Below are 55,562 nucleotides of genomic sequence, written 5' to 3'. Positions count from 1 at the left end.
GTCCGTGACGCCTATCTCGGCTATGCCGGCCAGCAGTTCAGGCGCCTCGAGGCCCGCGGCGACGGCTCCTTCTCCGCGGACACCCGCAAGCGCACCGCCAAGCACGCCCGCCACCTCAAGCGGCTGTGCCACCAGGGCCTGGGACTGTACGCCACCGGGCGACTGGCGATCCGCCTGGAGGACCCGGAGGAGTTCCACGACTTCGGGGAGCGCGTGGCGGCCGATCCCGCGGTCGCGCTGCCCCTGCTCCGGTTCTACGAGGACGCCTTCACCGAGACGCGCAGCGTGCTGCCGGATCGGCCCGACGAGGCGGCGATCGAGGCGTGGCTGCGCCGTGTTCGCGCCCACTTCTACCCGACCGGGGGCGAGCGGGCGAGCTGATCGCCGGCCGGCTGCGGGAGCCCCGGCGCGTCCTCACCGGCCCGCGGTCCCCGGCCGGGCGTGCCGGGCCGCCACCATCTCCAGAACCGGGCGCCAGTCCTCCATCACGCCCGGGTCCAGACCGGCCGCGGTGGCCGCCTCGTCCGCCTGCCGCAGGGTGATGGCGTCGTCGGCCAGCGGATCGCGTTCGAACGCGTCCGCCTCCACGGGTGTCATCGGCCCACCCTGCCGGTCCAGGGCCGGCGCGCTCCAGGGGGACGGCCCGCGCCCCGGGGCCATGGCGGCCAGATAGCGCCGGGCGGCCATGTGCAGACGCACCAGGCGGGCGACGCGTTCGCCGAGCAACGGCCGTACCGCGTCCGCCGCGTGGTCGGCGTGCCCGGCGGTGTCGCCCGGCCGCAGCAGCCGCCCGATGTCGTGCACCAGACCCGCGACCTGGAGTTCCTTGTCCGCGGGCCGGGTTCGGCGCAGCAGGGCCGCGGTCTGCAGGGCGTGGTCGTGCAGATCGACCGGTCCGCCCGCCGGGGTGTCCCGTGTGCCCCGGCAGGCGTGCAGCAGATCCATCAGCTCCTCGACGCTGCGCAGCTCCATGCGTCAGTCCTCCCGCGAGAAAAGCCGTTGCCCACGGCCGGCACATCAGGGCGAGCTTGCGACTCGGCCAACGGCGCCTGAACTGGACACCGTCCGTGCCCGTCCGTACTCCGGTGGTGCGGTGGCCGGTGCGCCCGCTGCCCCGAATGGGGGGCCAATAAGGGGCGAGAAAGGGTAAATCGGTTCAAAATTGGGCCGGGTGTGAGGGAGATGACTCTGGACAGTTACCCGGTTGTTTCAGCCCCATCGAGCGGACGCCCGCTCATTTGGTTAATCTGGAGGGGACGGACAGCCTTTCGGGGTTACACCCACACCCATGGTCCGTCCCGGGACAAGCCGGCCACCACGGCATGCTCTCGCACGAGTTGCCGGCGCCACCGCGTCCGACCTGTATTCGACTCAGACCCGACAGGACGCCTGGGGCACAGCGGCAGCTGGGCCGGTGCAGTCCCGAGGGTTACCCGACACAAGAGGAGTGCGCGGTGACACCGGAGAAGACGAACAGCGATCAGGGCCCCGAGGAACGCATCGAGCGCAGGGGCCGCCGCACGGAGAAGGAACTCGGGTGCCTGGAGGTGTGGGCCAGGTCCGCCCCGATCCGGCTGGCCGGCTACGAGGACGACCTCGCCGAGCCCCACATCCTGCCGAGCGTCGACTGACCTCGCGGGACCCTCGTGATCGCTGACGGCATGGGCGTGCCAGACTCGCGCCCATGCTGATCAGACCCGCCGCGGCCGACGACTGGCCGCGGATCTGGCCTTTCTGGCACCGGATCGTCGCCGCCGGCGAGACCTACTCCTGGGACCCGGAGACCACCGAGGAGGCGGCCCGCGCCCTGTGGATGGCCCCCGCCAAGCGCGTGTACGTGGCCGAGGACGGCACCGGGGCGATCGTCGGCTCCGCCTACCTCACCCCCAACTACGGCGGCCCCGCGGCCCGCATCGCCAACGCGGGCTTCATGGTCGACCCGGACCGGGCGGGTCACGGCATCGGCCGCGCCCTCGCCGAGCACGTCCTGGCCGCCGCGAAGGCCGACGGATACCGCGGCATGGTCTTCAACGCGGTCGTCGAGACCAATCCCGCGGTCAAGCTGTGGACCTCCCTCGGCTTCACCGTCCTGGGCACGATTCCTCGGGCCTACGACCACCCCCGGTTCGGCAGGGTGGGGCTGCACATCATGTACCGGGCGCTCTAGACCGGCTCCGGACCGATCCGGGCCCTGTCCCGGATCGGTCGCACTGGCGTTCGCCCGGGCGTCGCCGCCCCGTCGGGCCGCGCTTCGCGGCTCCCGCCCGGGGAACCCGGTCCTCATGAGCGAGCACACCGGCACCCAGGCGTCGTACTGGATCGAGACGGCCCCGGGCGAGCCCCGCCCGGCCCTCACCGAGGACATCCGCGTCGACGTGGCCGTCGTCGGAGCGGGCATGGCGGGGCTCAGCACCGCCTGGGAGGTGGCGCAGAGCGGTCGCAGCGTCGCCGTGCTGGAGGCCGACCGGCTCGCCGCCGGTGTCACGGGACACACGACGGCCAAGCTCACCGCGCTGCACACCCTCGTCTACGAACGGCTCCGCCGCACCCGCGGCCCCGACGGCGCGGAACTGTACGGCCGCTCCCAGTCCGAGGCGATCCGCAGGGCCGCGGAACTCGTGGACGACCTCGGCATCGACTGCGACTGGGAGGAAGCGCCCGCCTACACCTACACACAGGACCACGACCGGGTTCCCGAACTGCGGGCCGAGGCCGATGCCGCACGCGAGGCGGGGCTGCCCGCCGAGTTCGTCACCGACACGGACCTGCCCTTCCCGGTGGCCGGAGCGGTCCGGATGGCCGGACAGGCGCAGTTCCACCCGCGCAGGTATCTCCTCGCCCTCGCCGAGGAGCTCACGCGCCGAGGCGGACGGCTGTACGAAGGCACCCGGGTGGTCGGGCTGCACGAGGGCGAGCCCTGCCGTCTGAGCACCGAGGAGGGCCGTACGGTCACCGCGCGTGACGTCGTCGTGGCCACCCACTATCCGGTGTTCGACCGCGCCCTGCTCTTCGCCCGGCTGTCCCCGCGTCGCGAACTCGTGCTGACGGCGCCGATCGATACCGGACGCGCCCCCCGGGGCATGTACATCACACCCGAGGAGAACACTCGTTCCCTGCGAACTGCCCCGTACCGGGACGGCAGGCGTCTGCTGGTCGTCACCGGCGAACACTTCACCCCCGGCACCGCCGACCCCGAGGAGCGCTTCGGCCGGCTGGCCGACTGGGCCACCGCGCATTTCGGCCCGCTCGACTTCGCCCACCGCTGGGCCACCCAGGACAACGACTCCACGGACACGGTGCCGCTCGTCGGCCCGCTGCACGCGGCGAGCCGCCACACCTACGTCGCCACCGGCTTCGGCGGCTGGGGGCTCAGCGGCGGCGTCATGGCAGGGCTCCTGCTGTCCGCCCTGATCGACGGCGGACAACCGCCGTGGGCGAAGCTGTACGACCCGCGCCGGGTGGCCAGCGTGCTCCGTGAGGGCCCCGCCTTCCTCAAGCACCAGGTCAAGGTGGCACGACACTTCGTGGGGGACCGGCTGGCGCCGCTGGCCGGCGGCTCGGTCGACGACATCGCTCCCGGGGACGGCGCGGTGACCCGCGTCGGCGCCCATGTGTGTGCCGTGTCCCGCGACACGTCCGGGCATCTGCACGCGGTGTCGGCGCGGTGCACGCACCTGGGCTGCCTGGTCGCCTTCAACCGCGCGGAGCAGGCATGGGAGTGCCCCTGCCACGGCTCCCGCTTCGACGCCGAGGGCCGGGTCCTGCAGGGCCCCGCCACCCGCCCGTTGCAGCCACGGGACGTCTGAGGCCGTCCCGGGGCCTCTGCCCTCTGCCCGGCGGCCGTCCGGCCGTCCGGCCGTCCGGCCGTCCGGCCGTCCTGGCGCCCCCCAGGGCCCTGCGCCCCGGGTGCTCAGAGCCGTGCGCCTCCGTCGGCACGCGCGCAGCCGATGCAGACGTCCGTGTGCGGCAGCGCCGGCAGACGGTCCCGGTCGATGATGTCGCCGCAGGCCGCGCATCGCCCGAAACCTGGTGTCCCCACACGGGGCAGTGCGGCGAGGACCTGGTCCAGCAGCGTCCGCGCGCGCCGGGCGTCCGCCCGCAGACGGGCGAGCGCCGTCGCCTTCGCGCCCGCATCGGCCGCGTCGAGGTCGCAGTCGGCGGCGAGGACCGGCATCTTCGCCTCGACCGTCGAGAGGTCCTCACGCAGCACGTCCGCCTCGGCGGTGAGCCGGTCGGTGAGGTCCCTCAGGTTGTCGGCCGACAGTTCCACCGGCATGGGTGCTCCCTCTGACGTCGGGAAGGTGCGCGGGATCACGGGTGGAGGAGGGTCTTGACCATCCCGTCCTCCTTGGCCTGGAACATCGCGTACGCCTTCGGCCCGTCCTCCAGCGGCATGGAGTGCGTCTTGAAGGCATCGACCCCGAGCGGATCCTCGTCCGTGAGCAGCGGGAGGATCTCCTCCACCCAGCGCCAGACGTTCGCCTGACCCATGCGCACCTGGATCTGCTTGTCGAACATCGTCAGCAGCGGCATGGGACTCGCCGCGCCGCCGTACACCCCGGAAACGGAGACCGTGCCGCCGCGGCGCACCAGATCGACGGCCGCGTGCAGCGCCCCGAGCCGGTCCACCCCCGCATGCTCCATCAGGGGCTGCGCGACCGCGTCGGGCAGCAGACCCGTGACCCACTGCGCGGCCTTCGCCAGCGGCGCGCCGTGCGCCTCCATGCCGACGGCGTCGATCACCGCGTCCGCGCCGCGGCCGTCGGTCAGCTCCTGCACCGCCTCGGTCAGGTCCTTCCCGTGCCGCCGGACGTCGAAGCACGTGACCCCGCGGGCGGCGGCGCGTTCGAGCCGCTCGTCCACCAGGTCCACCCCGATGACCAGGCCGGCGCCGCGGTGCCGGGCGACGCGGGTGCACATGTCGCCGATCGGGCCCAGACCCAGCACGGCCACGCTGCCGCCTTCGGGCACCGCCGCGTACTCCACGGCCTGCCAGGCGGTGGGCAGGACGTCCGACAGATAGACGTAGCGGTCGTCCGGCGGCCCCTCGGGCACCTTGATGGGCAGCTTGTCGCCGAACGGCACCCGCAGCAGTTCGGCCTGCCCGCCCGGCACCTGCCCGTACAGCTTGGTGTACCCGAACAGGGCGGCGCCGGTTCCGCGCTCCCTGACCTGGGTCGTCTCGCACTGCGAGTGCAGGCCCTGGTCGCACATGAAGCAGTCGCGGCAGCAGACGTTGAACGGAATGACCACGCGGTCGCCCGGCTTGAGCGTGCGCACCTGCGGGCCGACCTCCTCGACGACACCCATGGGCTCGTGCCCCAGGACGTCGCCCGGATCGATGTAGGGGCCGAAGAGCTCGTACAGATGGAGGTCGGAACCGCAGATGCCGGTGGACGTGATCCGCACGATCACGTCGTCGGGCTTCTCGATCCGGGGATCGGGGACGGTCTCCACCCGGACGTCCCGCCTGCCGTGCCAGGTCAGTGCTCGCATCGCTGTGCTCCTCGGCTCTCGCGTGCTTGCGTCGGTGCGGGCCGTCCGAGTCCCCTGGGGCGGGCGGCTGACACCCGCCCCGGTCCCCCGTGTCCGGCACGGCGGTCATGGCCGGGACGTACCCGGGCGTCAGCAACGAGGCGCGAAACGGTCCCAGGCCCGGTGTGCGGGCAGCAGGCGGGTGACCGGCTCCAGCACACCGGAGCCGGTGTCGGCGGTCACCACGTCGGCGGCGTCGAGGGGGATGCCCGCGGCCTCCAGGGCGGTGGGCGCGATGACCAACGGCACCATGCCCGCGGTGGGGACGGCGTCGCGGACGGCGCGGATGCCGTCCAGATCGCTCCGGCCGTCGGTGATCACGTCGCCGGGGGCCGGTCGGCTCCGTCGGCGAAGGCGGCTCGGACGCCGCCATCCGGTCCAGGGAGGGCTTCAGCCCCGGGGCGAGGGTCGGGCCTCGCCCCTGACGAGCGAGGGTCAGTCCTCACCTCTGACGATGTTCCACTCCGGCCCGCGGCACGCAGAGGGGCTCGCCCGGTCCTCGACGGCCGGGACACAGGTCCGTACACCGTCCTCCGGCGGGTGGTTGCGTGCCTGTGCCCATCCCGACTCGGGTGGGCGGACGGCCGGCTTCTCTGTTGTCCCGGTGGTCACGGCACTTCATCTTCCTTCTGCCGTCTCGACGGCGGCCGGGCCTGCTCGTCCGAGCGTCGCACCGCCTGGTGACCGAGTCCCCACCAGGCGTACGGCGAAACGCCCGCCCCGAACGGGGGTGCAGGGCCGGGTTCGCCGGGTACCCGCCGGGGCGAGCGCGGTGACCGGCACCGCACCGTCCGCGAAGGGACAGGCAATGACCCAGCACGTACGCGACATCATGACCGCCGCACCGGTGACGGTGCAGCCGCAGACGTCGGTGACGACCGTGGCCCGGCTGATGCGCGATCAGAACATCGGAGCCGTGCTGGTGGCGGAGGGGGACCGGCTGCGTGGACTGGTGAGCGACCGCGACCTCGTGGTGCGCGCGCTCGCGGACGGCGAGGACCCCGAGCAGACCACCGTGGCCGGCGTGTGCAGCGGGGACCTCGTCACCGTGGAGGCCGAGGACGAGCTCGACCGCGCGGTGGACCTGATGCGCGAGCACTCCGTGCGCCGGGTGCCGGTCGTCGAGGACGGCCGGCCGGTGGGCATCGTCTCGCTGGGCGACCTGGCCATCGAACGCGACCCGCAGTCGGCGCTCGGCGACATCAGCGCCGCCCGGTCCAACCGGTAGGGACGTCCGCCTCCTCTCGCTGGAGGCGCTTGCCCCAGGCGCTCACTCCAGGGGCGCCGTGCGCCGCCAGGGCCGCAGCGTCTCCAACTGCGCGGCCACCGCCAGCAGTTCCGACTCGGATCCCGGGCGGCCCACGAGCTGCACCGCGCAGGGCGCCCCGCTCGGGAGGGTGCCGAACGGGACCGCCATCGCCGGCCAGCCCGTGAGGTTCCACGGCGGGGTCATGGGCGAGTACGCCGTGTTCGCCAGCAGGTTGCGCAGCCAGCCGCGCGTGTGCCAGGGCGCGGCGGCCGGGCCGCGGCGCGCCAGGGCCGGGGTGAGCAGCACGTCGTGCTCGGCGAAGAACGGCTCCAGCCGGCGGCGCAGTTGCTCACGGCGGTCACCGGACCGCACGCTCTTCACGCACCGGCGGCCCACCGCCGCGTGGACCCGGGTGCGCCGGGCCAGCCGCCGCGGGTCCAGTCCCTCGGCGTCGACCGCGGTGCCCGCCGTCCAGTGCGCCAGTGAGGTCGTGCCCAGCCACCACGGGTACGGCGGCTCGGCCGGCCGCACCTCGTGACCCGCCCGTTCGAGCAGGGCGGCCGCCTCGCGGGCGGCGTCCGCGTACGGGCGGCTCACGCTCACTCCGGGCAGGGGACTGCGGAGCGAGAGCGCGATCCTGCGCGTGGCCGACTCCCGCGGAGGGGTGCCCGGCCGGTCCGCCAGGACCTCGAACATCAGGCGTGCGTCCTCGACGGTCGTGGCGAGCGGGCCGTTCTCCGACATGCCGAACCAGTCGCCGTCGCCGATGCCGGCCGGGACGGTGCCGTAGCCCGGCTTGATGGTGACGAGACCGCAGTTGGCGGCCGGGATGCGCAGCGAGCCCATCCCGTCGTTGCCGAGCGCGATCGGCACCATGCCGGCGGCCACCGCGGCGGCGCTGCCGCCCGAGGAACCGCCCGCCGTGCGGGAGGTGTCCCACGGGTTGCGGGCGATCCCGTGCACCCCGTCCGTGGTGCCGAAGACACACAGTTCGGGCACGTTGGTCAGGCCGACCACGATCGCGCCCGCCGCGCGCAGCCGGGCCACCGTGACGTGATCGTGGCCGGCCGGGGTTTCCGGGGTCGCGGCGGAGCCGACGCGGTTGCACTCGCCGCGTACGGCCAGGTTGTCCTTGACCGCCACGGGCACGCCGGCGAGGGGGAGCCGGTCCAGGTCCGGGCGGGCCGCGACCTCCTCCGCCTCGGCCAGGGCGGCGTCCCTGCGCACATGGCGGAAGGCGCCGACGCGGGCGTCGAGCCGTTCGATCCGTGCCAGGTGCTCGGCCACCACCTCGTGCGGCGTGGCCCGCTTCTCGTGTACGGCGGCGGCGATCTCGGCGGCGGTCCGGCCGACCCAGCTGGTCACGGGCGCTCCCTGTCGGTGTTCTGCACAGTCGATGCACGGTCGAGGCAAGGGTGTACTGGCGAGTACGAGGAGCACTGTGCCCTGCCGACGGCACCACGTCGAGAGTCCGGCGGCGGCGGAACCCCGAACGGCCCGTCCGGGCCCTGCGGACGGCCGTACGGACGGCCGTGCATTGACGTGTGCCGAAGCCGCCGGGCAAGGTCGCCGCAGGGCCGAACCGGCCGGACCTCCTCCGTGCACCACCGTGTGAAGGAATCCGTATGCCTCCTGCCGTGCGCTTCGGCGTCAACTACACACCGAGCGAGGGGTGGTTCCACCACTGGCTCGACTTCGAGCCGGACTCCGTGCGCGCCGACCTCGACTCGATCGCCGCCCTCGGCCTGGACCACATCCGGGTCTTCCCGCTGTGGCCCTACTTCCAGCCCAACCGCACCCTGATCCGCCCGCGCGCCGTCGAACAGCTCGTCGCGCTCGTCGACGCCGCGGCCGAGCGCGGACTCGACGTCACCGTGGACGGCCTGCAGGGACACCTGTCGAGCTTCGACTTCCTGCCCGCCTGGACACGGACCTGGCACCGGCGCAACATCTTCACCGATCCGCAGGTCGTCGAGGGGGAGGCCGACTATCTGCGGACCCTGGCCGCCGCCCTCGCCGACCGCCCGAACTTCCTCGGCATGACCATCGGCAACGAGGTCAACCAGTTCGCCGCCGGACCGCACTCCGATCCCGACCGCGTCACCCCCGACCAGGCCGGGCGATGGCTCGCCCGGCTGCTCGCCGCCTGCGCCGAGGGCGCACCCGGGAAGCTGCACCTGCACGCCTCGTACGACGCCGCCTGGTACCAGGACGACCAGCCCTTCACCCCCGAGCACTCCGCCCGGCTGGGAGACCTCACCGCCGTGCACTCCTGGGTGTTCAACGGCACCGCCCAGCGCCACGGCCGCACCGGAACCGCCACCGAGCACCATGCCGCGTACCTCATCGAGCTCTCCAAGGCATGGGCGGACGACCCGCGCCGCCCGGTCTGGCTCCAGGAGGTCGGCGCCCCCGCGCCGCTGATCCCCGCCGAGCACGCGGCCGCCTTCACCGAGGCCACCGTCGCGGGCGCCCTCGACTGCCCGGACGTGTGGGGTGTGACCTGGTGGTGCTCGCACGACGTCAGCCGCGACCTCGCCGACTTCCCGGAACTCGAGTACGGGCTGGGGCTGTTGACCAACGACCGGCGGCCCAAGCCCGCCGCCGGGACGCTCGCCCGCATCATCCGGGAATGGGCGCCCCGCGAGCCCGCCCGCCGCACCACGGCGCTGGTCGTCGACACCGCGGCCGGCCGTTCCGCCTGTGCCCCCGGCGGCCCGGTCTTCGAGGCGTTCGCCCGGCTGACCGCCGACGGGGCCCGCCCTACCACCGTGCTCGCGAGCCGCGCCGACGACGGGCACCACCTCGCGGCCCGCGGCATCACCGAGGTCGTCACCCCCGGCCAGGTCCTGCAATAGCCGTCCCGTGCCGGGCGAGAGTGCCGCACGGTTCGAGGTGCCCACGGTCGGGGAGCTGTACAACGTGCCGACTCCCACCACGACCGCCCGGCCCGGCACCGTCCGGCACCCCGCATCCTCACCCCACGGAGCACCCCATGCATGACGACCGCACCCTGGTCGAGGCCCGTCTCCGGCGCGTCCTCGACGAGCGCATCCGCCCCGCCGTGTACCCCGAGTCCGTACCGCTCCAGGTGGCGGTGTGGCACGCGCCGGGCGAGCCCGTGCCGGTCGCCGAGGGGCTGGCCGCCCCGGCCGAACCGATCGCGGTGGGCACGCGCTGGGGCGCCCCGTGGGGCACGAGCTGGTTCCGGGTCACCGGAACCGTCCCCGAGGCGTGGGCCGGCCGGACCGTCGAGGCGCTGCTGGACCTCGGCTTCGACGAGAACATGCCCGGTTTCCAGTGCGAGGGCCTCGTCCACCGCCCCGACGGGACCCCGGTGAAGGGCCTCAACCCGCGCAACCAGTGGGTGCGGATCGGCTCACCCGTCGAGGGCGGCGAGCGTGTCGACCTGCGCATCGAGGCCGCCTCCAACCCGGTCATCATGGACTATCACCCCTTCGTGCCCACGCCGCTGGGCGACAAGGACACCGCGGGCGTCGAACCCCAGTACCGGCTCGCGCGCATGGACCTCGCCGTGTTCGACGAGACCGTGTGGCAGCTCGTCCTCGACCTGGAGGTGCTCGGCGAGCTGATGGCGGAGCTGCCCGTCGAGTCGGCGCGGCGCTGGGAGATCCTGCGCGCGGTGGAGCGGGCGATCGACGCGGTGGACCTGCAGGACGTGGGCGCCACCGCGGCGGCGGCCCGGGAACGGCTGACCGAAGTGCTGGCCCGGCCCGCAGCCCCCTCCGCCCACCGCATCAGCGCCGTCGGGCACGCCCACATCGACTCGGCGTGGCTGTGGCCGCTGCGCGAGACGGTGCGCAAGGTGGCCCGTACGGCGGCCAACATGACCGCGCTGATCGACGACGAGCCGGAGTTCGTCTTCGCCATGTCGCAGGCACAGCAGTGGGCCTGGGTGAAGGAGCACCGGCCCGAGGTGTGGGCACGGGTGAAGAAGGCCGTGGCGGGGGGCCGGTTCGTGCCGGCCGGCGGCATGTGGGTGGAGTCGGACACCAACATGCCCGGCTCGGAGGCGATGGCCCGTCAGTTCGTCCACGGCAAGCGGTTCTTCCTCGACGAGTTCGGCATCGAGAACGACGAGGCGTGGCTGCCCGACACGTTCGGCTTCGCCGCCGGGCTGCCGCAGATCATCAGGGCGGCGGGCTCCCGGCGGCTGCTGACGCAGAAGATCTCGTGGTCGAGGACGAACACGTTCCCGCACCACACCTTCCTGTGGGAGGGCATCGACGGGACACGCATCTTCACCCACTTCCCGCCCGTCGACACCTACAACTGCTCGATGAGGGGCGGCGAGATCGCCCACGCGGCCCGCAACTTCAGGGAGAAGGGGGCGGCCGGGCGCTCGCTCGCGCCGACCGGCTGGGGCGACGGCGGCGGGGGCACCACCCGCGAGATGGTCGCCAAGGCGGCACGGCTGCGCAGCCTGGAGGGCTCGGCCACGGTGGTGTGGGAGACACCGCAGGAGTTCTTCACCAAGGCGCAGGAGGAGTACCCCGACCCGCCCGTCTGGGTGGGCGAGCTGTACCTGGAGCTGCACCGGGCCACGCTGACCAGCCAGGCGAAGACGAAGCAGGGCAACCGGCGCAGCGAGCACCTGCTGCGGGAGGCGGAGCTGTGGGCGGCCACGGCGGCCGTGCGGAACGGGTTCCCCTACCCCTCCGAGGACCTGGACCGCATCTGGAAGACGGTGCTGCTCCACCAGTTCCACGACATCCTGCCAGGGTCGTCGATCGCCTGGGTGCACCGGGAGGCCCGGGCCACCTACGAGCGGATCGCCGCGGAGCTGAACGGGATCATCGAGGCGGCGCAGCGGTCGCTGGCCGGCGAGGGAGCCGTTCCGCTGGTGTTCAACGCGGCGCCGCACGCCCGCGACGGCGTCCCGGCGGGCGGCGCGGGCACGCCTGCCGCCGCGCGCGAGGTGGTCCCGACGGCGCGGCCCGACGGCGGCTTCGTGCTGCACAACGGGGCCGTGCGGGTGGAGATCGACGCGCGCGGACTGGTCGTCTCGGCCTGCGACCTGGACACCGGACGCGAGACGATCGCGCCGGGAGGAGCCGCCAACCTGCTCCAACTGCACCCCGACCTCCCCAACATGTGGGACGCGTGGGACGTGGACGCGTTCTACCGGAACACCGTCACCGACCTGGTGGAGGCGGACGAGATCGCCGTGGGTGAGGACGGCGCGTCGGTCCGGGTCGTACGGTCCTTCGGCGCCTCACGCGTCACCCAGGTGCTGTCGCTCGCGCCGGGGGAGCGGCGGCTGGAGATCGACACGGAGGTCGACTGGCACGAGACGGAGAAGTTCCTGAAGCTGGCGTTCCCGCTGGACGTGCACGCCGATCGCTACGCCTCCGAGACGCAGTTCGGGCACTTCCACCGGCCGACGCACACCAACACGTCATGGGAGGCGGCCAAGTTCGAGGCGTGCAACCACCGGTTCGTGCACCTGGAGGAGCCGGGCTGGGGCGTGGCGGTGGTGAACGACTCGACCTACGGCCACGACGTGACGCGCACGGTGCGCGCGGCGGACCGCGGCACGACCACCACCGTCCGGGTCTCCCTGCTGCGCGCGCCCCGCTTCCCCGACCCGGAGACCGACCAGGGCGTCCACCGCTTCCGGCACGCGCTGGTGCCGGGGGCGACGATCGGGGACGCGGTGCGCGAAGGCTGGCGGATCAACCTGCCGGAGCGGCGGCTGACCGGCGGGCACGCGGTGGCGCCGTTGGTGGCCGTGGCGGAGGACGCGGTGGTGGTGACGGCGGTCAAGCTGGCCGACGACGGCAGCGGTGACGTGGTCGTACGGTTCCACGAGTCGCGCGGCGGCCGTACGGCGGCCACGCTCACCGCGGACTTCGAGGTCGCGGCGGCGGTGGCCACGGACCTCCTGGAGCGGCCGCTCGCCGACGCCCCGGCCCCGCACCGCGAGGGCGACCGCATCACCCTGCGGCTGCGCCCGTTCGAGCTGGTGACGCTGAGGCTGAAGCGGCGGTCCTAGAGACATGGGTCGGGCCCGCCGGCGGTGCGTGGGCGGGCCCGCTCACCGGACAGGAGCCGCCGCACGCTCGGCGGCCCACCGCGCCGAAGCGGCCGCCGCCCTGGCGAGGACACCGCCGTCCGCGTCTACGGCCGGTCGGCGACCGGGGCGGCCAGCCGGGTCGGCGGCATGTACTCCCGCACGAAGGTGCGCTCCCAGCACGCTCCGCTCTCCCGCAGCTCGCGCCACGTCGTGAACCGGTAGCGGAACAGGCGGGCCCGTACGTAGCGCGGCGGCGCGTCCGCGGGGAACGGGGAGCGGCGCAGCAGCCGCAGCGTGTCGCGGTCGTTCTCCAGGAGCCGTTCGACCAGGCCGCCGAACCAGGCGCCCGCGTACGCGGGCGAGAGCGCCGCGAACCACATCAGCCAGTCCAGCCGCAGATGGTATGGCGCGAACTGGCGCGGCCAGCGCCGTGGATCGCCCGGCTTGCCCTTGAACTCGTACTCCCGCCAGTCGGAGTCCTCCCGCGGTACGGCGTCGGCGGTGCCCTCGATCACCACCTCGTACCGTGTGCGGCTGACGCTGCCGAACGCCCCGTACGTGTTGACGAGGTGGAGCGGGTCGAACGAGCGGTTCATGACCTGGCGGCGGGAGAGCAGATTGCGCACCGGCCGGTGACTGAGGGCGAGCAGGCCCGCGCCGACCGCCAGGACCACCGCCTCGTACCACGGCGGTGCGGCCGCGGCCGCCGGGGGCGTGGTGGGGAACTCGACCGCCGACAGGGCCAGCACGATCGTGATCCAGTTCAGCCAGGAGAAGTTGCCGGACAGGACCAGCCACAGCTGGGTCACGATCATCACGGACGCGGCGGCCGTCGCGACCGGCTGCGGGGTGAACAGCAGGACGGGCACCACCAGTTGCGTGACATGGTTGGCCGCCACCTCCACGCGGTGCAGCGGCTTCGGCAGACGGTGGAAGAACCAGCTGAGCGGGCCCGGCATCGGCTGCGTCTCGTGGTGGTGGTCCAGGCAGGTCAGCCTGCGCCAGCAGGCGTCCCCGCGGATCTTGATCAGCCCGGCGCCGAACTCGACGCGGAACAGGATCCAGCGCAGCAGGAACAGCACGACGACCGGCGGAGCGACCTCGTCGTTGCCCAGGAACACCGAGAGGAAGCCGACCTCCAGCAGCAGCGACTCCCAGCCGAAGGAGTACCAGGTCTGCCCGACGTTGACGATCGACAGATACATCGCCCAGGGGAGCAGCCAGAGCACCATCCCCGCCCACAGCGGCACACGGGAGTCCAGCCCCGCGATCAGCGCCGCCGACACCGCGCACCCCGCCCACGACCAGGCGGCGAAGAAACGGTCCGAGTAGCGCAGGTGGAAGACGCTCGGGGCCTGGGCGAAGCGCACCCGGGCGACGTACCGCGGCACCGGCAGCATGCCGCGCTCACCGATCAGGGCACGGAACTGCAGCGCCGCGGTCAGGAAGGCGAACAGGTACACGGCGGCGAGGGCCCGCTGGAAGACCAGCCGGCTCAGCCAGTACTCCGGCGCGACGAACCAGTCCACGGTGACCGCTCCTCTCCTCCCAGTGTGGCCCAGGACGCGCCCGGGGCGATGCCCCGTGACCCTGTGTACACCGCTCCCGCGGCGACGTGACGCGCCCCGCGGGCAGAAGTCGAAGATTGGGGGAAACCCTGGCATGGTGGGCCCCATGGCTGATCGGGGAGCGAGCGCCCTGTCACTCCCGGACGACTGGCCCGCCCACCCGGATCCGATCCTGGCGCTCAACCGCATGGGCAGCTTCGACTGGGACCTGGACACCGGACTCTTCCACATGGATGCCCGGGCCCACGAGATCTTCGACCTGCGCCCCGGTGAGTACGACGGCCACCCGGAGAGCCTGGCGGTCCGGGTCCCCTCGGCCGAGAGCCACCGCCTCGACGCCCTGGTCGCCCAGGCCCTCAAGGACGGCAGCGAGAACTACGGCACCTACTTCCGCGTCCGTCGCCGCGACGGCACCCTGTGCTGGACGCACACCCAGGGGTACATCCGGCGGGACGAGACGGGCCGGCCGCGCAGGATCATCGGCATCGTCCGCGACGCGACGCAGGAGCTGCGCGAGAACCGGGCCCGCACCGACCAGGCCCTCCAGGACGAAGCCCTGCGCCGCCAGACGGACATCGTGCAGAGCACCACGGCGGCGCTGGCCCACGCCCGCACCGTCAAGGACGTCATCGAGGTCCTCAGGGACAGCCACGGCCTCACGCCGCTGGGCGCGGCCGGCCTCGTCGTGGGCCTCCTGGAGGCGGGCCGTATCCGGCTCGTCGTCGAAGGGCCGAGGGAAGGCATCCTTCCCCGCACCGCGGTCACGCGCGTCGACGAGCCCTACCCGATGAGCGAGGTCGTGCGCACCCTCAGCCCGCGGTTCATCGAGTCGCCGGAGGAGTTCGCCGAGCGGTACCCGATCCTGTGGCCGCGCCTGGCGGATCTGCACCTCACGTCGGCCGCCTATCTGCCGCTGATCGTGCAGGCCCGCCCCATCGGCGTCATGGGCCTGCTCTACGACGACCGGCGCGGCTTCACCCCCGAGGAGCGCAACGTCCTGCTCGCGCTGGGCAGCAGCATCGCGCAGAGCCTGCAGCGCGCCATGTTCTACGAGCAGGAGAAGGACCTCGCGGAGGGCCTCCAGCAGGCGATGCTGCCCCGCTCCATCCCCAGCGTGCCCGGCGCCGACGTGGCCGTCCGCTACCGCGCCGGCGGGGCCGGGCGCTCCCTGGGCCGGGACATCGGCGGCGACTGGTACGACCTGGTCCCGCTGCCCGGAGGCCGCGTCGGCGCGGTCATCGGCGACGTCCAGGGCCACGACACGCACGCGGCCGCCGTCATGGGCCAGCTGCGGATCGTCCTGCGCGCCTACGCCGCCGAGGGGCACACTCCCGCCACCGTGATGGCCCGCGCCTCGGTCTTCCTGCGGGAACTGGAGACCGAGCGGTTCGCGACCTGCCTGTACGCGGAGGCCGACCTGTCCACGGGCGTGGTGCAACTGGTCCGGGCCGGGCACATCGACCCCCTGGTGCGGCTGTCCGACGGCAGCTGCCGGTCCCTGCCCGTCGAGGGGGGCCTGCCGCTCGGGCTGTCGGCCGAGTTCGACCGCCTCGAGTACCCGGTCACCACCCACGAGATGGAAGCCGGCCAGACCCTGCTCCTGTACACCGACGGCCTGGTCGAACAGCCCGGCGCGGACCTGGACGAGGGCATGCAGACCCTGCGGGAGCTCATCGACACCGGCCCCGACGACGTCCACGACCTCGCCGACCGGCTCATCGAGGTGGCGGGGGAGCGCAACGGGGACGATGACGTGGCCCTGCTGCTCCTGCAGCGCCGGGGCCTGGCCCAGCGGACCGGCGGCCGCCTCCAGCAGCATGTCGCGCTCGGCGATCCCGAAGCGCTCGTCGGGGCCCGGCGCATGATCCGCGCCGCCGTGCGCGCCTGGGGCGCCGGTGAGCGCTCCGACGAGATCGAACTCGTCGCCGACGAGCTGATCACCAACGTGCTCATGCACACCGAGGGCTCCGCGATCGTCACCCTCCGGGTCCTCACCGGTCACGACCGCAGGATCCGCGTCGAGGTGGAGGACTCCTCCAGCGCCCTGCCCCGGCGCCGCGAGGCGGGCGAGTCCGGCGTCTCGGGCCGCGGCCTGCTGCTCGTGGACCGGCTCGCGGACGTGTGGGGCGTCGAGGCGCGCGGCGGCGGCAAGGTCGTGTGGTGCGAGTTCATGATCCGGGCGCGCGTCTGACCGACGTGCGGGTCGCGCGGCGGGCGGCGGATGGCAGGCTGGAACCATGCCGGAACTGCCCGAGGTCGAAGCGCTCAGGGACTTCCTCGTCGACCGTCTCGTCGGCCACGAGGTGGTGCGGGTGCTGCCCGTGGCGGTCAGCGTCCTGAAGACGTACGACCCTCCGGTCACCGCCGTCGAGGGCCGGGAGGTCACGGCCGTGCGCCGGTACGGCAAGTTCCTCGCCCTGGAGGTGGGCGGCCTGCACGTCGTCGCGCACCTGGCCCGCGCGGGCTGGCTCCAGTGGCGGGACCGCCTGCCCGACGGCGTCCCCCGCCCCGGCAGGGGACCGCTCGCCCTGCGGGTCGCCCTGGAGACGGGGGAGGGCTTCGACCTGACGGAGGCGGGCACCCAGAAGCGGCTCGCGGTGTACGTCGTACGGGATCCGCAGGAGGTCCCGGGAGTGTCGCGTCTGGGCCCGGACCCGCTGGCCGCCGACTTCGACGAGCGGCGCTTCGCACGGCTCCTCGAAGGGGAGCGCCGCCGGATCAAGGGTGCGCTGCGCGACCAGAGCCTGATCGCCGGCGTGGGGAACGCCTACAGCGACGAGATCCTGCACGCGGCGAGGATGTCCCCCTTCAAGCCGGCCTCCTCGCTGTCGCCCGAGGAGACACGGTGCCTGTACGAGGCGCTGCGCGGCACCCTCACGGAGGCCGTCGAGCGCTCGCGCGGCCTGGCCGCCGGGCGCCTCAAGGCGGAGAAGAAGAGCGGGCTGCGGGTCCACGGCCGCACGGGGGAGCCCTGTCCGGTGTGCGGCGACACCGTCCGCGAGGTGTCCTTCAGCGACTCCTCGCTGCAGTACTGCCCCACGTGCCAGACGGGCGGCAAGCCGCTGGCGGACCGCCGGATGTCACGGCTGCTGAAGTAGCGGGGCGCGCGTGGAGCGGTCCGCGGCCCCCGGTCAGCGCGACTTCAGCGTGATCAGGTGCCGCCCGTCCTCGGTGCGCACCTCGTAGCGGTCGATCTCCCTCGACTGCATCGCCGCGCCGCCCTGCACGGCCGTCGCCCCGCTCTGGTCCCCGGGCATCATCCAACTCGTCACCGTCTGCTCCGACCCGTCCTTGCCGACCGCGACAAGCCGGCAGGAGTGCGGGCCCGTCGTGTCCTTGACCCGCACGTCGATCTGGCTGCCCCAGACACGGTCCTGCGTGGTGACCTCGGCCCACACGCCCGTGTCCGGGTCGGTCGCGCTCATGGCGGTCGTGGACGAGGACGAGCCGTGACCGGACAGGACCGCGACCGTCGGCCCGCCCACCGCGAAGACCACGGCGGCCGCGACCGCGTACAGCATGCGCCTGCGTCGGCCGCGGTGCTTGGCCGACACCTCGTCGAGCAGCCGCTCCAGCAGCCGGGGCCCGGGGGCCGCGACGGGGTGCACGGACTGCGGGGTCGCCCGCCGGTACAGCAGCAGCTGCCGTGCGGCGGGCCGGAACTCGGTCACGTGCGCCGTACACTTCGGACACTCCATGAGGTGGTCCTCGAAGCGGAAGGCTTCCGCCTCGTCCAGCACGCCCAGCGCGTAGGCGCCGACGTCGCGATGCCGTTCCAGGGACCTCATAGCGAATCCTCATGCCGGTGGGCGGGGTGGGGGATGGTGCTGCTGTTGCCCATCGGTACGGACCTGACCGCCGAATCACTCAAGACGTGATGAAAGAAGGACGGGGACATTCGGAGCGGTCGGCCCCGCGGATTGGTCCCGGTTCAAAAAAGATGGATGGCGAGGTGGCCGAGGGGGAGCCCGAGCTGCCAGGCGGGTGTCCAGACCTGGGGGCCTTCGTCCTCGCCGGCCACGGGACCGCCGCCGGGCACCGCGTCCAGGTCAGGGGCGAGAAGCTCGGTCTCCTCCAGCCAGCGCCAGGCCGCCGAGGCGAGCTCCAGGTCCGGGGCCGGGCCGCCCGCCGCGACCGCCTCGGCGGTCAGCTGCGCCATCCGTTCGCGCACCCAGTCCTGCCACGGCTGGTCGTACGCCGTCAGCGAAAGCCAGGTCTCGAGCTGCGAGACGACCCGGATGCCGGAGAGCTCCCCACTGGTGTCGGACAGGAAGATGGTCAGTGCCAGCGCATCGCGCCCGGCACGGAACTCGAAGGACGTGGGCGGCATGAGGTCGCCGGTGCGCAGCAGTTCGTCGGCGATGTACTCGGCGTACAACCACGCCATGGGGACGGCCAGTTCACCGTTGCCGGTGCCGTCCGCGCTCTCTTGGCCTCTGTGCAGCATTCCTTCCTGCCTTCCTCCGGTCGTGCGCGTCGCCCGATCACGGGCCCCAGTCGGGAACACGGATGAAGCAAGCTGATTGCTCAACCATGGTCCGCAGCAAGGCGCTTTACGGAGGTTTGACTCGGCCGACGGTTTCAGCGCAGGTCGGCCGCGTAGCCCGGAAGGACCCGGCGCAGGGCGCGCAGCGCGTAGTGCGCCCGCGACTTCACCGTACCGGGTGGAATGCCCAGGGTTGCGGCGGCTTCCGCCACGCTCGCCCCGTGGAAGTACACCTGCATCAGGACTTCCCGGTGCTCGGGAGTGAGAGTCTTCACAGCCCTGCGCACGTCGAGCATCGCGGTGGAGCGCTCGGTGTGGTCGCCGATCACCCGCGCGTTCTCCAGGATGGCGTCCCCGACCTCGGCGGGACGGGCCTGGCGGGCGCGCCGGGCGTCGATGGCGAGCCGCCGCCCGACCGTCAGCAGCCAGGGGCGCACGGATTCGAAGTCATGGGCGCGGAGCGCCTCAGGGTGCTGCCAGGCACGCACGAGCGTCTCCTGCAGCAGGTCCTCGGCACGCTGGCGGTCGCCGTCGCAGAGCCTGAGCAGGAGGGCGAAGAGGGGGCGACCGTGCTCGCGCTGCAGCTCGGCCAGCTCGTGCTCGGCGGTCGTCCCGGGGCGTGGGGTGGTGGTTCCAACCGTCATGGGCGTTATGGCAGCGTGCCTGGCCCCGTCGGGACAGTACGGCGACACGGCTGTGCGGTGGGCGGTCGCTGTTCGTCGGCGAACGGTGCGATGAACGGTCGACCGGGAGGTGTGCGGTCGTTCCCCGGCCGGGCGGGCGGCCCGGTGACGGCGGGAATTCGCCGTTACCCTCGGTTGCGGAGAGTCCGCATGTCGACATGTCCATGACCTGCCCCGGCCGGACGCCTCCGCCGGGGCGTCCGCGTGGTCGCGGGCTCTCCGCTCCGTACGGGTGCGGTCAGGAGTCGGCCGTGCCCGCCAGCTTCGAGCGCTTGTACGAATACCCGAAGTAGACGATCTGGCCCACCGCGAACCACACGGCGAACCGTACCCACGTCTGCCACTGCAGGAACGTGATCAGCCAGATCGAGAAGACCACGCCCAGTGCCGGGACGAACGGCATCCACGGCACCCGGAAGACACGCGGCAGGTCCGGCCTCCGGTGACGCAGCACGATCACCGCCGTGCAGACCACGACGAACGCCAGCAGGATTCCGATGTTGGTGAGTTCGGCCGCCTCGCCGATCGGCAGGAACCCGGCGATGGCGGCCGACGCGACCCCGGCGATCCAGGTCACGCGGGTCGGGACATGACGGGTGGGATGCGTCTTCGCGAACCATCCCGGCAGCAGCCCGTCCCGGGACATGGAGAACCACACCCGGGTGACGCCCAGCATGAACGTGAACATCACGGTGAGGATGCCGATGATGGCGCCGACGGCGATCACGTCCGCGAGACCTCCGAGCCCGACCGCCTTGAAGGCGCTGGAGAAGCCGCTCTCCTTGTCGATGTCCCGGTAGTCCTGCATGCCCGTGAGGACCAGACAGGCCGCCACGTACAGGACCATCGAGATCGCCAGCGAGTAGACGATCGCCTTCGGCATGTGGCGCTGCGCGTCCTTGGACTCCTCGGCCGCGGTCGACATGGCGTCGTAGCCGAAGACCGCGAAGAAGACGGTCGCCGCTCCCGTGAACGCGCCGCCCAGCCCGTAGGGGAAGAAGGGATGGTAGTTGCCGGTGTCGATGTGGAAGACGCCGACCCCGATCACGAGCAGGACGACCAGTACCTTCAGGGCCACCACGAACGTCTCGAAGCGGGCCGCGTTGCGGATGCCGAGGTTCAGCAGGTACGCGATCAGCAGGCACAGCACGACCGCGAACAGGTCGACCCGGTGGCCCGCCCCGGTGCCCGGGGCGCCCAGCATCCAGGACGGCAGGTCGGCGCCCAACTCGCCCACCAGGAAGCCGAAATAGCCGGAGATGCCGATCGCGACCACGGCCACGATCGCCGTGTACTCCAACAGCAGGTCCCAGCCGATGAACCAGCCCGCGTACTCGCCGAGCACCGCGTACCCGTAGGTGTACGCCGATCCCGCCTTCGGGATCAGACCGGCGAACTCGGCGTACGACAGCGCGGCCGCGGCGCTCGCCAGGCCGGCGATCAGGAACGACACGAGCACGGCGGGACCCGCCGTGCCGTTGGCGACGGTCCCGGCGAGGGTGAAGATCCCGGCGCCGATGATCCCGCCGACACCGATCGCCGTCAGCTGCCACAGACCGAGCGAGCGGACGAGCCGGGTGCCCTCGGTCCCTTCCGTGTCGTCGATGTGCTCGATGGGTTTGCGGCGGAGAATCCCCTCGCTCACTCCGAACCGGGCCATGCGCCTCACCCCTTCGCGGACGGCAACGGGCTGACGGCGGATCATGATGGCGCAGTGCAGGGGCGGACGGAAGACGGCGTGCGTCATCCGGCCGTGCGCAAGCGGGGTTCCGGCTCCGGCGACAGCCCGCCGGAGCGTTCGTCCGTCACGGTACGACGGTCACCGGCCAGCGCCCGGCCTTCACCAGCCGGATCGCCACCGAGCCGACGATGCGGTGCCCGGCCTGCTCGGACGCTCCGACCACCACCGCGTCCGCCCTCAGTTCGTCGGCCGCCTTGACCAGTCCGCTGTAGGGGTCCCCGCGGAAGGTGTGGAACTCCCAGCGCACCTCGAACATGTCCTTGACCCGCTCCGTGGCCTCACGGATGTAGGTGAGCAGTTCCTCGGCGATCGTGTCGGTGGTCTCGGCCACCGGCGCCCCGAGCGCCGCGCCCGCCGCCATCACCGGCTGCACGTACACCACCGCGAGCAGCGCGCGCTGCCTCCGGGCGAGACCGCCCGCGTAGGCCGCCGCGCGGAGCGAGGAGTCGGAGCCGTCCATCCCGACGACGATGACCTTGGGCCCGTCGGTGCCCAACTCGAAGCGATGCGAGTGCTGTTCCGTCACGGCTGCGAGGCTATCGGAATCCGCAGGTCCGGGGCCCCGCGGGGACCGGGGAGGAACCTTCCGGCGGCCCGGTGGCCCGGTGGCCCGGTGGCCCGGTGGCTCGGTGGCCCGGTGGCCCGGTGGCTCGGTGGCTCGGTGGCTCGGTGGCTCGGTGGCCCGGTGGCTCGGTGGCCCGGTGGCTCGGTGGCTCGGTGGCCCGGCGCCCGGGCCGCGCGGACCCGCCGGGGGCGCACACCCGCACGCCGTGGGAGCCGCCGCCGCGTCGGCGGTGGCACACCCCGCCCGTCCGGTACATTCGGCACGGCCGCTCCCCAGGGACCGGAACTGGTACGTCATGAAAAGGGATCAGCTGTTCACGCGACGCCGGCTCGTGCTGGCCGGTGCCGCGCTCACGGGAGCCGCCGGGGTGGCGGGTGCGGCCCGGCTGCGCGGTGCCGACGGCCTGGTGCGTCCCGGCCGGCGGTTCACGGCGACGGGGGGCCCGCAGGCGGTGCCCCCGCCGCGGTCGTCCGCCTTCCGGCTCGAGCCCATGACCGGCTACGGCCCCCCGCGCCCCGCGCCCGCCCGCGTCCCCGTACCCCGCGAGCCGATCCAGCGCCTGCCGGACCGCGGCAGGACCATGGTGCTGACCTTCGACGACGGCCCCGACCCCCGCTACACACCCGGCATCCTGCGCACGCTGCGCGAGTACGACGTGCGCGCGGTGTTCTTCGTGTGCGGGCGCACGGCCGTCGACAACAAGGACCTGTTGCGCGAGATGGCCGACGACGGCCACCTCGTCGGCAACCACACCTGGACGCACCGGTTGCTCACCCGGCTGCCCGAAGCGGAGATCCGCGCCGAGATGGAGCACACCTGCGCGATCGTCCAGGACGCCTACGGCCAGGCACCGCAGTGGTTCCGCGCGCCGTACGGGGCGTGGAACCGGGCCGTCCTCCGCCTCGGCGCCGAGCTGGGCATGGAGCCGCTCGCCTGGACGGTGGACTCCCTCGACTGGACGGCGCCGGGCACCGGCACCATCGTCGAGCAGGTGGCGGACGGCGCCGCCCCCGGCGTCATCGTGCTGTCCCACGACGCCGGAGGCGACCGCTCACAGACGGTCGAAGCGCTGGCCCGGTATCTGCCGCAGCTGCTGGACCGCGGCTACCACCTCACCGTGCCCCGGCGGAGTTCCGCCTGAGCGCACCCCGCCGGGCTCTCAGCGCACCTCCACCAGGCGGGCGAACACCACCACGTTGCCCTCGTACCCCTCGTCCTCGGAGAAGGCGCCCCCGCAGGTGATGACGCGCAGTTCCGGCACCCCCTTGTTCCCGTAGACGGTGTCGCCGGGGAAGTTCTTCTTGTCGAAGACCTCGACACCGTAGATGCCGAACACGGCGGTCCTGCCGTCCTGGCGCCGGACCTCGACGCGGTTGCCCTTCCTCAGGCCGCCGAGCCCGTAGAAGACGGCCGGGCCCTGACCGTTGTCGACGTGGCCCACGATCACCGCCGTGCCCCGCTCGCCCGGCGAGACCCCGCCGGTGAACCAGCCGGCGAGGTTGGGGTTCTCGGGCGGTGGCGCGTCCACCCAGCCCGCCGGGTCCAGGGCGACCGGCACGACCGGGGCGTCGACCCGGAGCGCCGGGATGCGGACGCGGGAGACCAGAGAGAACCGCAGGGCCCCGGGCGTCCTGCCGAAGACGGGGTCCGCGGCGCTGCGGCCGTCGGGGGCCGCCGCCGAGGCGGGTTGCGGGGGGCCGGTGGCGAACTCGCCGGAACCGCTGCGGATCAGGGCCAGGCCCGTCAGCAGGACCAGGGCGATCACGCCCCACGGGGTCCGCCTCGTGTGGCGTACCTCCGCTTCGGCCGGGCCGGACGCAGACATTCGCCATCCCTTCTCGCCGCCGCCGCTCCGTCCGTCGCGTGGGGCGGCACGCCGGGCGCGGCGGCATCCATGAGCGACGGCACGCGGCCGAACGGGTGGCGCGCGGGCCGTCGGCGCCGCGCCATGACCTTCAGGACGGCTCGCCCACGGGGCGCCGGCGCCACACGTACCAGGCGGCGCCGATCGAGCCGGAGATGAGAGCCGCTCCCAGACCGATCCGTTCGAGGTCGAAGCCGCCGATGCTGCCGCCGAGGCCGGCGTGCACGCCGTGGCGCCGGTAGCGCCCGCCGGAGTCGCCGAAGAAGCCCTGGCCGTCGTCGTTGCCGCGGCCGGTGGTGACCGCGAGATGCCGCTGACCGAACTCGGCGCCGCACGGCAGCGTCGCCTCGTACGCGAAGCCGCGTTTGGCGGCGTAGCCGTCGGCCCCGGTGTCGCACTCCCCTGCCGGCAGGGCGGTCCGGCCGCCCGGGGCGATCGCCGCCGGCCCGGCGGCCCGGTCGATCGACGCGGCGGCGTGGACGCCGCCGGTTCCGGCAACGGCCGCCGGAGCGGTGAACGTCAGGGCGGTGACGCCCAGCAGCGCGGCCGGAGCGACGCGTATCGCGCGCATGGTGAGCCTCCAGGTCTCCGAGGGGTCGTGCTGCGGACCTTTTCCGCCTGCGTCGGACATGCACCTCGATGAGCGACACGCTAGGAAGGACCGTCCCGGGACGCGATCGCTGTCGTGCGAACGGGGCATGCGTTGCGCCGTACGGGGGACGGCCGTGCCCCGCTGTCAGTGAAGCCACGGGAACAGGGCCAGGAACGGTTTCGCGGAGTCGGTGAGGCCGCGGCCGTAGGGCGCGTCGAAGTCCCAGATCAGGAAGAGCAGGAAGGCGATCAGCGCGGAGAAGAGCCCGGCCAGGACCAGCTCGCGGGCCGAGCGCCGGATCTGCAGGGCGAACACCATGCCGATGGTGACCACCGCGCCCGCGACCAGGCCGAACCACACCACCGGCGGCATGGTCGAGCCCGCCGCGTCGGCGCGGGCGGCCCGCGCCGTGTCCGCGGCGGTCACCTGGTCCAGGAGCGGCTGGTACGCCTGGGCCTGGAACTCCGTCGCCGGCTTGTGGTCGGTGACGTCCTGGCGGATCCGCTGGAGCAGTTCCCGGCCGCGGACGGTCACCGTGCCGTGCTCGGCCATGGACTTCCACTCGGTGGTGACGACGTGTCCCACGTACGCGTCGACGTCGGCGCGGATGCGGTCGCGGACGTCCGCCGGATAGACGCGCACCCGCTCCGAGATCTCGTGCAGCGCCTGGGCCTCGGCCTGGACATGGTCCTGGGCGGCACCGCGCGCCTCCCAGACGCCGGCGATGGCGAGGCCCAGCACGATGGCGTACACCACACCGATCCACATGGTCATGTACTCGATCACGTCCGGGGTCTCGGACGGATCGTCGTCCTCGCCGGCGGTGCGATGGCGCAGCAGGGTCACGGCGATCACGACGGCACAGGCGGCCGCCATCGCGAGGGCGAGAACAAGCCATTCCGACAAAAGACGCCTCCAGAGGGCAGCTCAGCGGGGACGCAGCGCGGCCACGACGAACACCGCGGGCGCGACGATGAGCAGGGTGAACATGAGCGGCGACGGACCGTGGTGCGGCGGCCGCGGGCGGGGCACGGCGCGGTGCGGGGGATAGCGCACCGGGTCGGCCGCGGGACGCGGCCTCGGGGCGGGTGAGGGGGTCGGCGTGGGTGAGGGGGTCGGGGGCGGGGTGCGGGTGGCCTGCCGTGCCGGCACCGGCCGGGGGCGGGGTGCCGCGGCCGGCGCCGGCGGGGGCGGCGGCACCGGTGTCCGGGGCGGCCGCGGCCTCGGGACCGGTGTGGGGCGGGCCGGTGGCTCGGTCGGGGTCGGGGTCGGGGGTGTGGCCGGTGGTGGGGGCGTGGGGGTGGATGCGGGCGGCGGGCTGGGCGACGGGCACACCGGCGGCAGGGAGAGGGCGGCGCCGTCCACGGGCCCGTCCGTACCCGCGCCGGCGACCGCCACCGCCTGTGCGCCGTCCGGGCCGGTCGAGGCGGACGCGCACGCGTCGGCCCACACCGTGCCGCCCGGGGCGCCCACGAGGATCCAGACGAGCGTCACCAGAGCCGGCACCCTGGTGAGGCGGCCGGACCGGTTCCGTTGGGGTCGATGCACGACGGAGATCATGAGCTCGTCCGCGCCCTCGCACGCGGCGGCGCCCGGGAATTGCCCCGAAGGAGGGAGATGTGCGTCCGCCGGGTTTGTCCCAAGGGGCCCCGGGAGGCGGGGAGTCGGGTGTCTCCGGGCGAGCGCTTCGGGCCGGTGTCCGGCCGATGGCCGAGACGCGTCACAGGTTCCGGAGAGAAAATGCCCGGCCGGATTGAACACATCCGGCATCCCCGCCCGTACCTAGTGCCGACGCGGCGCACAAAGGTCGCTGCAACCCCAACGTTGACAGCGGGAGTTGGACATGAAGACATCCTGGCGGAGCGCCTCCCTCGTGGCGACAGCTGCGGCCGTGCTGGCGCTCACGACGGCGTGCGGTCAGGAGAGCGGCACCCAGTCGCCGGGCAGCCAGAACGTGGGGGCCACCGCCGCCGCGGGTGGTTACGGCTCCGTCACCGACCCCGGCAACGGCTACGGCGCGGACTCCACCGGTGCGCCGAGCGCCTCCCCGGGCGGGCAGCCCGCGGGTCAGCTGGGCGTCGTGGAGAACGCGAAGCTCGGCAAGATCGTCACCGATGGCACGGGCCTCACCCTCTACCGCTTCGACCAGGACACGGCCGAACCGCCGAAGTCCACCTGCGACGGCGACTGCGCGAAGGCGTGGCCGCCCGTGCCCGCCGAGGGCGCCACGGTCGCCTCCGGCATCGACAAGTCCCTGCTCGGCGAGGTCACCCGCGCCGACGGCACCAAGCAGCTGACCATCGCCGGCTGGCCCATGTACCGCTACGCCAAGGACACCAAGGCGGGCGACGCCAACGGCCAGGGCGTCAAGGGCACCTGGTTCGCCACCGCGCCCACGGGCAAGAAGGCCGGCGCCACCCTGCCCGGCCTGTCCGTCCGCAACGACCCCAAGCTCGGCCCGATCGTCGTCGACAAGAACGGCATGACCGTCTACCGCTTCATGAAGGACGAGGCATGGCCGAAGCCGGTGTCGCGGTGCACGGGCGCCTGCCTGGAGAAGTGGCCCGTCGTGGCACCGGTCTCGGCCGAGGACACCAAGGGTGTCAAGAAGAAGGGCCTCATGGGCTTCACCCGCCCGGACGGCGAGAAGCAGATGACCGTCAACTGCTGGCCCATCTACACCTTCTCCGGTGACACGGCGCCCGGAGAGACCAACGGTCAGGGCGTGGGCGGCACGTGGTACGCCGTCTCGCCCGACGGCAAGCCGGTCGGCGCGCCCAAGTAGAGATCACCTTCCCCAGGGTTGATCGATCGCCTCGCCCAGTCGGCCACGGAACGCGAAGGGAGTGGACCGAGAAGCAGGAGTGCCGGACGAACGGAAGACAGGCGCGCGCGGCCCGGTCCGCTCCCTCCGCACCGCACGGGGGGAGCGGGCCTCTTCGGCGTGTCCGGGTACGACGCGCGCCCGGCGCGGTGGTGAGCACCGGCACGTGCCCGCAGGCAGTGACCGGGAACGGATGGTCAATTTCCGGTTCCGGTCGCTCGGTTGGCGGACGATCAGTAGCCTCTGCTCGAACACCGGATCGCCACATCGCCGCCTACGTCTTGGAGAACTGCATGGAGCGCCCCGCCTGGGCCCCACGGAGTATCGACATCTCCGTGCCGAGCGTGTCCCGCATGTACGACTTCTACCTGGGCGGATCGCACAACTTCGAGGTCGACCGGGAGGCCGCGCGCCAGGCGATGGAGTTCATGCCGGGCCTCCCCAAGATCATGCAGGCGAACCGGGCGTTCATGCGCCGCGCGGTGCGCTTCGCCGCCGAGGAGGGCATCACCCAGTTCCTCGACATCGGTTCGGGCATCCCCACCTTCGGCAACGTCCACGAGGTGGCACAGCGGGCACACGCCGGTGCGCGCGTCGTGTACGTGGACCACGACCCGGTGGCGGTCGCGCACGGCCAGGCCGTCCTGGAGGGCAACGAGCACACCGACGTCGTCGCGGCCGATCTGCTCAAGCCCCAGGACATCCTGGCGAGCCCTCAGGTGGAGCGGCTGATCGACCTGAACCGTCCGGTAGCCCTCCTCCTGGTTGCCATACTGCACTTCGTGGAGGAAGCGGGCGACCCGTACGGTGCGGTGGGCGAGTTGCGCGACGCGCTCGCCCCGGGCAGTCTGCTGGTCCTCACGCATGCCTCGTACGAGGGGATCCCGCTCCCGCAGGAGCGCGCCGAAGGCGCTGTCGACGTGTACAAGAACATCCGCAATCCGCTGATCATGCGCTCGCGCGAGGAGATCGCGCGGTTCTTCGAGGGGTACGACATGGTGGAACCCGGGCTGGTGCCGATGCCGATCTGGCGGCCCGACACGGCGCCCGAGGACGAGGATCCGTATTCCTTCTCGGGGTTCGCCGGCGTGGGGCGCTCGGCGTGACCGCGGAGCCGGGCGGGCCGGAGGACAGACTGCGCAGGTTCGCGACCATCTGGAGCCGGGCGGTCTTCCCGGCGACCTCGACGTCGCTGACCCGGCCCGAGTTCGAGGAGCATCTGCTGCCGCTGGCCCGGCGGCTGCGCGACGCGCTGCGGGCCAGGGCCTTCGACGCCGCCGCGGCCCGCGGGATCGGCGCGGCGCTCATCGACGCGCACTGCACCGATCCCGAGACGCTCAGCCGCACCCTCGACTGCGTCGACGCCTACCTCGTGCTCTACTGCGGCGACCCGGACGGCCCGGCGGAGGCGCAGGAGGCCCTGCGGACCCGATGCTCACGGATGCAGCACGCGATGGCCGCCGGGTTCGCGGAGGCCCTGCGGGAACGCACGCTGGCCGAGCAGGAGGCGATCTCCCGCGCCGCCCTCACCGCCCAGGGCGTGGTGGCGCAGGCCCTGCACACCAGCGAGGCCCGCTTCCGCGCCGTCTTCGAGGGCGCGGCCATAGGGATCGGCATCGCGGACCTCGACGGCAACGTCCTGGAGGCCAACGGCGCGCTGCTGCGCATGTTCGGCGGCTCGGAGAACCTGGTGCGCGGCCGCAACGTCGCCGAGTGGACGCACCCGGACGACGCGCCGCAGGTGTGGCGCCTGTACGAGGAACTCGTCCGGGGCGAGCGCGAGCACTACCACGTCGAAAAGGCCTTCTACCGGCCTGACGGAACGGTTCTGTGGACCAACCTCACGGTGTCCCTGCTCCGGGACGCGGACGGGTGCCCGCAGTATCAGCTCGCCCTCATGGAGGACACCACCGAGCGGCGGCTGCTCAACCTCCGACTGCGGTACGAGGCCACGCACGACGCGCTCACCGGACTGCCCAACCGCACGCTGTTCTTCGAGCGCCTGGAGAAGGCCCTCGCGGCGGGCGAGGGGCAGCGGTTCGGGCTGTGCTACCTCGACCTCGACGGCTTCAAGACCATCAACGACAGCCTCGGGCACGCGGCCGGCGACCGGCTGCTCGTCGAGGTCGCCGACCGGCTCCAGGCGTGCGCCACCGCGCCCGGTGAGATGGTGGCGCGCCTGGGCGGCGACGAGTTCGTGGCGCTGACCACCGGGCCCGACACCGAGCGCGGGGTCGACGAACTCGTCGGGCGCATCATGAACGCGCTGGTCACCCCGATCGGCATCGACGGGCGCGAGCTGACCGTGCGCGGCAGCATCGGCATCGTGGAAGGCCCGGTCGGGGAGCGCGGCCCGGCCGAGGTGCTGCGCAGCGCCGACATCACCATGTACCGCGCCAAGTCCGCGGGTGGCAACCGCTTCGAACTCGCCGACCCCGAGGCCGACGCACGCGCCATCACACGGCACGGGCTGACCACGGCGCTGCCCACCGCGCTCGACCGCGGCGAGTTCTTCATCGAGTACCAGCCGCTGGTGCACCTCGGCGACGGCACCGTGCGCGGCGCCGAGGCCCTGGTGCGCTGGCTGCATCCGCAGCACGGCGTGCTCGGCCCCGACCGCTTCATCCCGCTCGCCGAGCGCACCGGGCTGATCGTGCCGCTCGGCAAGTGGGTCCTCGAGGAGGCGGTGCGGCAGGCCCGCGCATGGCAGGAGAGGCACGAGCCGACGGGTCCGCTGCGCGTCAACGTCAACCTCTCGCCGTGCCAGCTCACCCATCCCGGGCTGGTGTCGGACACCGTCGACATCCTGGAGCGGTTCGGCCTCGAACCGGACGCGCTGTGTCTGGAAGTCACGGAATCGGCGCTCATCGGCGCGGACGACGACCTGCTCAAGCCGCTGCGGCGACTGGCCGAGATGGGCGTGGACATCGCCCTCGACGACTTCGGCACGGGCTACTCGAACCTCGCCAACCTGCGCAGGCTGCCGGTGCGGATCCTGAAGCTGGACCGTTCCTTCACCCAGAGCATGCAGCAGTACCCGGCCGACCCGGTCGACCTGAAGATCGTCGAGGGGATCGTCTCCCTCGCCCACAGCCTGGATCTCGCCGTCACCGTGGAGGGCGTGGAGACCGGCGCCCAGGCCGAGCAGTTGCGCATACTGGGCTGCGACACGGCCCAGGGCTGGTACTACGCCCGCCCCGGGCCGCCGGACCGGCTGCACCAGCTGGCCCTGGTGGACGCGACGGGCTGACACGGCCCGCGGCGGACGGTACGGCGGACGGGCGGCCGACGGCGTCACCGCTCCGGGGAACCCCCCGCGGCAGCCGGCGTTCAGTGCTCCAGCAGCATGCGCTGCAGTTCCCTGGCCGCCCGCGGCGGAGCCACGTCGCTGCGGTGTGCGAGGGCGATCGTGCGGTGCAGCCCCGGCCGGGCCAGGGGCGTGACGCGCAGTCCGCGACCGGACCGGGTGGCCACCATGCGCGGGACCACCGCCACGCCCAGCCCGGCGCGTACGAATCCCAGCACCGCGTCCATCTCGCCGCCCTCCACCGCGAACTCCGGCTCGAAACCCTCGGCGCGGCACGCGGCCACGGTCAGTTCCCTCAGGTCGTAGCCGTGGCGGAACATCACCAGACGCTCGCTCTCCAGGTCGGCGACGCGGACCGTGCGCCGTCCGGCCCCGGGCCGCGGCGCGTCGGGGGAGGACACCACCACCAGGTCCTCGCGCAGCAGCTCCACGGTGGTCAGCGCGGGGGAGGGGGTGGGCAGGGGGAGCACGACCAGTGCGAGGTCGAGGGCGCCGCGCGCCAGCTCCCGCACCAGATCGTGCGAGCCACCCTCCTCGATCAGCAGCCGGATGCCGGGATAGCGGTCGTGGAAGGCGCGCAGTACCTCCGGCAGCAGACCCGTGCACACGCTCGGCGTGGCGCCCAGGCGCACCCGGCCGCGGCGCAGCTGCACCAGCTCCTGCACCTCGTGCCGGGCCGTGTCCGCGTCGGCGAGGATGCGGCGGGCCAGCGGCAGCAGCGCCTCGCCCGCGTCCGTGAGCGTGATGTTGCCGCGTGCCCGCCGGAAGAGATCCGCCCCGAGCTCCCGCTCCAGCGCCTTGATCTGCTGCGACAGCGACGGCTGGGCGACATGGACCAGATCGGCGGCGCGGGTGAAGTGCCGGGTCTCGGCCACCGCCACGAAGTACTGGAGCTGCTGGAACTGCACCCTGTCAGCATAGGGCCTGCCTATCGAAACCAGCCGGACCATGTCTTGGACCGATGGGGACCTTCGGCCCTAGCGTTCTGACCCATGGCTCTGGCAACGCGGACGGACCGACGGCCGTCCATGGCACGCACCGTGTGGGACAGCACCGTCGGCAAGAAGACAGTGATGGCGGTCAGCGGCCTCATCATGCTGCTGTACCTGCTCGCCCACATGATCGGAAACCTGAAGATCTACTTCGGGGCGGGCGAGTTCAACCACTACGCCCACTGGCTGCGCACCGTCGGCGAACCGTTCATGCACTACGAGTGGACGCTGTGGCTGATCCGCGTCGTCCTGGTCGCCGCCGTCGTCGCGCACGCCGTCTCCGCGTACCAGCTCAGCCGCCGCGACATCAAGGCGCGCCCCAGCAGGTACGTGCACAAGCGTCCACGGGCGAGTTACGCCACCCGCACCATGCGCTGGGGCGGGGTCATCCTCGGCCTCTTCATCGTCTGGCACCTCCTCGACCTGACCACCGGCACCGTGCACTCCGGCGGCTTCCAGGAGGGCCACCCGTACCAGAACGTCGTCGACACCTTCTCCACGTGGTACGGCAACGTCGTCTACATCGTGGCGATGCTCGCCCTCGGCCTGCACATCCGGCACGGCCTGTGGAGCGCGGCCCAGACCCTCGGCGTGGGCAGCCGCACCCGCGACCGCGCCCTCAAGACCGTCGCCGACGTCCTCGCGCTGCTGCTCACGGCCGGGTTCATCGCCGTGCCCGTGGGCGTCATGACCGGAGTGGTGAGCTGACATGACCGCATCCCCTGAGTACACGGACTACGTGACCGGCGCGCCGGTCACCGACACCAAGGCCCCGTCCGGCCCGATCAACGAGCGCTGGGACAAGCGCCGTTTCGAGGCCAAGCTGGTCAACCCCGCCAACCGGCGCAAGCACACCGTGATCGTCGTCGGCACCGGCCTCGCCGGCGGCTCCGCGGGCGCCACACTCGCCGAACAGGGTTACCACGTCGTCCAGTTCTGCTACCAGGACTCGCCGCGCCGGGCGCACTCCATCGCCGCGCAGGGCGGCATCAACGCCGCCAAGGACTACCGCAACGACGGCGACTCCATCCACCGCCTCTTCTACGACACCGTCAAGGGCGGTGACTTCCGGGCACGCGAGTCCAACGTCCACCGCCTGGCCCAGATCTCCGTCGAGATCATCGACCAGTGCGTGGCGCAGGGCGTCCCCTTCGCCCGCGAGTACGGCGGGCTCCTCGACACCCGCTCCTTCGGCGGCGTACAGGTCTCGCGCACCTTCTACGCCCGCGGCCAGACGGGCCAGCAACTGCTGCTCGGCGCGTACCAGGCGCTGTCGCGGCAGATCGCGGCCGGCAACGTCGAGATGCACCCGCGCACCGAGATGCTCGACCTGATCGTCATCGACGGACGGGCCCGCGGCATCGTCGCCCGCGATCTGGTCACCGGCAGGATCGACACGTATGTCGCGGACGCGGTCGTCCTGGCCTCCGGCGGCTACGGCAACGTCTTCTACCTGTCGACGAACGCCATGAACTCCAACGCAACCGCGATCTGGCGGGCGCACCGTCGCGGCGCCTACTTCGCCAACCCCTGCTTCACGCAGATCCACCCGACCTGCATCCCGCGCACCGGCGACCACCAGTCCAAGCTCACCCTGATGAGCGAGTCGCTGCGCAACGACGGCCGGATCTGGGTGCCCAGGGCCAAGGGCGACACCCGTCCGCCCAACGAGATCCCCGAGGACGAGCGCGACTACTACCTGGAGCGGATCTACCCGTCCTTCGGCAACCTCGTGCCCCGCGACATCGCCTCCCGCGCCGCGAAGAACGTCTGCGACGAGGGCCGCGGCGTCGGCCCCGGCGGCCAGGGCGTCTATCTCGACTTCGCCGACGCCATCCGGCGCATGGGCCGGGGGAAGGTCCAGGAGAAGTACGGCAACCTCTTCGACATGTACGAGCGGATCACCGCGGAGAACCCGTACGAGGTGCCGATGCGGATCTACCCCGCGGTGCACTACACGATGGGCGGCCTGTGGGTGGACTACGACCTGCAGACCACGATCCCGGGCCTGTTCGCGATCGGCGAGGCCAACTTCTCCGACCACGGGGCGAACCGGCTCGGCGCCTCCGCGCTGATGCAGGGACTCGCCGACGGCTACTTCGTCCTCCCGTCGACGATCAACGACTATCTGGCCCGCAACCCGCACCAGGAGGAGATCACGGCCGAACACCCCGCGGTCCGGGAGGTGCTGACCGAGACACGGGACCGGATCGCCGGGCTGCTGTCCGTCGACGGCGACCGCACGCCCGACTCCTTCCACCGCGAGGTCGGCGAACTCATGTGGGAGTTCTGCGGCATGGCCCGTACGGACGCCGGACTGCGCAAGGCCCTGGAGCGCATCCCGCAGATCCGCGAGGAGTTCTGGCGGCGCATCAAGGTGCCCGGCACCGGCGAGGAGTTCAACCAGTCGCTGGAGAAGGCCAACCGGGTCGTCGACTACCTGGAACTCGCCGAGCTGATGTGCCTGGACGCGCTGCACCGCAGCGAGTCCTGCGGCGGCCACTTCCGCGAGGAGTCCCAGACCCCGGACGGCGAGGCGGCCCGCAAGGACCACGCGTTCGCCTACGCGGCCGCCTGGGAGTTCACCGGCACCGGAGAGGCCCCCGTCCTGCACAAGGAAGACCTGGTCTTCGAGTACGTCCACCCCACTCAGCGGAGCTACGCATGAAGCTCACCCTGCGCGTCTGGCGGCAGAAGAACGCCGACGCCGACGGCGCGATGTCCACGTACGAGGTGGACGGAGTCTCGCCCGACATGTCCTTCCTCGAGATGCTGGACACCCTGAACGAGGAGCTCATCCTCAAGGGCGAGGACCCGGTCGCCTTCGACCACGACTGCCGCGAGGGCATCTGCGGCGCGTGCTCGCTCGTCATCAACGGCGACGCGCACGGCCCCGAGCGCACCACCACCTGCCAGCTGCACATGCGGTCCTTCAAGGACGGCGACACGATCGACGTCGAACCGTGGCGGGCCTCGGCCTTCCCGGTCGTCAAGGACCTCGTCGTCGACCGTTCGGCCTTCGACCGCATCATCCAGGCCGGCGGCTACATCACCGCCCCGACCGGCGCGGCGCCCGAGGCCCACGCCACTCCCGTACCGAAGGCGGACGCCGACTTCGCGTTCGAGCACGCCGAGTGCATCGGCTGCGGAGCCTGCGTGGCCGCCTGCCCGAACGGCGCGGCGATGCTGTTCACCTCGGCGAAGATCAACCACCTCAACGTCCTGCCGCAGGGCGCCCCCGAGCGGGAGACCCGCGTGCTCGACATGGTGGCGCAGATGGACGAGGAGGGCTTCGGCGGCTGCACGCTCACCGGCGAGTGCGCCACCGCCTGCCCGAAGGGCATCCCGCTGGTCTCCATCACCGCCATGAACAAGGAGTGGCTGCGCGCGACCCGCAAGGCGGGCCGCCGCTAGTGCTGTGACCGGGAAGGTTCACCGGCTCGCGACGCCCGGCACGGCTCCCCCACGCTCGGCTGCGCTCGCGCGGGAGGGGCCCCCACCGCCGCGTTGTCGCATCACCCGCGTACATCCGGTACGCGGGCGACACTCCGCCTTGCGATGCTCCCCCGCAGCCCGAAGGGCGCGGGAGGTGCCCCCGGCACCGGACGCCGCGAGCTTCCGGCAAACCTTCCCGGCCACAGCACCAGCCGGAGGACTCGGCGCCGCCGGGACGGGGCGGCGCCGCAGGCACTTGTCCGCCGGCAGGGGCGGACGGGCGGGACCGGGCAGTGGTGCTCACGCCCGGTCCCGTCGGCATGCACGGCGCCGGCGGGCTCCCGCGGGCCCCCGCCCCGCCGCCGTACGGGCGGGGTGGTCCGCGGGCCGGTGACCGAGCCGTTCAGCAACCTCACACTCCCTCTCTCTGCACCGGTCACGCACCGGTCAGCCGGCATCGGCAGAACTAGGGCGTGTTTCGACACGCCCCAGGACGGCGGACCGCACGACACCGGTCTGCCGCTCCCGCCGAACCGGCCCGTGACCAGGAGAGAGCCATGACCGGCGTTTCCACCCTCGCCAGCGCCCCACCGACCGCGGCACCGACCCGCTACACCGTCACCCTCGCCCGTGACGAGGCCGACGTCCGGGCTGCGCAGCGGCTGCGCCACGACGTCTTCGCCGGGGAGATGGGCGCCCTCCTGTCCACTCCGCAGCCGGGCCTCGACGTCGACGCCTTCGACGCGTACTGCGACCACCTGCTGGTCCGCGACACGGTGAGCGGCCAGGTCGTGGGCACCTACCGGCTGCTGCCGCCCGAGCGGGCCGCGGTCGCCGGGCGGCTCTACTCGGAGAGCGAGTTCGACCTCGGCCCGCTCGCCGGGATCCGCTCCGGCCTCGTCGAGGTCGGCCGCTCCTGCGTCCACCCCGACCACCGCGACGGCGCGGTCATCGGGCTGATCTGGGCGGGCATAGCCCGCTACATGGTGCAGGGCGGCCACGAGTGGCTGGCCGGATGCTGCTCCCTGCCGCTGGCCGACGGCGGCGCGCTCGCCGCGGGCGCGTGGGAGCGGGTGCGGGCCAGGCACCTGGCTCCCGCCGAGTACCGCGTACGGCCGCTGCTGCCCTGGCAGCCCGGGGTCGCGGCCCCGGCGGGGCGCACCGAGCTGCCTCCGCTGCTGCGGGGATACGTCCGCCTGGGCGCCTGGGTCTGCGGGGAGCCCGCCCACGACCCGGACTTCGGCGTCGCCGACCTCTACGTCCTGCTGTCCATGCGCCGGGTGAACCCGCGCTACCTGCGGCACTTCCTCTCGCTCGTCCCGGCGTGATGGCCACGCCCCGCAGTGGTACCGCGCAGGTGTCCCGGATCGGTGCGGTTCTGCGGCCGCGCCGCGGCGTGCCGGTGCTCGAGGGCCCCGGCACGGGCACGGGCCTGCCGCCGGCCGACCCCGCCGCGCCCACCGCACGGCCGGCCCGGCCGCCCGCCGTCGTCCCGGTGAGCGCGTGGCTGCCCAGCGCGCCGTGCTCGCCGCGGTCCTGCGTGGACGCCACGGCGTCGGTGGCGGCGGCGCCGCGCGCCGTGCTCCGGCTGGCAATCGTCCTCGCGCTGCTGGTCACCGGGATCGTGTGCGTCCCGGCCGTCGGCCGGCTCTCCGGCGCCCCGCGCGAGCGGATCATCAGGGCCTGGTGCCGGACCGTCGTGCGCGCCGCGGGCGTCCGGGTGCGGATCGACGGGGCCGCCCCGCCGCGCGGCGGTCTGCTGATGGTCGCCAACCACATCTCCTGGCTGGACGTCCCGCTGCTCGCCGCCGTCCGCCCGGGCCGGATGCTCGCCAAGGCCGAGATCCGGCGGTGGCCGGTCGCCGGCGCGCTGACCGCGCGCAGCGGCGCGCTCTTCATCGACCGGGACCGGTTGCGGGCGCTGCCCGGCACGGTCGCCCGGATCGCGGACGGTCTGCGCGCCGGGTCGGCGGTCGTGGTCTTCCCCGAGGGCAGTACCTGGTGCGGCCGGGCGCAGGGCCGCTTCCGCCGGGCGGCGTTCCAGGCGGCGCTGGACGCGGACGTGCCCGTGCAGCCGGTGCGGCTGCGCTACCGGTGCGACGCGGGACCGGCGAGCACCGCGCCCGCGTTCGTGGGCAGCGACTCCCTGCTGACGTCCCTGTGGCGGGTCGTGTCGGCACGCCGGCTCGTGGCGGAGGTCCGGGTCATGCCGGTGCTCGCACCGGACGCCGGCACCGACCGGCGTGCTCTCGCCCGGGCCGCCGAGCGGTCCGTGGGGCTGCGGACGGCACTGCGCACCGGGACGACCGCACGGCACGCGGAGACGTGAACTCCCCGGCGCGCCGGGGGAGATGACGGCGCGATCCCCGTCCGGCCGCGCCCGCGTCATTGCTACGGTTCACCGGTGTCCGAAACCTCATCCGAAACATCCCCCGCGTCCTCGCGGGACACCGCCGAGGGCGCGGGCTGGGGAGCCGCGGAACCCGGCGGCTACCGCGCCTTGATGCCCCGTCAGGTGGAGCGGCTGTCCTGGCTCGACCCGCGCACCCTGTGGGCGGCACGCAACGGCGTGCTGGCCTCCTGGTTCGGGGACCCCACCGGGGCCACCCGCGGCCGCTGGGTGCGGCAGCGCGAAGCGGCGGGCTCACCCGCGGACAAGGTGATCCGACGGGACGACCCGGACCGCTTCTCCTTCATGGTGCTCGGCGACACCGGCGAGGGCGACGACCCCCAGTACGCCGTGGTGCCCGGCTTCCTGCAAGCCGGGCAGGACACGAGGTTCGCCGTCGTGGCCAGCGACGTGATCTACCCGGTGGGCGACACCGCCGACTACGGCACGAAGTTCTTCCGGCCGTACCGCGACTACCCGGCCCCCGTCTACGCGATACCCGGCAACCACGACTGGTACGAGGACCTGCACGGGTTCATGCGCGTCTTCTGCGACGCCGGTCCGCTCGCCGCGGAGCCCGCGCCGCGCCCGCTGACGCGCGCCTGGCTGCGCGCGCTGCTGTGGCACGAACCGCACCCGGTGGACGAACAACGCCTCGCCGAGGCACGGACGTTGCGCTCCGCCCCGGCCCAGCGGGCACTCCAGCCCGGCCCCTACTGGGCGATCGACGCCGGGCCCGTCCGCATCATCGGGATCGACACCGGCCTGCTCGGCACCGTCGACGCCGAACAGGGCCGCTGGCTGCGCGAGGCGGCCCGGGGGCCCCGCCCCAAGATCCTCGTCACCGGCTCGCCGCTCTACGTGGACGGCGAGCACCACCCCTGTCCCATCGACGGCGGCGGCACGGTCGACGACATCGTCCGCGACCCCGCCCACCACTTCGTCGCGGCGATAGGCGGTGACATCCACAACTACCAGCGCTACCCGGTGGACGTGGACGGCCGCACGATCCAGTACGTGGTCTCCGGCGGCGGCGGTGCGTTCATGCATGCCACGCACACCATTCCGCGGGTGTCCGTCGCGAACGTCACGGAGCGGGACTTCCGCTGCTATCCGCTGCGCGGCGACTCCCTGGCCTTCTACAGCAGGCTCTACGGGCGCCGGCTGCGACTGCGGCGCTTCTTCACACTGACCGAGGCGGAGGCGACCGCCGTGGTCGCCGAGCGCCTGGGCATGCCCCCGACCCGCACCCCCGGCACGCCCGCCCGGATCACCCTGCGCACCCGTCTCGTGGCCGCCCTGCTGGGCGCGGGCGGCCGCCCGGACCGTACGTCGCGGTTCCGGCTGCCCGTGCGGAAGATCTACACCCGGCTCTTCTCGCCGGGTTCGGCCACCTACAGCCCGCCGTTCTTCAAGAGCTTCCTGCGCCTGGACGTCACCCCCGAGGCGATCCGGCTGCGCTGTTTCGCGGCGACCGGCAACCTGCCCCAGGAGCACCGGCCGCCCGTGGAGGACGACGTGACCATCCGCCTGGCGTGAGCCAGGGGCGGGCGTCGCGGCCGGAGCGGGAAGGGTGACGCGCCCCGCCCTTGCGCGAGAACCGGCGTTCTCCTACCGTGGTCCTCGATGGAGAACGGCCGTTCTCGCTCTCGGCCGGCCACTGCGGTCCGGCGCCCCGACCACACGGAGACGATGTGACCCACGACGCGCGCCCCCCGTTCCCGCCCTTCACCCGTGAGACCGCCGTGGAGAAGGTGCGGCTGGCGGAGGACGGCTGGAACTCCCGTGACCCGGAGAAGGTCGCGCGCGCCTACACGGCGGACTCCCGCTGGCGCAATCGCGCGGAGTTCGTCCACGGCCGCGACGAGATCGTCGGCTTCCTCACACGCAAGTGGCGCCGCGAGCTCGACTACCGGCTCATCAAGGAGTTGTGGGCCTTCACCGACGACCGCATCGCCGTCCGGTTCGCCTACGAGTGGCACGACGACGCCGGCACCTGGTTCCGCTCGTACGGGAACGAGAACTGGGAGTTCGACGAGAGCGGCCTGATGCGGGTCAGGCACGCCAGCATCAACGACCTCCCCATCCGGGCGTCGGAACGGGCCTACCACTGGCCCCTCGGGCGCCGCCCCGACGACCACCCCGGCCTCAGCGACCTCGGGTTCTGAAGCGCCGACGGGGGCCGACCGGCGGTACCGCGGCGCAGTTCGGGCGGGCGTGACTCCGGGCTGACTCCGCACACGCCGTCAGCAACGCGTCAAGGGTGCTCGGGCGGTCGTCAGGGCTCCGTCAAGGGAGGGGGCGTACGGGCAGGACAGGGGGTTTCCTCGAACCGTTCCCCTCACGTCCCGCCTCACTCCAGGAGTCCACGATGGCCGATCTGGCCTTCGTCGTCACCACGCTCGCGGTGTTCGCACCGGTGGCTCTCGTCGCCAGGGGGGTGACGAAGCTGTGACCGCCGAGAACATCGTCGGCCTGGTCGTGGCCGTCGCCCTGCTGGGTTACCTCGTCCTCGCCGGTGTGCTCCAGTTGCTCGCGCTCGTCGCGGCGCTGGCGCTCGCCCACGTCCCCCTCGGCGACTACATGGCCAGGGTCTATTCCTCCGACCGGCACTGGCGCGTCGAGAGATGGATCTACCGCGGCATCGGCGCCGACCCCGACACACAGATGCGCTGGCCGGCCCATCTGCGCGGCGTGCTCGCCTTCTCCGCGGTCGGCGTCCTCTTCCTGTATCTGCTCCAGCGGATCCAGGGCGTGCTCCCGCTGTCGATGGGCTTCAAGGCCATCGACCCCGACCAGGCGTTCGATACCGCGGCGTCCTTCGTGACGAACGCGAACTGGCAGTCGTACGCCGGCGAGCAGGCCATGGGCCACGTCGTGCAGACCGCCGGACTGGCCGTGCCGTGACGTCCTCCGGTTCCGGCCTGGACCCGGACATCTCCCCGCAGTACGCCGAGATCCAGGTCCACCGGGTCGCCGCGAGGAACGGCCTGCCCGTCGCCGCGGTGGAGAGACTGGTCGGGCAGCACACCGAGGGACGCACCCTCGGCTTCATGGGCGAGCCCCGTGTGAACGTCCTCGAACTCAACATCGCGCTGGAGGAACTCGTAAGGAGGAGCTGACGGCGACACGCGGGGATCGGTGCCGCCCCGGCGCGGCCGTCAACCTCACGTCCCGGTTACGGATCCCTCAACCGCTGGTGTCGGTGCGGTGAGAACACGACGATGGGGTCATGACTCTGGCCCAGCGTGCCCTGGAGCGGCTCGAGGGCTGGCCCGACCTCACGGCGGCGCCGGCCAGTTGCGGTACCGGGCACGCACTTCGCTCCGCGCTCAACGAGATCGTCCACCTCCACTCCGGCCACGAGGCGGACGTCCACCTCACCAGCCGGGCCATCCGGCGCTTCTCCGGCAACCTCGCGGAGTCGACGGCCATCCGCGTGGTGCCCGGCTCTCGTTGGGTGACCGTGCGCCTCGACTGCGACACCGACGTCGACCTGCTGATGAGCCTGGTGAGCATGGCCCTCCAGGCCCACCAGGCGTGGCCTTCGTCCGCGAGTCCCGCTCCTTCGGAGTGCAACTTCCTTCGCGTCACGGTGCTTCCGTGGCCGTGAAGGCGTCGGCAGCGGCCGCGGGCGGAGTCCGGCGGCCCGCTCAGGCCCCGCGGGGTCCGGCCCCGTCCGCGGGACCGATCACCGCGATGGTGCCCTGGGCCACCGCGCACAGCGTCTCCACGCCCGCACCGTCGACGGTGGACACGTCGCAGCGGCAGACGACCCTGGTGCGGCCGGCCCGGATCACCCGGGCGCGGGCGCGGAGCACCTCCCCCTTGGCCGGCCGCATGTAGTCGATGGTGAGGCCGGAGGTGATCAGCCCGGTGCCGGCCGCGGCGCCGGCCGCGAACGTCAGCGCGTTGTCCGCGGCATAGGCGAGCACACCGCCGTGGACGAAGCCGTACTGCTGGCGCAGATCATCGCGGATGTCCAGTTCCAGCGTGGCCGCGCCCTCTCCGAAGGCCACCAGCCGCGCGCCGAGCAGCATGCTGAAAGGCTGCGCCTCCAGCACCTTCCGGGCCATTGTCACGTCGCGAACGTCACTCACGAGCACCTCACTTCACTAGTGAAGTGACAATGGCGCCCGGCGGGAACATCTGTCAACATCGGGCCATGCCCGAACCCGGCCAGCGCCTCTTCTTCCTGCTGCAGCGTGCGGCGCACCAGCTGCGCACCACGGGCGACCGGCGTCTGCTGGCCACCGCGGGGATCACCACCGCGCAGCTGGGCGCCCTGTACGCCGTCCAGGACGAGCCGGACATCACCCAGCAGCGGCTGGCCCAGGCCCTCGGGCTGCGCGAATCGGCGGTCACCGGGCTCGTCGCACGGCTCACCGCGGCCGGACTGGTCGCACGGCAGGCGCATCCGAGCGAACACCGCGCGGTGGTCGTCCGGTTGACCGAGGCGGGGCAGGCCGCACTGCGCGCGGCCCAGCCCGAGGTGGAACGCTTCAACGCGGACCTGCGTGCCCTGCTCGGCACCGACGGGTTCACCAGCACGGCCGCCGCCCTGCACGACCTGGCCCACTGGCAGCCCTGACGCCTCCCTCAGCCTCCGCCCGCCCGCCTGCGGGAGGCGTCGATCTCCGCGTAGGCCTGCTCGCGCCCCTCCCAGTGGGAGCCCTCGACGGACTTGCCGGGTTCCAGGTCCTTGTAGACCTCGAAGAAGTGGGTGATCTCGAGCCGGTCGAAGGACGGGACGTCGTCGACGTCCTGGAATCCCGTGTAGCGCGGGTCGTGCGCCGGGACGCAGAGGATCTTCTCGTCGGGGCCCTTCTCGTCCTTCATCACGAACATCCCGATGGCCCGGCACTCGATGACACACCCGGGGAACGTGGGGTCGCCGACCAGGACGAGGGCATCGAGCGGGTCGCCGTCGCGCCCGAGGGTGTGCTCGATGTAGCCGTAGTCGGCCGGGTACCGGGTGGAGGTGAACAGCATCCGGTCCAGGCGCAGACGGTGCAGTGCGTGGTCCATCTCGTACTTGTTGCGCGATCCCTGGGGGATCTCCACGATCACGTCGAACTCCACGACGGCCTCCTCGCCCGGCCGGCCGTCGCCCGCTTCGCGCGGCACCGGCGGGCCCTTCCAGTGTGCCCCGGCCCCGCGCACCGCGACAGCCGGACCGGCACCGGGTGCTGGGCCCTGGCGCAACGGGAGGGTCCGGCCCTTCGACGGCGAGTCGCCCGGCGGCCGCGCCGCCCCACGGGTGAGACGGTGTGAGGAGCCGGATCGCTCACCGGCAGCCCACAGGGAGGAGGAGCGGCAGTGGCACGGATGGAAGAGGACGAGGCACGGCGACGGTTCGCCGGGGCCCGGGTCGCGCGGCTGGCCACGGTGGACTCCGCCGGGCGGCCCCATCTCGTACCGGTCGTGTTCGCCGGGCGCGGCGACGACGGGATCGTCATGGCCGTGGACCGCAAGCCCAAGGACTCGCGGCGGCCGAAGCGGTTGCACAACATCGCCGTCCAGCCGGCCGTGTGCCTGCTCGTGGACGCCTACGACGAGGACTGGAGCCGGCTGTGGTGGGTCCGGGCCGACGGGGGCGCCCGGACCGTACCGCCCGACGCCGCCGCGGAGCCGGACCGGACGGCGTACGAGGCCGCCCTCGGCCTGCTGACGGGGAAGTACCCCCAGTACCGGGACGGCCCGCCCGACGGACCGGTCATCGAGGTCACCGTCCACCGCTGGAGCGGCTGGCGTGCCGCCTCGGGCTCGCCCGGGCCGGAATGACCCCGCCGCCACGGGAGCGGTGGGTGCCCCTCACGGGCGGGTGCCGGGCTCCGTCGTCTCGTCGACCGCGGTGGTGCGGCGCGCCCGGTGGCGTCCGTGGCCGCCGTGCCGGGGATGAGTCGCCGCGCTCACCACGGTCGCCAGACCCAGCGCGAACAGGAGCGCCAGGACCAGGCCCGCACTGAAGACGGCAAGGCTGTTCATGGTCGCGATGGGGTGATCGAGCACCGCCACGGTGTACTCGGGGCCACCGGACAGATTGCCGGCGATCGCCAGGGCGACGAAGGCGCCGGTGGCCACGAGGAGGAGCAGTCCGACGAAGAGCATCCGAGTCATCTCCCCAGAGAGTTCCGACCTCTTTCGCGTACCCGTCCCGGCTCGTGCCAGACGGGGGAGGGCGGCCGCACGGAGACCGGACGCCTCCCGGCCGTCGCCCACCGTTCCGCCGAAACCCCGGACGTCGTGATCACCGGGCGGCAGAATGTCGGCGGGCGGGGCGGCGGGCCACCGCGAGGAGCGCACGTGCCCGCCGGCGCCGCACGGGTCGCGAGGAGGGGAGAGGAACGTGAGCGAGCACTATCGTCCGTCGAGTGGACCGGTCCGGTTGAACACCGCGGTGGCCCACAACGCGCGGGTGTGGAACTACTGGATCGGCGGGCGGGACAACTACGAGGTCGACCAGCAGGTCGGCGACCATGTCGCGACCATGTTCCCGGTGATCCGCGACGTGGCGCGTGCCGACCGGGAGTTCCTCGGACGCGCGGTGCACCACCTGGCCGCCGAGCGCGGGATGAGGCAGTTCCTGGACGTCGGCACCGGGCTGCCGACGCTCGACAACACCCATGAGATCGCCCAGCGCATCGCGCCCGACTCCCGGATCGTCTACGTCGACAACGACCCCGTGGTGCTCGTCCACGCCCGCTCGCTGCTGACCAGCGCGCCCGAGGGAGCCACCGACTACATCGAGGCGGACGTGCACGACCCGGAGGTCGTTCTCCGCGGCGCGGCCGCCACCCTCGACCTGGGCCGGCCCGTCGCCCTCCTGCTGCTCGGCATTCTCAACTTCGTGCTCGACACCGGCCGGGCCCAGGAGATCGTCCGCGCGCTGATGTCCGAGCTCCCCTCGGGCAGCTGCCTCGTCCTGACGCACCCCACCACGGACGCCGACCTCGGCGGACAGGGCAACATCGAGGCGATGCGGTTCTGGAACGAGAACGCGACCCCGCCCCTCACCGCCCGTACCCGTGCGGAGGTGGCGTCCTTCTTCGACGGCCTGGAGATCCTCGAGCCGGGCCTCGTCTCCTGTGCGCGGTGGCGGGCCGGCTCCGGCCCCGCGGCCGTCGTCCCGCAGTTCGGTGCGGTCGCCGTGAAGCCCTGACCCGGCGCGGCTCCCCACGGCCCGCCGCCTCGCCGGGCGTTCCCGGTGCCGTGACGCGGCCGTGGGCGGAGGAGGTCGTACGACGTTCCTCCCCACCGCGCCGCGAAGGGTCTCTACAGTGGGCCGGGTGACGAACAGCAGCCGGGTGACGAACAGCAGCAGACCGGTCGCGGTCTTCGATCTCGACAACACGCTCGCCGACACCGCACACCGGCAGCGGTTCCTGCGGGTGCGACCGAGGGACTGGGACGCGTTCTTCGCGGCCGCGCCGCAGGATCCTCCGCTGGCCGACGGGGTGGCGCTGGCGCTCGAGAACGCCGAGGAGCACGAGGTCGTCTATCTCACGGGGCGGCCCGCGCGCTGCCGGCGCGACACCCTCGACTGGCTCGCCGCCCACGGGCTGCCCGAAGGACGCGTGTACATGCGCCCGGACCACGACCGCCGGCCCGCCCGTGTCACCAAGCTGGAGGTCCTGCGCCGGCTGGCCCGCGACCGTGAGGTCCGCGTTCTCGTCGACGACGACGAACTCGTCTGCCAGGACGCCGAACGGGCGGGCTTCTCGGTCGTACGCGCCCGCTGGGCGACCCCGTTCGCCGAGCTGGCGGACGCGCAGGAGCGAGAAGGCCGCGCTTGAGGGACGGCGCCGCGCCTGAGGGACGGCGCCGCGTCTGCCGGACGCCGTCCCCCGGCCCTAGTCGGTGTCCTCCAGGCGGAAGCCCAGCTTCAGGCCCACCTGGTAGTGCTCGATCTGTCCGTCCTCGATCCGCCCCCTGACCTGGGTGACCTCGAACCAGTCCAGGTGGCGCAGGGTCTGCGAGGCGCGCTCGATGCCGTTGCGGATCGCCTGGTCGACGCCCTCCGGTGAGCTGCCGACGATCTCGGTGACCCGGTAGGTGTGGTCGGTCATGGGGGGACTCCTCTCCGCGGCGGGTGTGCCGCCCCTGACTCCACCGTGCCGCACGGGGCAGCGGACCGCGAGACATGGGGGCGGGGGCACCCCCGGACCGGCATAGTGGTCGATACCAAAATCCCGGGCGTCGGCGCGAGCGCCGCGCTCGTCCCCCCCCACCACGTCGGCCCCGCCCCTCGTCCGCATGGCGGAACGGGGCACTCCGGGACGAGCGGGCGCCGTCGTCAACGGGCCACGCTCAGCGACAGCGCGAACCTGCCCTTCGCGTCGGTCCACCAGTGCGTCAACTCCATCGACGCCGTCGCCAGTTCGCGCCGGACCCCGTCCTCGCGGAACTTCGCCGACACCTCGGTGCGCAGTTCCTCGCCCGCCGCGAACTCCACCGCCAGATCGAGCGCGGGAACCTTCACGGTCTGCGCCGTACTCGCCCGCAACCGCATCTCGATCCACTCGTTCCCGGCGTCCCACAGGGCCACATGGGCGAACGCGTCGACGTCGAAGTCGGCGCCCAGCTCACGGTTGACGACCGCCAGCACGTTCTTGTTGAACTCGGCTGTCACCCCGGCCGCGTCGTCGTACGCCGCCACCAGCACCGACTCGTCCTTCACGAGGTCGGTGCCGAGCAGCAGCGCGTCCCCGGGCGCGAGCAGCGACCGTACGGACGCCAGGAACGCCGCGCGCTCCGCGGGCACCAGGTTGCCGATCGTGCCGCCCAGGAAGGCGAGCAGCCGCGGCCCGGGCGTGTCGGGCAGGGCGAGGCCGGTGGTGAAGTCGGCGATGAGCGCGTGGACGTCCAGACCGGGCCGCTCGGCGATCAGCGCGTGCCCCGCCCGGGTCAGCGCGCTCTCGCTGACGTCGACCGGCACATAGGTGCGCAGCCCGCTCAGCGCGTCCAGCAGGTACCGGGTCTTCTCCGACGAGCCGGAGCCCAGTTCGATCAGCGTGCGCGCGCCGGTGGCGGCCGCGATCCGGCCGGAGCGGGCGACCAGGATCTCGCGTTCGGCGCGGGTGGGGTAGTACTCCGGCAGCTCGGTGATCTTGTCGAAGAGGTCGCTGCCGTGAGCGTCGTAGAACCACTTCGGCGGCAGTGCCTTGGGCGTGCGGGTGAGGCCGTGCAGTACGTCGGCGCGCAGCGCGGCGCCGGTGGCGTCCTCGGGAAGGGTGCGGGTCAGACGGAACGGGCTCACGTGCTGGGCTCCTCGGGTGATGCGGATGCCATGTCGGTGCGCAGGTCCTTGAGCGGGGTCAGCCGGACCTCGGTGCGGTCGGCCGCGAGCAGTGTGAGGTCGGGCACCTCCCGCCAGCGCGGGTCGTCGTCGTACGGTTCGGAGGCCACGACGACGGGGGTCCCCCCTGGTCGGGCGGAGCCGAGATCCTGGGGGCCGTGGGCGGGCCCGACGAGGTACCAGAGGGTGTCGCCCCACGTGGTCGCCGTGATCGTGTCGCCGTCGGTGAGCAGCAGGTTGAGCCGGGAGCCGGGGGCGGCCTCGTCGATCTCCAGGACCGTGTCGGCCAGCGCCCGGCCCGCGTCGACACCGCGGCGCAGCCGGTCGAGCAGCAGCGCCCAGACGAACGCCGCGTCGCACCGCGCCTCCAGCGCCAGCAGATCCGCCGCGGGCAGGGTCCGTACGAGCGGGGCCGCGGTCCAGGGCCAGCCGGCCACGGCCCCGTTGTGGCTGAACAGCCAGCGGTCCGCGGTGAACGGCGCGGCCGCCGCCTCCCCGTCCGGGCCCGGCGCGGTGGCGCTGCGAACGGCGGCGAGCACGGCGTGCGAGCGCACCACCCGCGCGAGGTCCGCGAAGGACGGGTCGCCCCAGATCGGCCCGGCCCGGCGGTAGCGGGCGGGCACCGGGTCGCCCTCCGCGTACCAGCCCACCCCGAAACCGTCGGCGTTGACGGTGCCGTACCGCTGTCTGCGCGGTGACCACGACTGCCGGTACAGGCTGTGCGCGGGCTCCACGAGGAGCCGGCCCAGCGGCTCGGCCGGCCCCAGGAAAGCGAGGTGACGGCACATCAGGCGTCCCTCGCGGTACGGAACCCGGAGAAGATCTGCCGCCGGATCGGATAGTCCCAGTTGCGGAACGTGCCCCGGCAGGCCACCGGGTCCACGGCGAACGAGCCGCCCCGCAGCACCTTGTACTCCGGCCCGAAGAACACCTCCGAGTACTCCTTGTACGGGAACGCCGTGAACCCGGGGTAGGGCAGGAAGTCGCTCGACGTCCACTCCCACACATCGCCGATCAACTGCCGTACGCCCAGCGGCGACGCGCCCGCCGGGTAGCTGCCGGCCGGCGCGGGGCGCAGATGCCGCTGCCCGAGGTTGGCGTGCTCGGGCGCCGGATCGGCGTCGCCCCACGGGTAGCGCCGGGAGCGGCCCGTCTCCGGGTCGTGGCGCGCCGCCTTCTCCCACTCGGCCTCGGTGGGCAGCCGCCGCCCCGCCCAGCGGGCGTACGCATCCGCCTCGTACCAGCACACGTGCAGGACGGGCTCGTCGGGCGGCACGACCTCGGTGACGCCGAAGCGGCGGCGCAGCCACTGCCCGCCCTCGCGGCGCCAGAACAGCGGGGCCTCGATGCCGTGCCTGCGGATGTGGGCCCAGCCCTCAGCGGTCCACCAGCGCTCGTCGCCGTAGCCGCCGTCCTCGATGAAGTTCTGGTAGGCGGCGTTGGTCACCGGTGTGGTGTCGATGTGGAACGGCTGGACCAGCCGCCGGTGCGCGGGCCGCTCGTTGTCCAGGGACCACGGCTCGGTGGTCGTGCCCATGGTGAACGGGCCACCGGGGACGAGGACTTCGGACGGACCCGAGTACGGCGGTGCGGGCGCCGGATCGGGGGCGGTGAGCGCCTGAGGCCCCTTGCGCAGCTGATGCGTGATCAGCATGGTCTCGTCGTGCTGCTGTTCGTGCTGGGCGATCATGCCGAAGGCGAATCCCGCCTCCGTGAGCGGCCGGCCCCGCAGCGGCGCGCTCTCCAGCACGTCCAGGGCCCGCCCGCGGACCTCGGCGGCGTAGCGGCGGGCCTCGGCGGGCGGCAGCAGCGGCAGCGAGGGCCGCTCGGCGCGCGGATGCTCGAAGGCGTCGTACAGTCCGTCGATCTCGGGCCGCATGGCGTCGCGGCCCGCCACCGCGCGCAGCAGCCACAGCTCCTCCTGGTTGCCGATGTGCGCGAGGTCCCAGACCAGTGGCGACATCAGCGGGGAGTGCTGGGCGACGAGGTCGTGGTCGTCGACGCAGGTGGTCAGGAGCGCGGTGCGCTCCCGGGCCGTGGTCAGCGCGTCCAGCGCGCGCTCCCGGAGCGATTCGGGGCCGGGGTCGAGGGGTGACCGGTCGTCGGTCATGTGGGGATGTCCTTCCCGTGGAACCGGGTGTCCTTCACCCGCCGGAGCGGGCGTGCTTCCCGTGGAACCGGAACAGCAGGTCGTCGGCGGGGCAGCGGCCCCGGGCCACATAACGGTCGGTGAACTCCGCGACGGCGCCCTGGATCCTGGGCGTGGCGCCGATCCTGGGCAGCGCCTCGGCGGCGGCCGCGAAACACCCGACGGCGACCTCGTGCAGCTCGGGATCGGCCAGACCGTCCCGGGCGGCGGAGACCCACAGCGGATTGCACGGCGGCGGCAGCGAGCCCGTCCGCTCGGCGAGGGGTTTGACGGTCCGGTAGGCGATCTCGGCCGCCTCCGGGTCGTCGAAGAGCGCCGTCGTCACCGCGAGCGGCACGATCCATCCGTCGTCGCCCGGCTGGGCGTCGATCATGCGGAGTTCGAGATGGCCGCGGGGCCGGACCGGGGGGAACAGGGTGGTGAGGTGATAGTCGAGGTCGCCGCGGTCCGGCGGGTCGGCGGACCGCGTCCAGTCCCGGAAGCTCATGCCGTCGGGCACGCGCCAGGGGCCGGTCCCGGCCCGTACGCACATCACCGGCGCGTCCATCACGTGCCGGGCCCAGGACGCGCGCGGGTCGCCGTCCAGGGGCGGGGCGCTGCTGCGTCCCGGGTCCATGGCGGCCCACAGGGACTGCCGCGTCGAGCGCCAGCCGGTGGGGCGGCCCCGGGCCAGCGGGGAGTGCGCGAACGCGGCGAGCAGCACGGCCCCGAGATGGTGCGCCAGCCACCAGCGCCGGCCGAGGCCCAGAGGGCCCGGCTCCTCGTGGCCGGCGTCCAGACAGACCTGGACCGAGGCGGAGGAGCACATCATGGACCGTCCCTCGGGACCCGTGCGGTCGAGGTAGCACTCCATGGCGTCGTAGCGCGGCTCACGGAGGAAGCGGCGCGGGGGGTTCCAGGGATCGTGGCCGTCGCCGCTGAGGCCGAGTCCCGCCTCGCCCAACAGGGCGCGGACCGCGGCGAGGTCGGCGGAGACGGAGCCTATGCACTCCATCAGGGAGGCGGCCGGAGGGGAACTGAGCTCCAACTGGCCGCCGGGTTCGACGGTGAGGGCCGACCTCAGGGGCAGGGTCCGCAGTGCGGCGTAGGCCGCTCGGAGACGTTCGGGCGGCACGGGTCGGCGCGGGCTGCGCAGTTCACGGACGAGCCATTCCACTTCGACGCCCAGGCGTCGGGGTGGCCCGGTCTTGAAACAGATGCCGCGGACCAGGGCCTCCACCTCGGCCTCGGTGACGGCGGAGTGCTGCTCCGCGCCCTCGCACACCGAATCGGACATGTCGGGATCCTCCTGAGATTCCACCATGTCACCGACCCGGCGTCGGTGTGCCGGGTCGGTATCGCTCGTCCCACCCAAGACCCTCGAACGGAATCGCACAAGGGTGCCCAGTGGGACGCGTCGGACGGATGCTTCCTGCCTTCCGGGACGGGAACGGGTGGTTTTCCGGGCCGGGAAACCCTGTTGCGGCGCACGACCAGCATCGCTCACCATGCGTTCATGAGCACGACGGGGGAGAGCTGCGGTGCTCCGGGGGAGAGCGCGCACGGGGCGGTCACGGCGCCCACGGGGGTGGCGCCGTGAGCGCGCGGCTGCGCGGGATCGCGCAGCAGACGGAGGAGATCGTCGCGGCGGGGGCCTACCGTACGCCGAACGGGCGAACGGCGGCCATCGCGGCGGCCGTCGGGGCCGCCCGCGCCGGCACCCGCATGTTCGGGCCGGAGCCGGTGGCCGTCCCGCGGACCGGTCAGGTCGCCACCCTCGTCGAGGTCACCGGGGAATCCAGTCTGGAGGCGGCCCGACGCCTCACCGGGCGGTCCGGAGCCCCCGTGGCCGTGCTGAACTTCGCCTCGGCCCGGAACCCCGGCGGCGGCTACCTGAACGGCGCACAGGCCCAGGAGGAGGCCCTGTGCCGGGCCTCGGCGCTGTACGCGTGCGTCCGCGAGGCGAGGGAGTTCTACGACCATCACCGGGCGCACCGCGACCCGTTCTACTCCGACCGCGTCATCCACTCGCCCGCGGTGCCCGTCTTCCGCGACGACCGCGGGCGCCTGCTGGAGGCGCCCTACGAGGTCGGCTTCCTGACCGCCGCCGCGCCGAACGCGGGCGTCGTGCTGCGCAGGGCCCCGGAGCGCGCGGCGGAACTGCCGCGCGCCCTGGCCGCCCGCGCCGAGCGCGTCCTGGAGACGGCGGCCGCCTGCGGCTACCGACGGCTGGTGCTGGGCGCCTGGGGCTGCGGGGTGTTCCGCAACGACCCGGCGCAGGTGGCCGGGGCGTTCCACGGCCTGCTGGCCGAGGGGCGCTTCGCGGGGCACTTCGAGGAGGTCGTCTTCGCCGTGCTGGACCGCACGCCGGGGACGACCACACGGGCCGCGTTCGAACGTGCCTTCGCCCGGGAGCGCACCCCGTGACCTCCGGCCTCAGTGCCAGCCGTAGCGCTCCCGAAGCCGGTGCACCACGAGATTGAACCGCATCCGGTCCAGCGCGCACGCCTCGCGCCGCATGCCGTCCTCGTGCAGCCGCAGCACGCGGTCCACGGCCACCCACGAGTCGCGTCCCGACCGGTCCCAGGGGCCGCCGCCCACCGGCACCCAGTCGCGGTCGCCGTCGTGCCGCTTGCTGGACAGCTGCACCGCGAGCAGCGTGCCCGCCGCCTCGCGGGCGACCACGAGCACCGGACGGTCCTTGCCGCGCCCGTCGTTCTCCTCGAACGGCACCCACGTCCAGACGATCTCCCCGGGGTCGGGGTCGCCGTCGTGCGCCGGGGAGTACTCCGTGCGCACCCGGCCCACCTCGCGGGGGTCGGCCTCGGTGGTCGCGCGGGGGCCGTGGCGGCCGGGGATCTGTTCGTCGGTGAAGGCAGTCACGCGCCCACGGTAGAGGCCCGCCCGGTGCGCGCCTCGCGCGGGTCGGTCTCTCGTGGGGGCCCGTCAGCTCGGCCCGGGGATCCGCCGGTTGGGCGGTGGGCACCGGCGAAGGCGGCTTCAGCGGCACGGCACGTGGCGTACGCTCCGGGCATGGTGGAGGAGCGTTCGGTCGAGGTGGGGGAGATCCGGCTGGCCTGCCGGATGTCGGGTCCGCGGCACGGTCCGCCGCTCGTCCTGCTGCATGCCCTGGGCGAGGACGCCACCACCTGGGACGCGGTGGCGACCCCTCTCGCCCGCGGTCGGCGGGTGTACGCCCTCGACCTGCGCGGCCACGGCCGAAGCGACTGGCCGGGGGAGTACTCGCTCGACCTCATGCGGGCCGATGTGCTCCGGTTCCTGGACGTGCTCGGCCTGGACGCGGTGAACCTGGTCGGCCACTCCATGGGCGGGGTCGTGGCCTACATGCTCGCGCAGGATCATCCGCGACGGGTGAGCCGGCTCGTCCTGGAGGACGTTCCCCTGCCGCGCCCCCGGCCACCTCTCGCCCGCGTCAGGCCGGACGGGGACCTGACCTTCGACTGGGGTGTGGTGGCGGCGGTCGGCCGGGAGATCGACCGGCCCGATCCCCGCCGGCTGGAGCGGTTCGGCGAGATCACCGCCGAGACCCTCGTGCTGGCCGGCGGCTCGCGCAGCCACGTCCCCCAGGACGGCATCGCCGACCTGGCCCGCAGCATCCCCGGCGGCCACCTGATCACCATCCCCGTCGGCCATCTGATCCACCGGGCGGCGCCCGAGGCGTTCACGGAGGCGGTCTCGGCCTTCCTGCCGGGGGACGCGGAGGACGATCTCCTTCTCGGCGGCGGCCGAGGCGGCTCCCCCCGTCCGTGAGCCGCCGGTCACGCGGCCGTCGCCGCCCTGGTCGGGTTACTGTCGGCAGGTGAGGCGCCCGCGCGGCGACGTGCCGCCCTGGACGCACCGGAAGTGGAGCCGCGCATGACCACTGCACGTGATCTGCTGATCGTCGCCATGGACGCCGCCCGGGGCCGTCCCGTCGAACAGGGCGACCTGTCGCTCTCGCTCGCGGGCGCCGAGCTGATCGACCTCATGGACGCCAGGGCGCTCTTCCTGGACGGCGAGTTCATCGTTCCGGGCGATCCACCGGTGACCGATGACCGCCTGCTGCGCGAGGCCGCGTCCGCGCTCGTCCGGCAGGCGCCGTACGAGTCGGTCGAGGACTGGCTGTGGCGCAGGGGACGCGGTCTGTCCGCCGCCTATCTGGCCGCGTTCGAGGACGAGGGGCTGCTCGCGCGGCAGCACCGCCGGTGGCTGCCCGCCTGGACCGGCGAGGCGACGCTGACGGATTCCCCCGCGCGCCGGACGGCGGCGGACCGCTGGGCCGCGCGGGAACCCGTGCTCGCCGCCCTCGGGACCGCCGCCGGGGTCCGGGAGAAGCCGGTCGGTGACCTTCCGGGCACGGCCGGCGACGCGGCGGTGACGGTGCTGGCCGCCGTCGACGACGCGGTGACGGAACTGACGGCGGTACGGCAACGGCGCGAGATCGAGAAGGCGGCCTTCGACAACATCTGGAGGGGCCAGTGACACGCCCGGTGGCCCGCTCGCGGCCCTGAGAGCCGGGCGGCACCCGGTTCGTGCGGCGCCGCTCCCCCCTCGCCCCGCCGGGGCCGAGGGGGGACCATGGGAGGTGAACGACCGAGGGAGGCCCACCATGACGACCGGAGCCTCGGACTACGACTCCTGGCTGTACTCGCGCACACCCTCGCAGGCCGAGGGCGAGCGCGACGAACCGGCCGAGCGCGCCGCCGGGGAGAAACACCCGGAGGTCCCCAGGACCGAGCCGTCCCAGGCGGAGGGCGAGCGGGCCGACGACATCGGGACCGTCTGACCGCAGAGGACCGCCGACGGGCGGAGCCCGGGCCGGACGGGAGTCGGCCGGACGGGAGCCGGGCGGACGGGAGCCGGGCCGGACGGGAGCCGGGCCGGGCGGGAGCCGGGCGGGCGGGAGCCGGGCGGGCGGGAGCCGGGCCGGGCGGGAGCCGGGCGGGCGGGAGCCGGGCCGGACGGGACGCGCGAGGTGCGCGACCCGCCCGGCCCGGGCCCGGATGCCTCAGCGGGGGAGGCTCACCGCTTGTCCTCCTCCACGGCCACCTTCTCCGGCCGCGGCCGCACGGATCCGTCGGCACCGGCGCCCCCGCCGGCCGACGCGCCGTTCTGGTTCATCGAGGACAGCAGCTGCCGCGCGAGCCCCAGGCCGGTGCCGCCCATCGTCAGCGCCTTGGCGAACATGTCGGCCATGCCGTCGGCGCCGTTGAGCAGCACCATGTTGTCGACGTTGCCGAAGGCGGACGCACCCGCCCGGACGATCTCCGGCCAGTTCTCCGCGAGTTGCTGGGCGACCACCGCCTCCTGGTTCTCCGCCAGGGCCGCGGCGCGCGCCTTGATGGCCTCCGCCTCCGCGAGACCCCTGGCACGGGTCGCCTCGGCCTGTGCCAGCCCCTTGGCCTGGGCGGAGGCCGCCTCCGCCTCACCGGTGGCGCGGGTCGCCTGCGCGGCCGCCGTGCCGCGCGCCTTGGTCGCCTCGGCCTCCGCGCCCGCGGCCGTCTTGACCCGGGTCGCCTCCGCCGCGGCCGCCAGCTCGGTCTCCTTCGCCTTGGCCTGGGCCGCCGAGATCCGCGCGTCACGCTCGGCCTCGGCCAGCGTGCGCTTCTCGTACGCCTTCGCGTCCGCGGGCTTGCGGACGTCCGCCTGGAGCTGCTGCTCGCGCCGGTGCGCCTCCAGCTCGGCGACCCGGGTCTCCTGGACCACGACCTCCTGACGGGCCCCGGCGTCCGCGAGGGGACCGGCCTGGCGCGCCTTCGCGGACGCCTTGTCCCGCTCGGCCTGGTAGCCGGCCTGCAGGATCTCGCTGTCCCGCGTCGCCTCCGCCATCCGCGCGAACGACTGCTGCTCCGCCTCGGTGGCCAGCCGGTTCGCCTCCGCCTGCGCGATGCGCGCGTCCCGCTGGACCGCCGCCGCGTGCGGCGCGGCCAGGTTCTGGATGTAGCCCGTCGGGTCCTCGATCTCGTGGATCTGCAGCGAGTCCACGATCAGACCGAGCTTCTCCATCTCCGTGCCGCAGGCGGCCCGGGTCTGCCCGGTGAGCTTCTCCCGGTCGCGGATCATGTCCTCGACCGTCAATCCGCCCACGATCGACCGGAGATGACCGGCGAACACGTTGTGCACCCGCTCCGACATCAGCCTCTGCTGGTCGAGGAAGCGGCGGGCCGCGTTGGCGATCGACACGAAGTCGTCGCCCACCTTGAAGATGACCACGCCCCGCACCTTCAGCGGAATGCCCTGGTGGGTGACGCAGTCCACGTGCAACTCGGTCTCGTTGAGGTCGAGGGAGAGCTTGCGCACCGCCTGCACCCCCGGCAGCACCAGCGTGCCGCGCCCGGTGACGATACGGAAACCCATTCCCTCCTCGAGACCCTCGGTCCGATGCTTCGAACCGGAGATGATCAGTGCTTCGTTGGGCTCCGCCACCCGCCACATGAGTTTGAAGACCCCGACGACGAAGATCAGCGCGAGGACGACGGCCCCCGCGACGACGCCGATGACCATCGGCAAACGCCCCCTTTGCCTGGTGCCGGGTCGGCACCGAACGAAGGTGAGTGTGCGCGCGTGGAAGGCCGGGGTGAAGACGCCGGCGGATCCTTGTTGCAATCTTGACGCGTACGGCTCTCACCTGCGGGGAGGCGGTCTCAACTGCCGTACGCCGCCTCGACGTACACGGTCCGCGGCGGAAGGTGCTCCACCACCATCACCACCGTGCCCGGCTCCAGACGGCCCTGCCCGTCCGCGGGATACGCGAGGAAGTGCTCGGCGCCGCCGCGCACGCGGACGATCACCTCGCCGACCAGCCCGGGACCGACGGTACCGGTGACACGCCCCATCAATCCGACCATCGACGCATCGTCCATGGTCAC

General features: G+C 73.0%; 56 protein-coding genes and 2 pseudogenes (1 of these 58 only partly in view). 31 read left to right on the top strand and 27 right to left on the bottom strand.

The features are described 5' to 3' along the window. On the top strand, nt 1–381 hold the 3' portion of the coding sequence (locus ACFYMU_RS16675) for a DNA polymerase beta superfamily protein (RefSeq protein WP_388373384.1). Its footprint begins 324 nt before the window's first position; the window shows 381 of its 705 coding nt (coding positions 325–705); its start codon lies beyond the left edge, outside the window; it ends in the stop codon at nt 379–381. 33 nt (nt 382–414) lie between these two features. Here ACFYMU_RS16675 and ACFYMU_RS16670 read toward each other — a convergent pair whose 3' ends face one another. After that, a complete protein-coding gene (locus ACFYMU_RS16670) occupies nt 415–972 on the bottom strand; it encodes an HD domain-containing protein (RefSeq protein ID WP_388373382.1) in 558 nt (185 codons plus the stop codon). A 482-nt stretch (nt 973–1,454) separates the two neighbouring features. On the opposite strand from ACFYMU_RS16670, the gene ACFYMU_RS16665 reads away from it, so the two are divergent. The 3 genes from ACFYMU_RS16665 (at nt 1,455) to ACFYMU_RS16655 (ending at nt 3,806) form a co-directional block, all read left to right on the top strand. Beyond that, nucleotides 1,455–1,631 (top strand): hypothetical protein, encoded by a 177-nt coding sequence (locus tag ACFYMU_RS16665; RefSeq protein WP_388373380.1) that lies wholly within the window; start codon nt 1,455–1,457, stop codon nt 1,629–1,631. A 53-nt stretch (nt 1,632–1,684) separates the two neighbouring features. Continuing rightward, nucleotides 1,685–2,167: a GNAT family N-acetyltransferase gene (locus ACFYMU_RS16660; protein WP_388373379.1), complete on the top strand. Its 483-nt coding sequence runs from the start codon at nt 1,685–1,687 to the stop codon at nt 2,165–2,167. 115 nt (nt 2,168–2,282) lie between these two features. After that, entirely contained in the window at nt 2,283–3,806 is a 1,524-nt protein-coding gene (locus ACFYMU_RS16655) for an FAD-dependent oxidoreductase (RefSeq protein ID WP_388373377.1), read from the top strand. A 104-nt stretch (nt 3,807–3,910) separates the two neighbouring features. Here the strand turns inward: ACFYMU_RS16655 and ACFYMU_RS16650 are convergent, their stop codons facing one another. The 3 genes from ACFYMU_RS16650 to ACFYMU_RS16640 form a co-directional block, all read right to left on the bottom strand. Beyond that, nucleotides 3,911–4,276: a TraR/DksA family transcriptional regulator gene (locus ACFYMU_RS16650; protein WP_388373376.1), complete on the bottom strand. Its 366-nt coding sequence runs from the start codon at nt 4,274–4,276 to the stop codon at nt 3,911–3,913. A gap of 35 nt (nt 4,277–4,311) precedes the next feature. Further along, on the bottom strand, nt 4,312–5,496 hold the full coding sequence (locus ACFYMU_RS16645; protein ID WP_388373374.1) for an alcohol dehydrogenase catalytic domain-containing protein: 1,185 nt from the start codon (nt 5,494–5,496) through the stop codon (nt 4,312–4,314). 129 nt (nt 5,497–5,625) lie between these two features. Continuing rightward, nucleotides 5,626–5,856, bottom strand: coding sequence for a hypothetical protein (locus ACFYMU_RS16640; protein WP_388373372.1), 231 nt, complete (start codon nt 5,854–5,856; stop codon nt 5,626–5,628). 487 nt (nt 5,857–6,343) lie between these two features. Between ACFYMU_RS16640 and ACFYMU_RS16635 the strand changes: the two genes are divergently transcribed. Next, nucleotides 6,344–6,763 carry a CBS domain-containing protein gene (locus ACFYMU_RS16635; RefSeq protein WP_388373370.1) on the top strand — a complete coding sequence of 140 codons (420 nt, stop codon included), beginning with the start codon at nt 6,344–6,346 and terminating at the stop codon, nt 6,761–6,763. Between the two features lie 42 nt (nt 6,764–6,805). On the opposite strand, the gene ACFYMU_RS16630 is transcribed toward ACFYMU_RS16635, so the two are convergent. Next, nucleotides 6,806–8,149 carry an amidase gene (locus tag ACFYMU_RS16630; protein WP_388373369.1) on the bottom strand — a complete coding sequence of 448 codons (1,344 nt, stop codon included), beginning with the start codon at nt 8,147–8,149 and terminating at the stop codon, nt 6,806–6,808. Nucleotides 8,150–8,409: 260 nt separating this feature from the next. Between ACFYMU_RS16630 and ACFYMU_RS16625 the strand changes: the two genes are divergently transcribed. Next, nucleotides 8,410–9,642, top strand: a complete 1,233-nt coding sequence (locus ACFYMU_RS16625; protein ID WP_388373367.1) for a glycosyl hydrolase — start codon at nt 8,410–8,412, stop codon at nt 9,640–9,642. Between the two features lie 137 nt (nt 9,643–9,779). Continuing rightward, a complete protein-coding gene (locus ACFYMU_RS16620; protein ID WP_388373365.1) occupies nt 9,780–12,800 on the top strand; it encodes an alpha-mannosidase in 3,021 nt (1,006 codons plus the stop codon). A gap of 125 nt (nt 12,801–12,925) precedes the next feature. Here the strand turns inward: ACFYMU_RS16620 and ACFYMU_RS16615 are convergent, their stop codons facing one another. Further along, entirely contained in the window at nt 12,926–14,350 is a 1,425-nt protein-coding gene (locus tag ACFYMU_RS16615; RefSeq protein ID WP_388373363.1) for a lipase maturation factor family protein, read from the bottom strand. Nucleotides 14,351–14,495: 145 nt separating this feature from the next. Here ACFYMU_RS16615 and ACFYMU_RS16610 point away from each other — a divergent pair, with 145 nt between their 5' ends. Both ACFYMU_RS16610 and ACFYMU_RS16605 read left to right on the top strand, forming a co-directional pair. Next, a complete protein-coding gene (locus tag ACFYMU_RS16610) occupies nt 14,496–16,580 on the top strand; it encodes a SpoIIE family protein phosphatase (protein ID WP_388373361.1) in 2,085 nt (694 codons plus the stop codon). Nucleotides 16,581–16,626: 46 nt separating this feature from the next. Then, nucleotides 16,627–17,487 carry an Fpg/Nei family DNA glycosylase gene (locus ACFYMU_RS16605; RefSeq protein WP_388373359.1) on the top strand — a complete coding sequence of 287 codons (861 nt, stop codon included), beginning with the start codon at nt 16,627–16,629 and terminating at the stop codon, nt 17,485–17,487. Between the two features lie 33 nt (nt 17,488–17,520). Here ACFYMU_RS16605 and ACFYMU_RS16600 read toward each other — a convergent pair whose 3' ends face one another. The 5 genes from ACFYMU_RS16600 to ACFYMU_RS16580 form a co-directional block, all read right to left on the bottom strand. After that, nucleotides 17,521–18,177 (bottom strand): zf-HC2 domain-containing protein, encoded by a 657-nt coding sequence (locus ACFYMU_RS16600; RefSeq protein ID WP_388373357.1) that lies wholly within the window; start codon nt 18,175–18,177, stop codon nt 17,521–17,523. A 143-nt stretch (nt 18,178–18,320) separates the two neighbouring features. Next, a complete protein-coding gene (locus tag ACFYMU_RS16595; RefSeq protein WP_388373355.1) occupies nt 18,321–18,836 on the bottom strand; it encodes a hypothetical protein in 516 nt (171 codons plus the stop codon). A gap of 134 nt (nt 18,837–18,970) precedes the next feature. Next, on the bottom strand, nt 18,971–19,519 hold the full coding sequence (locus ACFYMU_RS16590; protein ID WP_388373353.1) for a sigma-70 family RNA polymerase sigma factor: 549 nt from the start codon (nt 19,517–19,519) through the stop codon (nt 18,971–18,973). Nucleotides 19,520–19,796: 277 nt separating this feature from the next. Then, a complete protein-coding gene (locus ACFYMU_RS16585; RefSeq protein ID WP_388373352.1) occupies nt 19,797–21,218 on the bottom strand; it encodes an amino acid permease in 1,422 nt (473 codons plus the stop codon). Between the two features lie 145 nt (nt 21,219–21,363). Next, nucleotides 21,364–21,825, bottom strand: coding sequence for a universal stress protein (locus ACFYMU_RS16580; RefSeq protein ID WP_388373350.1), 462 nt, complete (start codon nt 21,823–21,825; stop codon nt 21,364–21,366). A 334-nt stretch (nt 21,826–22,159) separates the two neighbouring features. On the opposite strand from ACFYMU_RS16580, the gene ACFYMU_RS16575 reads away from it, so the two are divergent. Further along, entirely contained in the window at nt 22,160–23,005 is an 846-nt protein-coding gene (locus ACFYMU_RS16575) for a polysaccharide deacetylase family protein (RefSeq protein WP_388373348.1), read from the top strand. Between the two features lie 18 nt (nt 23,006–23,023). On the opposite strand, the gene ACFYMU_RS16570 is transcribed toward ACFYMU_RS16575, so the two are convergent. From ACFYMU_RS16570 to ACFYMU_RS16555, 4 genes are all read right to left on the bottom strand, one after another. Then, nucleotides 23,024–23,689: a class F sortase gene (locus ACFYMU_RS16570; RefSeq protein ID WP_388373346.1), complete on the bottom strand. Its 666-nt coding sequence runs from the start codon at nt 23,687–23,689 to the stop codon at nt 23,024–23,026. Nucleotides 23,690–23,819: 130 nt separating this feature from the next. Continuing rightward, a complete protein-coding gene (locus ACFYMU_RS16565) occupies nt 23,820–24,299 on the bottom strand; it encodes a hypothetical protein (RefSeq protein ID WP_388373345.1) in 480 nt (159 codons plus the stop codon). Between the two features lie 165 nt (nt 24,300–24,464). After that, nucleotides 24,465–25,226, bottom strand: coding sequence for a DUF4239 domain-containing protein (locus ACFYMU_RS16560; protein ID WP_388373343.1), 762 nt, complete (start codon nt 25,224–25,226; stop codon nt 24,465–24,467). 21 nt (nt 25,227–25,247) lie between these two features. After that, entirely contained in the window at nt 25,248–25,868 is a 621-nt protein-coding gene (locus ACFYMU_RS16555) for a hypothetical protein (RefSeq protein WP_388373341.1), read from the bottom strand. A 295-nt stretch (nt 25,869–26,163) separates the two neighbouring features. On the opposite strand from ACFYMU_RS16555, the gene ACFYMU_RS16550 reads away from it, so the two are divergent. The 3 genes from ACFYMU_RS16550 (at nt 26,164) to ACFYMU_RS16540 (ending at nt 30,394) form a co-directional block, all read left to right on the top strand. Continuing rightward, the gene (locus ACFYMU_RS16550) at nt 26,164–27,105 is read left to right on the top strand and encodes an SCO0930 family lipoprotein (protein ID WP_388373339.1); all 942 of its coding nucleotides are present in this window, start codon (nt 26,164–26,166) and stop codon (nt 27,103–27,105) included. Nucleotides 27,106–27,437: 332 nt separating this feature from the next. Beyond that, a complete protein-coding gene (locus tag ACFYMU_RS16545) occupies nt 27,438–28,250 on the top strand; it encodes an SAM-dependent methyltransferase (RefSeq protein WP_388373337.1) in 813 nt (270 codons plus the stop codon). Further along, on the top strand, nt 28,247–30,394 hold the full coding sequence (locus ACFYMU_RS16540; protein WP_388373336.1) for a putative bifunctional diguanylate cyclase/phosphodiesterase: 2,148 nt from the start codon (nt 28,247–28,249) through the stop codon (nt 30,392–30,394). Before ACFYMU_RS16545 ends, ACFYMU_RS16540 begins: the two co-directional genes overlap by 4 nt. 80 nt (nt 30,395–30,474) lie before the next feature. On the opposite strand, the gene ACFYMU_RS16535 is transcribed toward ACFYMU_RS16540, so the two are convergent. Further along, entirely contained in the window at nt 30,475–31,359 is an 885-nt protein-coding gene (locus tag ACFYMU_RS16535) for a LysR family transcriptional regulator (RefSeq protein WP_388373334.1), read from the bottom strand. Between the two features lie 120 nt (nt 31,360–31,479). On the opposite strand from ACFYMU_RS16535, the gene ACFYMU_RS16530 reads away from it, so the two are divergent. The 10 genes and pseudogenes from ACFYMU_RS16530 (at nt 31,480) to ACFYMU_RS16485 (ending at nt 40,880) form a co-directional block, all read left to right on the top strand. Next, nucleotides 31,480–32,151, top strand: a complete 672-nt coding sequence (locus ACFYMU_RS16530) for a succinate dehydrogenase (protein WP_388373534.1) — start codon at nt 31,480–31,482, stop codon at nt 32,149–32,151. Between the two features lies 1 nt (nt 32,152). Further along, complete coding sequence (locus ACFYMU_RS16525; protein WP_388373332.1) at nt 32,153–34,111, top strand: fumarate reductase/succinate dehydrogenase flavoprotein subunit; 1,959 nt, start codon at nt 32,153–32,155, stop codon at nt 34,109–34,111. Continuing rightward, on the top strand, nt 34,108–34,857 hold the full coding sequence (locus ACFYMU_RS16520; protein ID WP_388373330.1) for a succinate dehydrogenase/fumarate reductase iron-sulfur subunit: 750 nt from the start codon (nt 34,108–34,110) through the stop codon (nt 34,855–34,857). The genes ACFYMU_RS16525 and ACFYMU_RS16520 overlap by 4 nt, the downstream gene beginning before the upstream one ends. 578 nt (nt 34,858–35,435) lie before the next feature. Next, a complete protein-coding gene (locus ACFYMU_RS16515) occupies nt 35,436–36,206 on the top strand; it encodes a GNAT family N-acetyltransferase (RefSeq protein WP_388373328.1) in 771 nt (256 codons plus the stop codon). A 167-nt stretch (nt 36,207–36,373) separates the two neighbouring features. Then, nucleotides 36,374–37,207, top strand: coding sequence for a lysophospholipid acyltransferase family protein (locus tag ACFYMU_RS16510; protein WP_388373532.1), 834 nt, complete (start codon nt 36,374–36,376; stop codon nt 37,205–37,207). Nucleotides 37,208–37,282: 75 nt separating this feature from the next. Next, nucleotides 37,283–38,806 carry a metallophosphoesterase family protein gene (locus ACFYMU_RS16505; RefSeq protein ID WP_388373326.1) on the top strand — a complete coding sequence of 508 codons (1,524 nt, stop codon included), beginning with the start codon at nt 37,283–37,285 and terminating at the stop codon, nt 38,804–38,806. Between the two features lie 155 nt (nt 38,807–38,961). Continuing rightward, nucleotides 38,962–39,435, top strand: a complete 474-nt coding sequence (locus ACFYMU_RS16500; protein ID WP_388373325.1) for a DUF1348 family protein — start codon at nt 38,962–38,964, stop codon at nt 39,433–39,435. A gap of 328 nt (nt 39,436–39,763) precedes the next feature. After that, a pseudogene (locus ACFYMU_RS16495) lies at nt 39,764–40,168 on the top strand (potassium-transporting ATPase subunit KdpA); the annotation flags it as partial. Next, a pseudogene (locus ACFYMU_RS16490) lies at nt 40,168–40,389 on the top strand (potassium-transporting ATPase subunit C); the annotation flags it as partial. The pseudogenes ACFYMU_RS16495 and ACFYMU_RS16490, both read left to right, overlap by 1 nt. Nucleotides 40,390–40,499: 110 nt before the next feature. Next, nucleotides 40,500–40,880, top strand: a complete 381-nt coding sequence (locus ACFYMU_RS16485; RefSeq protein WP_388373323.1) for a luciferase family protein — start codon at nt 40,500–40,502, stop codon at nt 40,878–40,880. A gap of 40 nt (nt 40,881–40,920) precedes the next feature. On the opposite strand, the gene ACFYMU_RS16480 is transcribed toward ACFYMU_RS16485, so the two are convergent. Beyond that, nucleotides 40,921–41,343: a PaaI family thioesterase gene (locus ACFYMU_RS16480; protein WP_388373530.1), complete on the bottom strand. Its 423-nt coding sequence runs from the start codon at nt 41,341–41,343 to the stop codon at nt 40,921–40,923. 89 nt (nt 41,344–41,432) lie between these two features. On the opposite strand from ACFYMU_RS16480, the gene ACFYMU_RS16475 reads away from it, so the two are divergent. Next, nucleotides 41,433–41,858 carry a MarR family winged helix-turn-helix transcriptional regulator gene (locus ACFYMU_RS16475; RefSeq protein ID WP_388373321.1) on the top strand — a complete coding sequence of 142 codons (426 nt, stop codon included), beginning with the start codon at nt 41,433–41,435 and terminating at the stop codon, nt 41,856–41,858. Between the two features lie 8 nt (nt 41,859–41,866). Here ACFYMU_RS16475 and ACFYMU_RS16470 read toward each other — a convergent pair whose 3' ends face one another. Then, entirely contained in the window at nt 41,867–42,349 is a 483-nt protein-coding gene (locus tag ACFYMU_RS16470; protein ID WP_388373528.1) for an inorganic diphosphatase, read from the bottom strand. Nucleotides 42,350–42,586: 237 nt separating this feature from the next. On the opposite strand from ACFYMU_RS16470, the gene ACFYMU_RS16465 reads away from it, so the two are divergent. After that, nucleotides 42,587–43,051 carry a TIGR03668 family PPOX class F420-dependent oxidoreductase gene (locus tag ACFYMU_RS16465; RefSeq protein ID WP_388373320.1) on the top strand — a complete coding sequence of 155 codons (465 nt, stop codon included), beginning with the start codon at nt 42,587–42,589 and terminating at the stop codon, nt 43,049–43,051. A gap of 30 nt (nt 43,052–43,081) precedes the next feature. Here the strand turns inward: ACFYMU_RS16465 and ACFYMU_RS16460 are convergent, their stop codons facing one another. Beyond that, nucleotides 43,082–43,387, bottom strand: coding sequence for a hypothetical protein (locus tag ACFYMU_RS16460; RefSeq protein WP_388373318.1), 306 nt, complete (start codon nt 43,385–43,387; stop codon nt 43,082–43,084). A gap of 229 nt (nt 43,388–43,616) precedes the next feature. Between ACFYMU_RS16460 and ACFYMU_RS16455 the strand changes: the two genes are divergently transcribed. Then, nucleotides 43,617–44,429 (top strand): SAM-dependent methyltransferase, encoded by an 813-nt coding sequence (locus tag ACFYMU_RS16455; RefSeq protein ID WP_388373316.1) that lies wholly within the window; start codon nt 43,617–43,619, stop codon nt 44,427–44,429. Nucleotides 44,430–44,574: 145 nt separating this feature from the next. Continuing rightward, nucleotides 44,575–45,063 carry a hypothetical protein gene (locus ACFYMU_RS16450; protein ID WP_388373526.1) on the top strand — a complete coding sequence of 163 codons (489 nt, stop codon included), beginning with the start codon at nt 44,575–44,577 and terminating at the stop codon, nt 45,061–45,063. A gap of 57 nt (nt 45,064–45,120) precedes the next feature. Here ACFYMU_RS16450 and ACFYMU_RS16445 read toward each other — a convergent pair whose 3' ends face one another. The 5 genes from ACFYMU_RS16445 to egtA form a co-directional block, all read right to left on the bottom strand. Further along, nucleotides 45,121–45,336 carry a dodecin gene (locus tag ACFYMU_RS16445; RefSeq protein ID WP_388373314.1) on the bottom strand — a complete coding sequence of 72 codons (216 nt, stop codon included), beginning with the start codon at nt 45,334–45,336 and terminating at the stop codon, nt 45,121–45,123. A gap of 227 nt (nt 45,337–45,563) precedes the next feature. Next, nucleotides 45,564–46,526, bottom strand: a complete 963-nt coding sequence (gene egtD / locus ACFYMU_RS16440) for an L-histidine N(alpha)-methyltransferase (protein WP_388373312.1) — start codon at nt 46,524–46,526, stop codon at nt 45,564–45,566. Further along, the gene (egtC, locus tag ACFYMU_RS16435) at nt 46,523–47,353 is read right to left on the bottom strand and encodes an ergothioneine biosynthesis protein EgtC (RefSeq protein ID WP_388373310.1); all 831 of its coding nucleotides are present in this window, start codon (nt 47,351–47,353) and stop codon (nt 46,523–46,525) included. The genes egtD and egtC overlap by 4 nt, the downstream gene beginning before the upstream one ends. Continuing rightward, on the bottom strand, nt 47,353–48,675 hold the full coding sequence (gene egtB / locus ACFYMU_RS16430; RefSeq protein WP_388373308.1) for an ergothioneine biosynthesis protein EgtB: 1,323 nt from the start codon (nt 48,673–48,675) through the stop codon (nt 47,353–47,355). Before egtB ends, egtC begins: the two co-directional genes overlap by 1 nt. Nucleotides 48,676–48,709: 34 nt before the next feature. Next, nucleotides 48,710–49,990 (bottom strand): ergothioneine biosynthesis glutamate--cysteine ligase EgtA, encoded by a 1,281-nt coding sequence (gene egtA, locus ACFYMU_RS16425; protein ID WP_388373306.1) that lies wholly within the window; start codon nt 49,988–49,990, stop codon nt 48,710–48,712. Nucleotides 49,991–50,289: 299 nt separating this feature from the next. Between egtA and ACFYMU_RS16420 the strand changes: the two genes are divergently transcribed. Then, nucleotides 50,290–51,120 carry a TIGR02452 family protein gene (locus tag ACFYMU_RS16420; RefSeq protein ID WP_388373304.1) on the top strand — a complete coding sequence of 277 codons (831 nt, stop codon included), beginning with the start codon at nt 50,290–50,292 and terminating at the stop codon, nt 51,118–51,120. Nucleotides 51,121–51,129: 9 nt separating this feature from the next. Here the strand turns inward: ACFYMU_RS16420 and ACFYMU_RS16415 are convergent, their stop codons facing one another. Continuing rightward, the gene (locus ACFYMU_RS16415) at nt 51,130–51,576 is read right to left on the bottom strand and encodes a type II toxin-antitoxin system PemK/MazF family toxin (protein ID WP_388373302.1); all 447 of its coding nucleotides are present in this window, start codon (nt 51,574–51,576) and stop codon (nt 51,130–51,132) included. A gap of 150 nt (nt 51,577–51,726) precedes the next feature. Here ACFYMU_RS16415 and ACFYMU_RS16410 point away from each other — a divergent pair, with 150 nt between their 5' ends. From ACFYMU_RS16410 to ACFYMU_RS16400, 3 genes are all read left to right on the top strand, one after another. Further along, on the top strand, nt 51,727–52,464 hold the full coding sequence (locus ACFYMU_RS16410) for an alpha/beta fold hydrolase (RefSeq protein ID WP_388373300.1): 738 nt from the start codon (nt 51,727–51,729) through the stop codon (nt 52,462–52,464). 105 nt (nt 52,465–52,569) lie between these two features. Continuing rightward, nucleotides 52,570–53,175 (top strand): GPP34 family phosphoprotein, encoded by a 606-nt coding sequence (locus ACFYMU_RS16405; RefSeq protein ID WP_388373298.1) that lies wholly within the window; start codon nt 52,570–52,572, stop codon nt 53,173–53,175. A 127-nt stretch (nt 53,176–53,302) separates the two neighbouring features. Then, complete coding sequence (locus ACFYMU_RS16400; RefSeq protein WP_388373296.1) at nt 53,303–53,479, top strand: hypothetical protein; 177 nt, start codon at nt 53,303–53,305, stop codon at nt 53,477–53,479. A 236-nt stretch (nt 53,480–53,715) separates the two neighbouring features. Here ACFYMU_RS16400 and ACFYMU_RS16395 read toward each other — a convergent pair whose 3' ends face one another. After that, on the bottom strand, nt 53,716–55,197 hold the full coding sequence (locus tag ACFYMU_RS16395) for an SPFH domain-containing protein (RefSeq protein ID WP_388373294.1): 1,482 nt from the start codon (nt 55,195–55,197) through the stop codon (nt 53,716–53,718). Nucleotides 55,198–55,337: 140 nt separating this feature from the next. After that, on the bottom strand, nt 55,338–55,556 hold the full coding sequence (locus ACFYMU_RS16390) for a hypothetical protein (RefSeq protein WP_388373293.1): 219 nt from the start codon (nt 55,554–55,556) through the stop codon (nt 55,338–55,340). Between the last annotated feature and the right edge of the window lie 6 nt (nt 55,557–55,562).

This window comes from Streptomyces sp. NPDC007264 (assembly GCF_042869095.1).
Classification (GTDB): Bacteria; Actinomycetota; Actinomycetes; order Streptomycetales; family Streptomycetaceae; genus Streptomyces.
The sequence above is the reverse complement of the archived record's forward strand: the minus strand, read 5'-3'. Positions and strand labels throughout refer to the sequence as shown.

Bases quoted from the DNA above. Each gene is read 5' to 3' on its own strand.
- ACFYMU_RS16405 (WP_388373298.1), top strand. From the start codon at position 52,570: ATGACCACTGCACGTGATCTGCTGATCGTCGCCATGGACGCCGCCCGG.
- ACFYMU_RS16570 (WP_388373346.1), bottom strand. From the start codon at position 23,689: ATGTCTGCGTCCGGCCCGGCCGAAGCGGAGGTACGCCACACGAGGCGG.
- ACFYMU_RS16660 (WP_388373379.1), top strand. From the start codon at position 1,685: ATGCTGATCAGACCCGCCGCGGCCGACGACTGGCCGCGGATCTGGCCT.
- ACFYMU_RS16600 (WP_388373357.1), bottom strand. From the start codon at position 18,177: ATGAGGTCCCTGGAACGGCATCGCGACGTCGGCGCCTACGCGCTGGGC.
- ACFYMU_RS16605 (WP_388373359.1), top strand. From the start codon at position 16,627: ATGCCGGAACTGCCCGAGGTCGAAGCGCTCAGGGACTTCCTCGTCGAC.
- ACFYMU_RS16475 (WP_388373321.1), top strand. From the start codon at position 41,433: ATGCCCGAACCCGGCCAGCGCCTCTTCTTCCTGCTGCAGCGTGCGGCG.
- egtA (WP_388373306.1), bottom strand. From the start codon at position 49,990: ATGTCCGATTCGGTGTGCGAGGGCGCGGAGCAGCACTCCGCCGTCACC.
- ACFYMU_RS16550 (WP_388373339.1), top strand. From the start codon at position 26,164: ATGAAGACATCCTGGCGGAGCGCCTCCCTCGTGGCGACAGCTGCGGCC.
- egtC (WP_388373310.1), bottom strand. From the start codon at position 47,353: ATGTGCCGTCACCTCGCTTTCCTGGGGCCGGCCGAGCCGCTGGGCCGG.
- ACFYMU_RS16670 (WP_388373382.1), bottom strand. From the start codon at position 972: ATGGAGCTGCGCAGCGTCGAGGAGCTGATGGATCTGCTGCACGCCTGC.
- ACFYMU_RS16410 (WP_388373300.1), top strand. From the start codon at position 51,727: ATGGTGGAGGAGCGTTCGGTCGAGGTGGGGGAGATCCGGCTGGCCTGC.
- ACFYMU_RS16515 (WP_388373328.1), top strand. From the start codon at position 35,436: ATGACCGGCGTTTCCACCCTCGCCAGCGCCCCACCGACCGCGGCACCG.
- ACFYMU_RS16400 (WP_388373296.1), top strand. From the start codon at position 53,303: ATGACGACCGGAGCCTCGGACTACGACTCCTGGCTGTACTCGCGCACA.
- ACFYMU_RS16390 (WP_388373293.1), bottom strand. From the start codon at position 55,556: ATGGACGATGCGTCGATGGTCGGATTGATGGGGCGTGTCACCGGTACC.
- ACFYMU_RS16585 (WP_388373352.1), bottom strand. From the start codon at position 21,218: ATGGCCCGGTTCGGAGTGAGCGAGGGGATTCTCCGCCGCAAACCCATC.
- ACFYMU_RS16480 (WP_388373530.1), bottom strand. From the start codon at position 41,343: ATGGCCCGGAAGGTGCTGGAGGCGCAGCCTTTCAGCATGCTGCTCGGC.
- ACFYMU_RS16395 (WP_388373294.1), bottom strand. From the start codon at position 55,197: ATGGTCATCGGCGTCGTCGCGGGGGCCGTCGTCCTCGCGCTGATCTTC.
- ACFYMU_RS16575 (WP_388373348.1), top strand. From the start codon at position 22,160: ATGAAAAGGGATCAGCTGTTCACGCGACGCCGGCTCGTGCTGGCCGGT.
- ACFYMU_RS16645 (WP_388373374.1), bottom strand. From the start codon at position 5,496: ATGCGAGCACTGACCTGGCACGGCAGGCGGGACGTCCGGGTGGAGACC.
- ACFYMU_RS16530 (WP_388373534.1), top strand. From the start codon at position 31,480: ATGGCACGCACCGTGTGGGACAGCACCGTCGGCAAGAAGACAGTGATG.
- egtB (WP_388373308.1), bottom strand. From the start codon at position 48,675: ATGACCGACGACCGGTCACCCCTCGACCCCGGCCCCGAATCGCTCCGG.
- ACFYMU_RS16545 (WP_388373337.1), top strand. From the start codon at position 27,438: ATGGAGCGCCCCGCCTGGGCCCCACGGAGTATCGACATCTCCGTGCCG.
- ACFYMU_RS16595 (WP_388373355.1), bottom strand. From the start codon at position 18,836: ATGCTGCACAGAGGCCAAGAGAGCGCGGACGGCACCGGCAACGGTGAA.
- ACFYMU_RS16620 (WP_388373365.1), top strand. From the start codon at position 9,780: ATGCATGACGACCGCACCCTGGTCGAGGCCCGTCTCCGGCGCGTCCTC.
- ACFYMU_RS16525 (WP_388373332.1), top strand. From the start codon at position 32,153: ATGACCGCATCCCCTGAGTACACGGACTACGTGACCGGCGCGCCGGTC.
- ACFYMU_RS16590 (WP_388373353.1), bottom strand. From the start codon at position 19,519: ATGACGGTTGGAACCACCACCCCACGCCCCGGGACGACCGCCGAGCAC.
- ACFYMU_RS16445 (WP_388373314.1), bottom strand. From the start codon at position 45,336: ATGACCGACCACACCTACCGGGTCACCGAGATCGTCGGCAGCTCACCG.
- ACFYMU_RS16460 (WP_388373318.1), bottom strand. From the start codon at position 43,387: ATGACTCGGATGCTCTTCGTCGGACTGCTCCTCCTCGTGGCCACCGGC.
- ACFYMU_RS16520 (WP_388373330.1), top strand. From the start codon at position 34,108: ATGAAGCTCACCCTGCGCGTCTGGCGGCAGAAGAACGCCGACGCCGAC.
- ACFYMU_RS16625 (WP_388373367.1), top strand. From the start codon at position 8,410: ATGCCTCCTGCCGTGCGCTTCGGCGTCAACTACACACCGAGCGAGGGG.
- ACFYMU_RS16565 (WP_388373345.1), bottom strand. From the start codon at position 24,299: ATGCGCGCGATACGCGTCGCTCCGGCCGCGCTGCTGGGCGTCACCGCC.
- ACFYMU_RS16610 (WP_388373361.1), top strand. From the start codon at position 14,496: ATGGCTGATCGGGGAGCGAGCGCCCTGTCACTCCCGGACGACTGGCCC.
- ACFYMU_RS16485 (WP_388373323.1), top strand. From the start codon at position 40,500: ATGACTCTGGCCCAGCGTGCCCTGGAGCGGCTCGAGGGCTGGCCCGAC.
- ACFYMU_RS16650 (WP_388373376.1), bottom strand. From the start codon at position 4,276: ATGCCGGTGGAACTGTCGGCCGACAACCTGAGGGACCTCACCGACCGG.
- ACFYMU_RS16635 (WP_388373370.1), top strand. From the start codon at position 6,344: ATGACCCAGCACGTACGCGACATCATGACCGCCGCACCGGTGACGGTG.
- ACFYMU_RS16655 (WP_388373377.1), top strand. From the start codon at position 2,283: ATGAGCGAGCACACCGGCACCCAGGCGTCGTACTGGATCGAGACGGCC.